A 47,605-nucleotide genomic window follows, 5' to 3' on the forward strand; every position below is an offset into this window, starting at 1 on the left:
CTCGGGATCCGGCTTGCCGGCGGCGAATGGCCCGTGTTCGTCCAGCTCACCCTGCTGTCGATCGCCATCGCGGCGCTTTCCTGGCATGTCCTCGAGAAGCCCGCGAACGGCCTGAAGCGACATTTCGTCGTGCGCGGACAGCCGGCGTCATAGGCCCGCGACGACCGGTCGCCGCCTCTGGCATCGTTGTTCGCAGCGCCCTCAATACTGGCGATCATTACTGGTCGCGGATCCTCGCCGGCGACCTCTAAGGGCCGCTCGCCGGCCGCTATTGTCTGGTGATGATCACCAACGGAGACATGCAAGCTCATCAAGATCGGCGCGAAGATCGTCCGCCATGGCCGTTATGTCACCTTCCAAATGTCCGCGATCGCCATCCCCCGTAACCTGTTCGCCGCCATCCTGCGCCGCATCGACCGGCTCCGACCGAAGCCAGCCCCGGCAAGACCGACGGCATTGCGTTCGTTTGCCCCGCCGCCGACAGGGTCGGTGCGCCTCGATCGGCGGCAAACGTGCCATTCCGCGCCACCAACCCTGCCAAATGGTGCTCAATTATCGGGATCGGCTCGAAGACGCCGTTTTTCGAAGCGGGATTGAACGTCGAGCGGTTTCCGGTCACTCTGAACCAGTTGGGAGGGTTCCACTAGGGGAATCCAGGATGACAACGGCCGAACCGACGAACCGGAGAGACAGGAGAAGAGGGGGGGGGGAGTTACCGATGCACAGGACTTTCATGGCGGCCTTGCTCGCCTCATCCGCGCTGGTGTTCGTGCCCACCGCGGGCGCGCTTGGCGATCCGGTCGGCCGGGTCACGATGGTCAATGTCTGGGCATACGGAACCCCGCCGAACCAGGCCACCCGGGATCTATTCGAGCCGGAGGTCGTCAATACCGACGAAGTCGTCAGGACCGTGACGCGCGGGGCCCTGCATCTGTCGTTCCTCGACAATTCGGTGTTGCGGCTGGGCAGCGCCAGTACGGTCACGCTGGATGAATTCGTCTACGACCCCTCGACCAGCGGCGGTGAAATGGCGATCAACCTGTCAAAAGGCGCATTCCGCTTCATCTCGGGCAACATGGCGAAGTCCGGGATTCTCTTCCGGACGCCGTCGGCGACGATCGGGGTCCGCGGCACCGATTTCGCGGCCCTGGTCGGTGAGGACGGCACGACCCGGATCACGGTCTATTCGGGCGAGGTCATCGTGACGCCTCTTGCCGGCGGGGCCCCGGTCTCGGTCGCGGCGGGACAGGACCTGACCGTCTCCCTGAATGGCGAAACCGGCGAACTCGGCAACGGCTTCCGCACGGTCGATCCCGGCCTCGATGAGGACGAGGGCTTCGACGGCTCCAGCGGCGGGCCGGGCGGCAGCGGGGGTGGCGGCGAGGGCGGCTGAACGGTCGCGAAGTCGAGCGTGACGCCGCGCTGATAGGCCCATAGATCGATGTCGCGCGAGATGAACTCCGAGCCCTGATCGATGCGGATCGTCTTCGGATAACCGAGCTGGCAACACGCGCACTCCAGTGTCCGCACGAAGTCCATCGCCCAGCCTTCGCGCCGCAGCAGCACGTGTACACGCTGGTAGCCGAAGCGCACGCGGGTCTGACAGATCTCCCTGATCCGATGACCCGACCCGAAACCTGAACGGCGACACCAGCCGACCCTAGCTCCCGCCGCCGTATTCCTCTTGGCTGTCTGGTGCCCGACAGGGGCGCTGGCCCCACCCTCGTGGGGAACATTCCGGGAACGTCTTTTGACTGTAGTTTGTCAAAACCGGGCTGAATTACCCCCAAATGAGCCGAATTGGCCTCTTAAGGGCGCTCGAAAATGGCTGAAAATCGGCGGTTTTCTGCACCTCGCGGAACTCGCGGCGCTGCTTTGGGAGCAGCAGGTCGCTGGTTCGAATCCAGTCGCCCCGACCACTTATCCTCTTGATTTCAAACGTGTTTTTTGGGCGCTTCCGGCGGCCTTCCGGCGCCGTCTGGCGGGCTTTTGACTGTCTTTTGTCAATTGCCCGAGTCGCGCCGCCGCCTCGACCGCGTCGGCGACGTTGTCGGCGTCGACGTTGAGGTAGTGCATCGTCGTCGTGATCTCGCTGTGGCCGAGCGCCTTCTGCGCGGCCCGGAGATTGCCGGATCCGAACAGCACCCGGGTGCCGAAGGTCTTCCGCAGGTCGCGCGGCGTCACCTCCTCGATCCCGGCGGCCTCGCAGGCGGTGCGGAAGCTCCGCCGGATCGAGCGGATCGGCTTCCGCTTCTTCGAGTAGGTGAAGACCGGGCCGCTGCCGGCCGGGCCGAGGTTGGCGAGCAGGGCCAGCATCTCGCCGGCGATCGGCAGCCGGAGGACGCGGCCGCCCGGCTGCTTCGATTTCACCCGCACGGTGATCACCCGCGACCGCAGGTCGACGTCGCGCCAGTCGAGCGCGAGCAGGTTGCCGGTCCGGAGCCCGGTCAGGACGCCGGCCCGGATGATCGGCTCGAGGTGCCTGGCGCGCGCCGTGATCGCGGCGAGCAGGCGCTGCTGCTCGTCGGCGGTGAGCGTCCGGGTTCGCGGATCCGGCTCGCGCAGGCGGTGCCGGTTGAAATTCACCGGCGGCTCGGCATCGGCCTTCACCCGCCAGACGTCGCGCGCCATGTGATGGACGGCGCGGAGATGGACGATCTCGGCATTGATCGAGCGCGGCGAGAGCACGCCGCCCCGGGGCGTCGGCTGGCCGCGCCGGCGCGCCCGCCAGTCGGCGAGCACCGCGTCGGAGATCTCGTGCAGGTGGATGCCGGCCGGCATGATCTCGAGGAACTTCCCGCACATCCGCCAGATGTCCCGGGCCGAGGCGAGCTGCGGCTCGCCGGTCGAGAGGCAGACATGGTCGAGCCAGTAGCGGCCGAAGGCGGCCTCCAGCGTCATCGGCTGCGGCCCGGCATCGCGGCGCAGCCCGAGCGCGATGTCGCGGACCGCGACGCTCAGGATCGCGCGGGCGAGCGACCTGTCCGTTGTGCCCAGGCAATGCCGAAGTCGATGACTTCGCCCGTCCGGGTCGCGCACCGTGACGTTCGCGTAGTAGCGGTCCGAGCCGGGGATCTTGACGACGATATCGCGCTGTGTTCGGGGCATTTCTCTCGCCCGGCGGCGACGAAGGCGCGCAGGTCCTCGACCAGGTAGGTGCGCCTCGGCCGCTTCCGGCCCTTTCCTCTGACGATGCAGGCCAGATCACCACGATCGACCGCCGCCTTCAAGTCGCGCGGCTGCATCCCGCACATGCGGGCGGCCGTCTGGTGGTCGACGACCAGCGGTTCCGGCAGGCGAATCCTCGATCCTGCCATGGCGGCCGCCCTCAGACCCGCATCGGCATGACGACGCCGATCATCTCGCCGTCGACATGCAGGCGGACCGGCGAGCCCGGGTTGATGACCTGCAGGCCGACCTCGCCGTCGCCGACCCGCGCGAGGAAGCTCTCGAGGTAGCGGACGTTGACGCCGAACTCGACCGGCTCGCCGCCCGCCCAGTCGATCGCCAGTTCGTCGCTTGCCTCGCCGCCCGCGCCCCTGGCCGAGATCCGGGCGACCGGCCGGTCGTCGCCGCCCTCGGCCGGGCTCGCGCCGATCTCGATCTTCACCGGGCTGCCCGTCTTCGACGCCTCGGCGAGCGGCCGCACCCGGCCGAGCGCGGCGCGGAGCGCCGGCGCGTCGAGGCGGGCGATCGGCTCGTCGCCGCTCGGCACGACGCGCTGGTAATCGGGGAAGGCGCCGTCGATCAGCTTCGACACGAGCCGCCAGTCGCCCTGTTCGACGGCGATCGCGGCGGCGCTCACGCGGATCTCGAGGGCGTTGCCGGTGGCGTCGATCAGGCCCTGCAGCGCCGCCATCGTCTGCCGCGCGACGATCACGCCCGGCATCTCGCCGGCGCCGTCCGGCAGGTCGGTCCGGGCGATCGCGAGCCGGTGCCCGTCGGTCGCGACGGCGAGCAGCCGGCGCTCGCCGTCCGTCTCGCCCACGTGCAGGTAGCTGCCGTTCAGGTAATAGCGGGTCTCCTCGGTCGAGACGGCGAAGGCGCTGTGGTTGATCAGCTGGAGGAAACGCGGCGCCTCGATCCGGAAGCTCGCCGCCTTCGCCTCGTCCTCCCGGCCCCAGGCCGGGAAATCCTCGCCCGGCAAGGTCGCCATCGCCCATTTCGCCCGGCCCGCGCCGAGCCGCGCCCGGCCGTCGTCGGCGCCCGCCTCGATGCGGATCTGGCTGCCGGCGGCGGCGGCGGCGGCGATCGCGGCCAGCTGGCCGGCCGGGAGGGCGCGCTGGCCGTTGACGGCGGTCTCCGCCTCGATCGTCACGGTCAGGCGGGCATCGAGGTCGGTGGCGGTGATCTCAAGCGCGCCGGTCGTGGCGGTGACCAGGACGTGGCTCAGGATCGGGATCGTCGAATGGCGCTGGACGATCCGCACGGCCTGGCGCATGGCGCTGCTGAGCGCCGCCTGCTCGACGGTGACGATCATGGATAGGTCTCCTCGAAAAGCACGGAAAGGATGTGATTGACGGCGCTCCAGCCGGGATCGCGGGTCGCGAGTTCATCGGCCAGTTGGTCGAGGCCGCCGGCAAGCGCAGTCCTGTCCGCGGCAAATTCGATGCCGCGGCATTTGAGCAGCCATCCGCGGAGGTGGTCGCGGTGCACGCCGATCTGATCGTCGCCGCGGCTGGGCTCCTCGTATGACAATCGCTTCTCGATCGCCGTCTCGATCGTCGTGACGACGGTGCGCCAGTCTTCGGGCCCGAGCCCGTAGAACGGCTCGCCGTTCTGGCGCATGGTCGTGGCGAAGATGCCCGCCGGCGCATGGTCGACGATGAGCCGCAGCAATGCGCCGGGCGGACCATGGTCGGTGACGACCTGAAAGATGGCGTCCTGCGCGGGCCGGTTCATGCGGCGCTCCCGCGGCCGCGGCCGAGATCCTGCAGCACGCGGGCGGCGCGGGCGGCGAGGCGCCGGGACGGCGCCGCGTCGCGCAGCTCGCGGAGCCGGGCGAGCGCCTGGCAATAGCGCGCCGGCTGGTTGGCGGCGCGGGCCTGCCGGGCGACGTGCGACCAGCGCCAGAGCCCGACCGTGGCGATCTCGAGCGCCGAGGCCGTGCGGACCAGGGTGATAGCGGGGGCCGGCCGTTTGCCCGCGTCACCGTCCTGTCGTTCGTCCCTCATGCCGCCCGCGCCATCTTCCTGTCGGGCGTCCATCAGGCCGCCCTCCGGCCATCGTCGCGGCACATGGTCTTCGCCGCTTCTTCCCGGGCCAGTTCGCCCAGGGCCTCGATCTCGGCCCGTGTGAAGCCGCGGCTGAGCAGGTGGCCGGTCTCGACCGTGCCGCCGTTGGCGGCGGCGATCTCGACGATGGCGCGCGCGAGCTCGCGGACGCGGTGGCGGTCGATGCGGGAATGCGGTTTCATGGCGATCTCCTGTTGATGACAGGGATCGAAAATGAACAAAATGTTTATGATCGTCAACAACAAATAGTTCGATCACTTGGAGACGCCATGTTCATCGTGAGTGCGATTTTTCCGTCATCTCGTGCCAGAGTGCTGGTTTGCAGGCGCTTAGATACAATCATAGCGAGGGCAATACAGGCGTTGCCCGCCCGGTTCGCGCGAATCGCCCTGCTTGCCGGTGCGGTCGCCGTGGCCGGTCCGGCGCTGGCACAGCCGGCGCCGGCGGAGCCGCCCCTCTCGGCCTGGGCCCAGGTCACGCGGGTGATCGACGGCGACACCTTCCGGGCGGACGTGCGGATCTGGATCGACCTGACGCTTTCGACCGCGGTACGGGTTCGGGGCGTCGATACGCCCGAGATCCACGGCCGCTGCCCGGCCGAGAAGCAGGGCGCGGCGCGAGCTCGGGACTTCGCCGCCGCATTCCTGGCCGCCGGGCCGGCGCTGTTGTCAGACGTCGAGAACGGGAAATATGCCGGCCGGGTCGTCGCCACGGTCAGTGTCGGTGGCCGCGATCTCGCGGAGGCGCTGATCGCCGCCAGGCTCGGCCGGCGCTATGACGGGCACGGCCGCCGGCTGGGCTGGTGCGAATGAGCAGGATCGCACTCTAGGAACTAATGGCGCTCCTCCGGCGTTTTCATTGTTCGTGCCATGCTGAACGCCGAATTTCGATAGGGACCAGGCGAGCCGCGATACCATCCCAAGGTTGCGAGCGGGACAGCTCCGATAGCCGAGCATATTCCTATGTATCTCGCCCGTATTGCCGCCCTCGTGCCGGAGCTAGTCCGCTCCGCGCGCAGATGCTAGATTTTCTTCAATCCGCCTCTGGAGGTGTGCCATGGATCTGAAGTCGCTGTTTGCCGGGCTGCTCAGCCGGGTCCAGAGAATGCCGCCGCCGCCGCCGCCGCCGGGCTTCTATCTCACCGGCCCGGCGGTGGATCCGCCGGAGCCGATTGTTGACATCCCGGACGACGCGCCGCGCGCCGTGGTTGGCGGGGTCTATGCCATCACCTATCGCGATTCGTCAGGCAGGTTGTCGAAACGGACGATCACCGTGCATGAGTTCATCGGCCTGGGCGACGACGTGCTGATTGCCGCCTATTGCCAACTTCGCGCCGCGAAGCGACAATTCTACGCCTCGCGGATTCTCGAGTTCACCGACCTCCAGACCGGCGAGGTGATCGATGAGCCGGAGGACATCCTCTGGCTGTTCCGCCCTGACGATACCTCGGTCGCACTCCGCAATCACGGCGGGTCACTGGCCCTGCTGGTGGCGATCGGGCGCGTCGACGGCCGGCTGGCGGCGAAGGAGCGGGCGGTCGTCGCCGAGTGGCTGGTTTCCCGCGCCGGTCCCGGCGTGCTCGACCTGGGGCGGATCGATCGCCACATCGCCCGGCTGCGCCCTGATGTCGAAACGCTCGACCTGGCAATCGAATCCCTGGCGGCCGCGCCGCGCGAAGAGATCGCCGAAATCCTGAAGGCGGCGGAGCGGGTCGCCCGGGCCGATGGCAAGGTGGTGGCGGAAGAAGTCGCGTTCATCCGCGACATGAACCGCCAGCTCGGCCTGGCCGGTTAGGATCGGCGCTCATAGTCGGCGCGCCATCCAGGCAAGGCGGCCGATCACATTGACCTCGTCGGCAGTCCGCTCGTAAGCCGGGTGGTGACTATTGTCGGAGATGATCCGGATTGTTGCGGGGTCGGAGTGCGGAACGAACTCGATCCGCTTGACGACCACGCCGAAGCCGTCCCATAGCGCGAAGACGCCGGGCGGCGAGGGCGTGCGGTCGGCCAAGTTGATTAGCACGCGATCGCCGGAGCGGAGCGTCGGCTCCATGGAATCGCCCACGACCTCGATGATCCGCGCAGCCGCCGGATCGACGCGCAGCTCACTTCGCAGATAGCCGTCGGGGATTTCCCAGCCGGCACGAACTGCGTCCTGCTCGATTTGATTGCCATTGCCATCCGGCTGATAGGTGATCATGGCTTCGCCGCCGCCGCCTGCGCCGGCACGGACATCAATCTCGGCCAACCAGGCGCCCGGCGCATTGCCCGGCCTCCCGGGCGCGGTCGGCGCTTCTGAAAAGCCGAGCAGGTAATCCGGCGTCACGTTAAGCACCCGGCATATCTCTCGCAGCGTAGTGTAGTCCGGCTCACGCTGCGAGCGGACATAGTTACCGTAGCGTTCGGGCGAAATGCCTACGCGCCGAGCGACTTCTGCTGCAGATAATCCTTGGGCCTCGGCCGCCCGCCTCAGCTTCTTGCCTATTGCGATCATGCGAACAAAACGTTCAGCATCGCATGCCAATGCAATGCAAGTTTTGCTGTTGACGACAATGAACAAAATGTGCATGTGTCGGTGACATGAGCGCATTCCCGATCATACGCAATCTCGGCGGCCGCGACGCGGTCCTGGAGAAGCTCCGCGCCTGCGATACCGCCGCCAGCGCCGTTCGCACAATCGACGCGATGCGGATGTGGGAGGCACCCGGCCGCCGCGGCATTCCCGGCTGGGCGATCCTCGCCCTGATGCGTATCGCCGAGACAGAGGGCATCGCCTACCGGGCCGCCGACTTCGATTTTGATCCGCCCGCCGTACGCGAGGAGGCGGCATGACGGCCGCCCAGCGCCAGCGCCCGGCGGATCCCGGCCGCGATCAGGCGGGCCCCGGCGTCGTCCAGCCGGTCGAGCCGTCGGGCGAGGGCGTGCGCCTCCCGGTCCCGTCGCGCGCTGCGATCCTGTTCCATCGTGCGAGCATGCCGCGCGGCATCGCGCCGGTCATCGGGAAGGACGGGGGTCATTTCCCGCACCCGGGCCCGGCGGCGGTCCGGCCATGAGCGCCGCGCTCGGCCGGCCCCTCTCGCGGCCCGACTATCTCCGGCTCAAGGCCGCCTTCCGCCGCCTGGTCCGGGCCGCCGGCGGGCTGGAATCGGCGGCCATGGTGACCCGGGTCGGCAAGACCGAGCTCGGCCGCTACCAGCATGTGAACGAGCCGCTGTTCGCCCCGGTCGATGTCGTCGCCGATCTCGAGGCCGACACCGGCGAGGCCCCGGTGACCCGCGAGATGGCCCGGATGGCCGGGCTCGCCGTCTTCCCGCTACCCCGCCCGGAGCACGACGACCCGGCCTGGGTCGGCCATATCGCGAAGACGGCGAAGGAATGCGGCGAGGCGGTCGCGCGCACCGCCGAAGCCCTGAGCGTCGGCGGCACGATCACGGCAGACGAGATCCGCGAGATGGGGCTTCGGCAGGAGATCGCCGAGGCGGTCGAGGCGCTGGCCGCGCTCGACGCCGCGCTCCGCGCCGTCGAGGCGGTCGGTGCGGCGGCGCCGGCCGGGGAGGGCTGACAGTGAGCCGATCAGTCCTCACTGCCGGGGAAGCTTCTCGCCGACCCGAAGTGCCGGACCCGGGCGCAGAAATCCGCTGCCTGGTCGTGGCGCGCCGGATCAGCGCACCAGGCGCTCGCCATGCTGAGGTCGTCCGGGCCCCGCAGATAGGGGGTGCTCAGTCCGACGACCCGGCCGACCGCGATGTCGGTGAAATCGACCTCGGCCGCGACGACGAGCGGCAGGATCAGCCCGAGCATCCTGCGCTCGGTCGGTTTGCCGTTCCTGTCGGTGCCGTCGATCACAGCGCGCGCGGCAAGCACGCCGTCCGCGCCGCCGGCCTCGAGGGCGGCCGGGATCGCCGCCCGCATCGCCTTGCCGAGCCGATCGATCACCTGCCAGTGGTTCGCCTGCGGCGCCATGTCGACGGCCAGCACCACGTCCGGACCGATGATCGTGACCCGGCGGATGCGCTCGTCGGCCGCGGCAATCCGCTCCTCGACCGTGCGCGGCGCAGCCGTGGCGTTCTCGTCGGCCGAAGCCGGGCCGGGGGCAGGCACCTCAGTATCTGTTGTCGGGGTCGGCGGCTCGATCGGAGTCACGGTCGCGGCCATGCCAAGCACGGCGGCGAGTGCAGCCCCTGTCCAGCCGAAAGCGACCGGAGCGCGCCTCGGCGCCTTAGCGAATGGCCAGGCCCAGCGCGGCCTGATCGCCGCGACGACGACCATAACCAGCGCGGCGAGGCTCAGCAGGGCGAGCAGGGCGGACAGCATCGGAGCGTTCCCTCAGCGGTCACAGCAACCGCGAGCATCGCCCGCGAGTCTTCATCGCGTCAAGAAGGGGATTGTCATGCCTGAGCCTCTGATCGTCCTGCCGCCGCTCGGCCGGGTGCCGGCCGGCATTCACGGGACCGGCCGCAAGGTAGCCCGGATCGCGCTCGTTACCCTGCTGATCTGGGTCGGCCTAGTCGGCCTCGCCTGGTACGTGCTTGACCGAATTGCGGCCGCGCCACCGCCCGGAGTTACATACGACGAGCCTCCCGCCGCCCGCCAACCCGGGAACGACCTATGATCCTGACCAACGAAGACCTCGCCGCGCTCTCGGCGCTCTGGCGGATCCACGGTGGCGAATGCGCCTACCGAGACGATGACCCGGACGGGCGGATCCTCGCCCGGCTGGCCGGCCTCGGCTTCGTCACCGTGACCGACCGGGTCCTCGAGCCCGGCCCGGTCACGGTCCATTGCCTCACCGAGGCCGGCCGCTGGGCGGTCAAGCACTGGCGGACGATGCCGGCGCACGGCCTGCCGCACCGCACGCTCGCCGAGGTCGATCGCCCGGCGCCGCCAGATGCGCCGGCCTGCGACCATGTCGCGGGCTATTGCATGACCTCGGCCGGCTGTGCGGTGGCAATCCGCTGTGCCCGGCCGGCGGAGGCCGGCTCGGGCCGCTACAACGCGCACCGGCCCGGGGCGCTCTCGTGAGCCCGCGGCACGGCCCGGGCGCGGCCGGCGCGATCATGCTGCCGACCGGCCACCTGGTCGACCCATTCGCCCTCGGCCCAGGCGACATCGCCCGCCTGCCGCTCGCCCAGATCCTGCCGGAGACGCTGGCGACCCTGCCGCGTTTCGGCGGCTGTCCGCCCGGCCCGGCCTACTCGGTCGCGCAGCATTGTTGCGAGCTCGCGCTTGCCTTCGCCAACCCGGCGCTCGGCCTGGCCGGGCCGGCCGACGAATGGCCGCGCGCCGGATACCGCGACGACTGCATGGCCTGGGCGCTGCTGCACGAGGTCTTCGAGGCGCTGACCGGGCTCGACGTGCCGTCGCCGATCAAGCGCCGCTGGCCGCTCTACCGGGACACCGAGGCTTACGTCCTGCAGCATGTCTGCGGGCTCTACGGCATCGACCCGGCCGAGCCCGCCTGCCTCGAGGCCGATGCCCGGATCGTTCTTGATGAGGCCGCCTGGCTGTTCGGCCGCGACAGCGCGCCGCTGTTCGCCGCGCCGGGCACCCGGCCGCTCGGGATCCGCCCGGACCGGCGCTGGGATTTCGAGGAGGCGTCGCGGCGCTTCCGCGACCTCTGGCTCAGCCATGTCGCGCCGCGCCGGCGCGACGGGGCAGACCCGCGGGTCTCGGCCCTCGCCATGCGGCGGGCGGTCGGGACGGTGCCGGCATGACGGTCGACCCGGAACGCCTTGCCGACTGGCTGCATCGCCTGGTCCCAGCCGACGATCTCGGCCTCACCGGCGCCCGCTTCGACTGGCTCGGCCGGGCGCTCGACCTCGACCGGGCGGCCGCCGCCGCCGCCTGGTTCCGCCTCGGCCTCGGCGCCGCGCGGATCGAGGCGGGCGAGGCCGGCGCGCCCGGCTGGTCGATCCATCCCGAGGCCGATCGGCGGGAGGGCCGGCTGGTCATCACCCTGCCGCTCGCGATCGAGGGCCGGGTGCTCGACCTGGTCGCGCTGGACCCGGCCGACGGGGTGCTCTGGTGGCCGCTGCTCGGCGGCCATGCGCTCGGCGACCCGGCGCTGGCGCTCGCCCGCCAGCGCGGCGCGCCGCTCCGGGTCTTCTCGGGCCCGCTGGCCTGGCTCCGCGCGGCGGCCGAGCCGCTGCCGCCCGGGCATGCCCCGGTGCCGGGCGGCAGCGGCTATTGCCCGCTCGGGCTCGACGACGCGGCGCTGGAGGCGGCGCTTGCCGGCCTGCCGGCGCTCCATTGCGACGACGCCGCCTTCGGGCAGTCGCTCGCCGACCGGATGAAGAATGCCCGCCGGGCGCGCCGCGCGGCCGAGCCGCGCCTGCCGGAGGTCCGGGTGCGGGCGCGTCGCTCGCCCGCCATCGTGGCGAGCGCGCCAGAAAACGCGCCCGTGAACGGGGCGAGCGCGGCAAAAAGCTCGCCCGTGAACGGGGCGAGCGCGACGGACGTTGAGGCGGGGAGGGTGGCCGCGTGAGCTTGGTCTATGACGTCAGTCTGTTCGATAGCCTGTTCCAGGAGATTTATCCGTGATCGTGACCGTGGAACGTTCGACCCTTGCCGCGGCGGCGAAGGCCGCGCGAAACCATGCCGCAACGGGCAAGGATGCCGGCGTGCTCGGCATGGTGCTGATCAGCGCCGAGCCCGACGGCGCCATGTCACTGGCCGCGACCGACATGACGCGCCGCTTCGAGGTCCGGTTCGAGGCGGAGGTGACGCGCGCCGGATCGGCCCTGTTGCCGGCCGTCGAGCTCGCGGCGCTCGCCGATCGCGCGACCGAGGGCAGCCAGGTGCGGATAGAGATCGACTATCCGTCGCCGGCGACGGCGCGGGCCGGCCGGAGCCGATGGCGCATGCCGGTCGACCAGGCCGAGAATTTTCCCGCCTGGTCCGGCGCCTTGACTCCGCCGTTCGAGATGCCCGCCGGTGCGCTCCGCCGATTGTTCTCCCGAACGCTGTTCGCGGCGGAGCGCACCGGCGGCTCGAGCTACTTCCTGATGGGCGTCCATCTGAGGCTCACCGGCCCCGCGGATGCGTTGCGGCTGGTCGCCGTCGCGACCAACGGCCACCAGCTCGCCATAGCCGATTGCCTGGCGCCGGCCGGCAGCGGCGGGCTGCCCGACGGCGGCGTGACCGTGCCCGACGACGCCGTCAAGGACCTGTTGGGCATGCTGCCGAAGGAGAGCTCTGATCCGGCGGCGGTGGCGATCGGTGAGCACGATCTGACGGTTCGCTTCGGCGACTGGACGTACTACACGCGGCTGATTGACGGCAGTTTCCCCGACTACGAGCGGGTTATCCCGCCGGAGACGGGACCGCTCTGCACCATGCCGGCGCCGGCCCTCCGCGCCGCGCTCGGGCGGATCGAGCCAATGGCCGACATGCATAGCGAGAAGGGCCCGTCGACAACCTACCGGGTCAGGAGAGTGGAGATAGACGTCGGCCCCTCGGACGAGGCGGCAGACGACGGTCGCCCGGCAATGCGGCTGACCGCAGCCGGGCCCGACGGACGGCAAGCCGAGGACGAGATCGCCGTCGAATGGAGCGGCGTAGATGCCTGGAGAACCGCCTTCAACATCCCCTACCTGGTCGACTTCGCCGCGCAGGCCGAGCCTGGCGCGATCGCCTTCCGGGTGCACGGCCTGGGCGCCGGCAACGGCCCTGTCCTGGTTTACGCGGACGGCGACCTGCTCGGCGTGATCATGCCGCTACGGCGATGAGCCTGCGCGCGATCTCCTACGTCTTCGACCACTCGCTGGCCGAGGGAAAAGCGCGCCTGGTTCTTCCGGCGCCGCTCGCCTGTCAATGGATGGACGGCCATCCCGGCGAGGGCGGCCGCTTCTGCGGCGCGCCGGTCGTCCCGGGATCGTCCTGGTGCCCGGCGCACCGGGCGCGGGTCTTCCTGCCGGCCGACCAGCAGCCGGCCCCGCTCCGGTGGCTGCCGTCATGACGGGCCTCGTCATCGACAATTTCGCCGGCGGCGGCGGCGCCTCGACCGGCCTCGAGCAGGCGCTCGGCCGGGTCGACGTGGCGATCAACCACGACCCGCGCGCGGTCGCCATGCACGAGGCGAACCATCCCGAGACGCGGCACCATTGCCAGTCGGTCTGGCGCGCCGACCCGCTCGACGTGACGGGCGGCCGTCCGGTGCGCTGCGCCTGGTTCTCGCCGGACTGCACCTATTTCTCGAAGGCGAAGGGCGCGGCGCCGATCCGCGACGGCCAGCGGCACCGTCGCGACCTCGCCTGGGTCGTCGTGCTCTGGGCCGAGCGGGTTCGCCCGGCGGTGATCCTGCTCGAGAATGTCGAGGAGTTCCGGGACTGGGGGCCGCTGCTGGAAAACGGCCGGCCCTGCCCGGTCTCGAAGGGCATGACCTTCCGGCGCTGGAAGCGCCAGCTGCAGCGCCTCGGCTACCGGGTCGAGCATCGCGAGCTCCGCGCCTGCGATTACGGCGTGCCGACCAGCCGGAAGCGCCTGTTCGTCGTTGCCCGGTGCGACGGCCTGCCGATCGTCTGGCCCGAGCCGACCCATGGCGACCCGGCCAGCGCGGCGGTCGCCGCCGGCGCGCTCAGGCCCTGGGCGACGGCGGCCAGCGTGCTCGACTGGTCTCAGCCGATCTACTCGATCTTCCTGACGCGGGAAGAGGTCAAGGCCCGCCGCCTGCCCTGCCGCCGGCCGCTCGCCGACAACACGATGGCGCGGATCGCCCGCGGCGTGCAGCGCTATGTCCTCGACGCGGCGGAGCCCTTCATCGTGCCGATCACCCATTCCCGCAACAAGGCCGTTCACGGCCTGCGCGAGCCGCTCCGCACGATCACGACGGCGCATGGCGGCGAGTTCTCGCTGGTCTCGCCCTTCTTCGTGCCGCGCTACGGCGAAAGGGCCGGGCAGGCGCCGCGATCGAGCGGCCCGGTCGAGCCGCTGCCGACAATCGTGCCGACCGCCAACGGCGCCTCGCTCGTCGCCGCCTTCATGGCGCAGCACAACCTCGGCATGGTCGGCCATCCGCTGACCGACCCGCTCTCGACGATCACGACGCGCGGGACCCAGCAGCAGCTCGTCGCCTCGCACCTGATGAAGTTCCGCGGAACCTGCCGGGACGGCCAGCCGCTCGCCCGGCCGGTGCCGACGGTCACCTCGGGCGGCGAGCATCTGGCCGAGGTCCGGGCCTTCCTGATCAAGTATTACGGCGCCGGAATCGGCCAGGCAGCCGGCGATCCGCTGCACACGATCACGACACAGGACCGCTTCGGCCTCGTGACCGTCGCCGGCGAGGACTACGCGATCGCCGACATCGGCATGCGGATGCTGACGCCGCGCGAGCTCTTCTCAGCCCAGGGCTTCCCGTCCGACTACCGGATCGACTTTGAATACCGGGGCAAGCCGCTCTCCAAGGTCGCCCAGATCGAGCTTTGCGGCAATTCGGTCCCGCCGGGCCTCGCCCGCGCGCTCGCCGCCGCGAACGTGCCCGGCGCGCTCTCGATCGAGGCCGCGGCATGAGCGCCCCGCTCGATCCGCCGCTGCCGGAGGGGCAATACCGGGTGATCCTGGCCGATCCGCCGTGGCAGTTCCGGAGCTGGTCGGCGAAGGGCGAGGGGCGCTCGGCGCAGGCCCATTACGACACCATGCCGACGGCCGAGATCGCGGCCCTCCCGGTCGGCGACTTGGCGGCGGCCGATTGCGCGCTGTTCCTCTGGGCGACCTGGCCGATGCTGCCGGACGCGCTCGCCGTGATCGCCGCCTGGCGCTTCACCTACAAGACGCTCGCCTTCGACTGGGTGAAGACGCTCGCCCGCCATGACGGCGCCGCGCCGCTGTTCCTGACCGAGCGCGACTTCCACATGGGCGGCGGGCTGACCGCGACCAGGTCGAACACCGAGCCCTGCCTGCTCGCGACCCGCGGCGCGCCGAAGCGCCTCGACGGCGGCGTCCGCCAGCTGATCATCGCGCCCCGGCGCGAGCACAGCCGCAAGCCCGACGAGACCCGGCCGCTGATCGAGCGGCTCTATGCCGGGCCCTGGCTCGACCTCTTCTCCCGCACCGACCGCCCCGGCTGGACCTGCTGGGGCCGCGAGGCGGGCAAGTTCAACGCCGAAACGGAGGATGCCGCGTGAGATACACCCACATGGACCATGCCGGATGGGTTCGCGACGACTTGCATATCGAGCCGAGCCCGCTCGGCTGCCGCGTTGCCTACATGCTCGGCGTCGCCTTCGGGGGCGTCTACAATGCCCCGATCAACCCGCGCAAGGTCGACTGGTCCGCCCCGTCGCGGATCTCGATCACGGTGCGTGATTCCAATCTCGCGACCTACGACGGCGCCGGCCTGACGCTTCTGGTCATGCTCGCGCACGCGCTCTCGGTCCGCCTGGAGATTTGCGCCGCCGCGCCGCGCTACTTCCATTTTCACTTCACCGCCCGCCAGCCGGAGGGGCGACTGTATCAGCGCCATCCGGACGTCGAGCAAATGGTCGCGGGCTTCCGCCGATGGTTCGATGATCGCGCCCAGGCTCTCGCCCGCGGCGAGCCGCTGCCGCCGTTGACGGAGGACGCGGCATGATCTCGCCCTATCAGGACCGGGTCGGCCGCTGGGTCGATGCCTGTTTCGGCCGTGCGGTCGCCGCCGATCGCGGCGAACGCAATCACCGCTTTCTCGAGGAGGCGCTGGAGCTGGTGCAGTCGCTCGGCTGCACCGCCGAGGAGGCGCACCAGCTGGTCGACTACGTCTTCGGCCGCCCGCCCGGCGATCCGTGGCAGGAGGCGGGCGGGGTCATGGTGACGCTGGCCGCGCTCGGCAATGCCGCCGGTCTCGCCGTGTACCCGGCCGGCGAGGCCGAGCTGGCGCGCTGCTGGGACAAGCTCGAGGCGATCCGTGCCAAACGGGCCTCGAAGCCGGCGGGGCCGTTGCCGCAATGAGCGACCTTTTCAAGCGGCGCGGCGCCGGACGAGAGAGGCCGGCAAGTTTGGTTCAGGGGAGGGAAACAGGGCGTGACCGGCGATAGTGATGATTTCGTACCACTCGACGAGGCGAAGCGGCAGGGCGACGACGGCGGCGCGGCCGGCCGGAGCGGCTTTCGCGGCCCGGTCGAATGGGCCGAGGCGCCGGTGACGCCGCTCGGCCACTGGGCCGGGACCTATTACTTCCTCTCGCGCGCGGCGGAGATCCGCACGCTGCATTTCAAGGATCTGCGGGCGTCCGGGATCCTGTCGCTGTTCGGCGGCCGGGTCGACTGGCTGTCGGAGGTCTGGCCGATGTTCGACCAGCGCGGCCGGCCGATACCCGGCGCCTTCTCGGCGAACGACGCGGCGGCCGGGCTGATCCGCGCCTGCGAGGACGAGGGCTTCTTCGACCCGGCGGCAGACCTGCGCGGCCCGGGCATCTGGCGGGCCGATGACCTGGAGGGCTACGAGGGCGGCCTGATCCTCCATTGCGGCGACCGCATCGGCCTGGTCACGGCCGAGGGCCGGGTGATCTGGGGCAAGGCCGGGCGGCGCCTCGGCGCCCATGTCTACCCGAAGCGCCGCCGCCAGCCGCGCCCGGCGGATGTCCCGGCGAGCGCCCGCGACGTCGCCGAGCTCGAGGGCTTCCTCGGCTCCTGGAACTGGGGCCGGCCGTCCGACCCGAAGGTGATCCTGGGTTATCTGGCCTGCGCGATGATGGTCGGCGCGACCCGCTGGCGGCCGCATGTCTGGGTCACCGGCGACGCCGGCACCGGCAAGTCGGAGCTCGAGAAGTTCGTCTGGGACTTGCTCGGCGACGCGGTCTGGCGGGCCTCCTGGCCGACCGCCGCGGCGATCTTCCAGGGCCTCGACAACGCGGCCCGGCCGGTCGCCCTCGACGAGATCGAATCCGAGCCGGGCTCGCGCCGGGTGCAGGAGCTGGTCAAAACGGCGCGCCTCGCCTCGACCGACGAGCAGTCGGGCATCGCCCGCGGCTCGATCGGCGGCACCGCCTCGATCTGGCGGATCCGCGCCTGCTTCTGGTTCTCCTCGATCATCCCGGCGCCGCTCTCGCCGCAGGACCGCTCGCGCATCGTCGTCCTCGACATGGGCCAGCTCGAGAACGCGGGCGAGGGCGCCGGCGCCTTCCTCGAGGCGCGCGCCTCGTTCGCCGGGCTCGGTCCGCGGCTCCGCGCCCGGCTGATCGCCGGCTGGGGCCGCTACGTGCAGAACGAGGCGGCGAACGGCCTGGTGCTCGCCGAGGACGGCCTCGCGGCCCGCGTGCAGGCGCAGATGGGGGCGATCCTCGCCGGCTACTGGACGCTCGCCCATGACCGGCCGATCACCTTCGAGGAGGCCCGCGCGCTCGCCGAGGCCCTCGAGCCCGAGCGCTTCTCGGTCGATGCCGAGGATTCGAACGCCGCGCTCTGCCTGCAGCGGCTGATGCAGTCGGAGGTCGACGCCCAGGGCGACAACGACGGGCTCTGGCGGGTCTCGATCGGCCACCTGCTGGCACGCAACGGCGGCAACCCGAAGGGCCGCCACAGCCGCGTGCTGCGCGCCCACGGCCTCGCCGTCGCCGAGCGGCCGGATCCGGCCGACCCGGCCGGCCCGGACCGGCGCTGGCTGCAGGTCAAGCTCTCGCACGACCTGCTCGACCGCCAGGTCTATCGCGAGACCGAGTGGGAGCGGGGCGGCTGGGCCGTCGCGCTCGCCCGCCTGCCCGGCGCGATCAAGCCCCGGGTCACGGTCAATTTCGGCGACTACGTGAGCGGCAAGGCGGTCTGGCTGCCCTGGGAGACGCTCGGCGAGCGCTTCGCCGACGGCGACCCGGGCGAGGTCACGGGCGGCGCGGACGGATTGCCGTAATGATTTCAACAAGGTGCCCACGGTCACCTGATGGTCACTATCAGGTCACCATCGCAAGCCCCTGATTTGACGGGGAAAGCGGGCGCATGGTGACCAGGTGACCAGCCAGGACAAGGGATCTCCACGCGCGCGCGCGCGATGCGGATCGGTGGTCACCTGGTCACCTTGGTCACCTTGAAGAAAGAGATAAAGGGATTCAGTCGGTTAGACGGTGACCGGGGCGGTGACCAGGGGGCATCGGCCCGGTCACCGGGGCAACAGCGGCAACGAGGCGGAGTGGCGCATGGTGAAGACGGCGGTGGATATCGAGGACCTGGTGATCTGGACCTATCAGGCCCAGCGGGCGGACGTGATCGAGGGCTGGAGCGACAGCCGGGAGGGGGACTGGCTCGCCGGCGGCAATCGAACGATCGAGGCGGTGCTGATCGAGCGCGGGGCGATCGGCTGCGAGATCGACACGAGCCCGGTGCCGGCTTCCTCGCGCCTGCATCCGGATGCCGAGGCGATCCACGAGGCGGTGACCGGGCTCGGCAGCCGGATCGAGATCGGCCTGCTGATCCAGCATGGCCGGGCGGGCACCCGGCCAGACTGGCTGCCCGCCGCGCGCACCCGGATCGTGCCGGCTGAGATGCGCTGGAGCCGTCGCCATCGGGAATACCGGCCGCGGATCGAGTACGACCGGAACCGGAACCCGGTCTGCTGCCCGGTGCGGATCGTCGACCATCCGCAGAAGATCGAGGCGGCCCGGACCGTCTACGCGATCTGGCGCGAGGCGCTGGCCGACCTGGCCGAGGTCTTCCGGCTGCACCCGGCCCGGCTTCGCGACCACGCGGTTGCCGGTCCGCGCGCCCCGGCCCGGCCATGGGAGGCGGCGAGCGCGCCGGCCGGTCGGGATGCCATGCCGCGTCGCGCATATGGTGGTTGACAAAACGAAGAACGCTTGACATTGTGTCCGAACGATTGAATTGCGCCCGGCGGGAACCCCTGCCGGGCGTTTTCGTTTGCGCGGAGGGCGGCATGGCGGTCGAGGTCAATATCGACACCGACCTGGCCGCCCTTCGCCGTTTCCTGGGCGATGTCGAGACCCGGCAGCTGCCCTTCGCCGCCGCCCTCGGGCTGACCGGGACGGCGAAGGCGATCAACGAGGACGCCCGCGGCAGCCTCGCCGACCGCTTCACGATCCGCTCGAGTTGGGTCGGCCGGGGCCTGCAGGTCAATCCGGCCTCCAAGCGCGACCCGCTGTCACGGATGCAGGCCGAGGCCGGCACCCGCGACGCCTTTATGGCGCGGCAGGAGCTCGGCGGCACCAAGGAGCCGAAGGGTGGGCGGTCGCGGGTGGCAATCCCGCTCGCCATTCGCAGGACGCCGGAGGAGAAGACGACCCGGGCCAAGTGGCCCGGCCGTCTGCTGGCGAAGAAGACGGGCAGGCGCAAGCCCTTCCTGACGACCGCCGTGCGCGGCCCGTCGAAGGGGCAGGGCATCATCGCCCGCCGGGTCGAGGGCGAGCGCTACCCGCTGCAGGTGCTCTACCGCTTCACGCCGAAGCTGCCGGTCGCGCCGCGCTGGGGTTTCGTCGATCGTGGCGCCCGCACTGCCGAGGCCGTCTACTTCGACAAGGTCAACGAGGCCCTCGACCGGGCCGTCGCGACCGCCATCGACCGCCACAAGCCGCGCCGCTGACCGCCGGCAGGCCCCGCCGCGCCCTCGACCGGGCCGTCGCGACCGCCATCGACCGCCACAAGCCGCGCCGCTGACCGCCGGCAGGCCCCGCCGCGCCCTCCCGGCGCCCGGCGGGTCCTTCCTGCCCTCGACCCGACTGCGGGTCCGCGGGGGCGCGGGTGATCGGACATTTTTGCAACATTCGGGCTTGCGATTGTTTTTCCTGTTGTTTTTCAACGGGTTAAGCGAACCCGAGCGCGAGGGACCATGACCACGACCTATCTCAACCGGGCGGAAGCCGCGAAGGCGCTGGAGATTTCCGAGCCGACGCTCGCCGACTGGATCGAGCAGGGCGCGCCGGTCGCCGGCCGCGGCGGCCGTGGCCGCGCCTACCGCCTCGACGTCGCGGCGATCCGCGCCTGGCGGGACGGCATCGTCCAGGCCGAGGAAGCCGAGCGCGCCGCCCGCGAGGCGGAGGTCGCGCGGCACCAGCAGCGCCTCGATCTCGGCGAGGCCGAGGCCGGCGGCGAGGCGATGTCGGCGAAGGCCCGGCGCGAGTTCTACGAGGCCGAGCTCAAGCGGATGCACGCCGCGCGGCAGCGCGAGGAGCTGGTCCCGGTCGACGAGGTCCGGGCCGAGATGACGCGGATCTATCGCGACCTCGCGACCCGGCTCCGCACGCTGCCCGACCTGCTGGTCGATCGAGGCGTGATCGCGCCGGCCGCCGCCGCCGTCGTCGCCGACCAGGTCTCGGCCTGGCAGGAGGACATGGCGCGCGCCCACATGCGTGCCGAGATCACCGCCGGCGAGGCCGGAGCGGCCGGCGGGTGAACGCCTTTACCGCCGCGGCGCCGTGGCCGATCGAGCCGCTGCCGCCGCACCGCAGCGCGCGCTCGATCCGGGCTGAGGCGGCCGAGGCGCTGCTGCCGCCGAAACGCTACACGGTCGCCGAGGCGGCCGAGCGCTACCGGCGGCTCAACAACGCGCCGACCTATGTCGGTCCCTGGCGCAACGAGAAGACGCCCTACATGGTCGGGCCGATGGAGGCGATCACCGCGCGCGACCGCGAGGCGGTGATCTTCGTCGGCCCGGCGCAGTCGGGCAAGACCGACGCGCTGATCGTCAACGCGATCGCCCACGCTGTGACCTGCGACCCGATGGACATGATGGTCGTGCAGACCAGCCAGGCCGAGGCGCGGGACTTCTCGCGGCGCCGGGTCGACCGGCTGAACCGGGATTCGGAGGCGGTCGGCAGCCGGTCGATCGCGCGCCGCGACAACGTGCATGACAAGGAATATGCCGGCGGCATGATCCTCTCGCTCGGCTGGCCGGCGATCTCGCAGCTCTCGGGCAAGCCGATCCCGCGCATGCTGCTGACCGACTACGACCGCATGCCGGCGGACGTCGACGGCGAAGGCGAGCCCTTCGACCTGGCGGCCAAGCGGACGACGACCTTCGGCTCGCTCGGGCTCACGCTCGCCGAGAGCTCGCCCGGCCGCCCGATCATCGAGCCGGGCTGGGAATGCCCGCCGGGCAGCCACCTGGCGCCGCCGGTCGCCGGCGGTATCCTGGCGCTCTACAACCGCGGCGACCGCCAGCGCTGGCACTGGCCGTGCCCGCATTGCGGCGAGACGTTCGAGGGCTCGTTCAAGCTGCTCGACTGGCCGAAGGGCGCGCCGCCCGAGATGGCCGCGGCGGCAACCCGGATGGTCTGCCCGCGCAACGGCTGCATCATCGAGCCGGGCGAACGCGACGGCATGAACGCCCGCGGCCGCTGGGTCGCGGAGGATCCCGGGGCGGCGAGCCGGGTAGCGTCCTACTGGCTCAAGGGCACCGCGGCGGCCTGGGTGACCTGGCCGCAGCTGGTCTACCGCTACGTCACGGCGCTCGAAGCCTTCGAGCGGAGCGGCGACGAGAACGCGCTCCGGACGACGATCAACGTCGACCAGGGCGAGCCCTACCTGCCGGCGGCGCTGGCCGCCGAGTCGGCGCTCGACCCGGCGGTGCTGGCGGCCCGGGCGGAGGATTTCCCGCTCGGCCGGGTGCCGGCCGGGGCGGGCTTCCTGACCGCGTCGATCGACGTCCAGGGCAACCGCTTCGAGGCCCAGGTGGTTGCCTGGGGCGCCGCGGGCGAGCGCTGGGTGATCGCCCACGAGGAGATCTTCGAGGCGCCCGGCGGCGGCCGCATGGTGCAGCCGGCCTCGTTCGACGAGGACTGGGACCTGCTGTTCGCCGCCGTGCTCGAGCGCGCCTGGCCGCTCGCCGACGATCCGGCGCGGGGCATGATGCCGCGCTTCACGGTCTGCGACATGCAGGGCGAGCCGGGCGTCACGACCCGGGCGCTCGACTTCGCCCGGCGGGTCAAGGCGCGCGGCCTCGGCCCGCGCTTCCGGCTGCTGCGCGGGGCGTCGAGCGCCAACGCGCCGCGCCTCGCCGAGACCTACCCGGACAGCCGGCGGAAGGACCGGCATGCCGGCGCCCGCGGCGAGATCCCGGTCCTGCAGCTGCACCCCTGGCTGCTCAAGGACGAGGTCTTCACGGCGCTCGGGCGGACGGTGCCGGGCACCGAGTTCGTGCATCTTCCGGCGGCGCTCCGCGATCCCGAGCCGCCGCATCACTGGTTCGACCAGCTCGCCGCCGAGGTCCGCAAGCCGGACGGCTGGCACCGCCGGCGGAACCGCAACGAGGCATGGGACCTGCTGGTCTACAACCGCGCCGCCTGGCTGTTCCTCAAGGCGGACAAGATGGACTGGGAGACCCGCCCGGCCTTCGCCCGCCGCGAGGCCGACAACCCGTTCCTCGTCGCCCTCGGCCCGAACGGCGAGCAGCCGGACCGGACCGCCTCGGCGGCTGAGAAGCAACCTTTCTTCATGCGCCTGGCGCACTGACGGAGACACCATGACCGACACGGCGACACTCGAGGCCCGCCTGGCAGAGGCGGAGGCGGCCCTGCACGCCCTGCTGACCGGCGAGCAGGTCGCCGCGACGACCGATGTCTCGGGCCGCCAGGTGACCTATGCCCGCGCCGATCTCGGCCAGCTGCGGGCCTACATCGCCGGCCTCAAGGCCGAGCTCGGCCTCTCGACCGGGCGCCGCGCCCTCGCGGTCCGCTTCGGATGATGCCGCAGCCCGCGTCGCCGCCGGCCCTGGTCGACCGGCACGGCGAGCCGCTCCGGCGCGCCCGCCCGCGCGCCTCGGCGCCCGACGGCTATCCCGGCGGCTCGTTCGACCGCCAGCTCGCCGGCTGGTCGCCCTGGCTCGGCTCGGCCGACCAGGACTGGCTGCCGGTCCGCGACCAGGCGGTCGCCCGGGTCCGCGACCTGGTGCGGACCGACGGCTGGGCCTCCGGCGCGGTGCGCCGCATGGTGGCGACGGCGATCGGGCCGAAGCTCCGCCTGCAGGTCCGTCCGGACTGGCGCGCGCTGGGGCTCGACATGGACTGGGCGCGCGAATGGGCGGCCGAGGTCGAGGCCCGCTTCCGGCTCTGGTCGGAGGATCCGGACCACGGCTGCGACGCCGCCCGCCAGACCGACCTCGCCGGCCTGCTGGCGCTCGCCTACTGGCACTGGATGGCCGACGGCGAGGCGCTGGTCCTGCCGCTGTTCGATGCCGCCGCCGGGCCGAACCGCTACGCGACCATGCTGCAGGTGATCGACCCGGACCGGCTGTCGAACCCGCACGAGATGATGGACAGCGACCGCCTGCGCGGCGGCGTCGAGATCGACGGCAACGGCGCGGCGGTCGCCTACCACTTCCGCAAGGGCCACCCGGGCGACTTCATGCTCGGCGCCGCCGCCGCCGACCGGCTGACCTGGGAGCGGGTGCCGGCCCGGACCTCCTGGGGCCGGCGCCGGGTGATCCACTATTTCGAGCGCACGCGGGCCGGCCAGACCCGGGGCGTCTCGCGCTTCGCGCCGATCGTCGAGCGGCTGAAGATGCTGACCGAGTACGACCGGATCGAGCTGCAGGCATCGGTCGTGAACGCCGTTTTCGCCGCCTTCATCGAGAGCCCGTTCGACCCGAACCTGATGGAGGCGGCGCTCGGCGGCGATCTCGGCCCCTACCAGACCGGCCGGGCCGGCTTCCACCAGGCCGCCGGCGGCCTCCGGCTGAACGGCGTGCGGATCCCGACCCTGTTCCCGGGCGAGAAGTTCAACTTCGCCGCGGCGAACCGCCCGGCCGGCAACTTCCCGGCCTTCGAGGCCCAGGTGCTGCGCAACATCGCCTCGGGCCTCGGGACCTCCTACGAGCAGCTCTCGCAGGACTGGTCGCGGACCAACTACTCGAGCGCGCGGGCGGCGCTGCTGGAAAGCTGGAAGGTGATGCTGCACGACCGCACCCGCTTCGCCGAGGGCGTCACCCGGCAGATCTTCGCGCTCTGGCTCGAGGAGGCGATCGAGCGCGGCGACGTCGAGCTGCCCGCCGGCGCGCCGGATTTCCGCACCGGCAAGGCGGCCTGGACCCGCGTCGTCGTGATCGGCCCGGGCCGCGGCTGGGTCGACCCGACCAAGGAGGCGCAGGGCTCGCTGATGAAGATGGACGCCGGCCTCTCGACGCTCGAGCACGAGGCGGCCGAGCTCACCGGCGCCGACTGGGAGGAGATCCTCGAGCAGCAGGCCCGCGAGCAGGCCCGCCGCCGCGAGCTCGGCCTGCTCGAGCCGACCTGGGCGGTGATCGCCGAGAAGCGGCCCGAAAGCGCCGACGAGCAGGAAGCCGAGGCGGAGGCCGACGCCCGCCCGGCCGCCGATGACGAGGAGGAGGCCCGCCCATGACGCCGGACGTCAACTACCCGAACCTGCTGGCCCGGCTCACCAACCGGCCGCTGCTGGTGACGCCGGCCAAGGCCCGCGTGATCCTGGGCGTGCTCGCCGCCCGCGCCGACCTGCGCGGCCAGCTGGTCGCCGCCGATGCCGAGGCCGTCGCCCTGGACGCGCTCCGCCCGGCGGCCGGCTCGCTCGACGATGCCCGCCGCCCGGAGGGCCGGCCGTTCGCCGTCACCGACGGGGTCGCGGTGATCCCGGTGCGCGGCACGCTGGTGCAGCGGAACGGCCTCGACCCGTTCTCCGGGATGACCGGCTACGACGGCCTGGCGGTCAAGTTCCGCGCCGCGCTGGCCGACCCGGCGGTGCGCGGCATCGCCTTCCGGATCGACAGCCCGGGCGGCGAGGTTGGCGGCTGTTTCGACCTGGCCGACGAGATCTTCGCCGCGCGCGGCGCGAAGCCGACCGTCGCTATCCTCGACGAGAACGCCTTCTCGGCGGCCTACGCGCTGGCCTCGGCCTGCGACCGGATCACCGTGCCGCGGACCGGCGGGGCCGGCTCGATCGGCGTCGTCACCATGCATGTCGACTATTCCCGGGCGCTCGACGCCGACGGGATCACGGTGACGCTGATCCATGCCGGCGCCCACAAGGTCGACGGCCATCCCTTCGCCGCGCTGCCCGACGAGGTCCGGGCCGATATCCAGGCCGAGATCGACCAGGTCTACGGCCTGTTCACGGCGACGGTCGCGCGCAACCGGGGCCTCGCCGAGAGCGCCGTGCGGGCGACCGAGGCGCGCTGCTTCCTCGGCCCGCAGGCGGTCGCCGGCGGCCTCGCCGACGCCGTCGCGAGCCCGGAACAGGCGTTTGCCGCCTTCCTCGCCGAGCTCGACGCGCCGGCGCAGATTTCACCCGCGGCGCCCGCCGCGAAACCCGCGAAACGGAGGACATCCATGACCACGCGGAAACAGGCGCGGCTGCGCGCCCAGGACCAGGCCGAGGCGGCCCGCGCCGCCGAGGAAGAGGAGGAGGCCCGCGCCGCCGAAGGCGACGACGAGGAGGATGCCGACGCCGAGGACGGCGACGAGCAGGAGCCCGAGGCCGAGGACGGCGACGACGACGAGGAGATGGAGGAGGGTGACGACAAGCCCGCCGCCCGCGCCGCCGCCGCCGAGCGGAAGCGGATCGCCGCCATCCTCGACGCGAAGGAGGCGAAGGGCCGCGACGGCCTCGCCCGCCATCTCGCCTTCGAGACCCGGACCTCGCCGAAGGCGGCCAGGGCCATGCTCGCGGCCGCGCCGAAGGCGGCCGCTTCCGGCTCGCTCGCAAGCGCCATGGCGAGCGAGGCGCCGAACCCGCAGATCGGTCTCGGCGGCGATTCCGCCGCGACCGAGGCCGATCGCCTTGCCAACTCCATCATCGCCGCCGGCCGCGCCGCCCGCGGCGCCAAGGGCTAGGAGGCCCCGACCATGACCGCACCGTCCCGAACCTCCGAGGCTTACACGCCGGATTCGCTGCATGGCGGCGACTTCCCGATCCGCACGCTCCCGGGCACGCTGATCACCGGCCAGAACCTGGCGCGCGGCGCGCTGCTCGGCAAGATCACGGTGGGTGGCAAGCTCACCCTGTCGCTCGCTGCCGCCGAAGACGGCTCCGAGGTGCCCTACGGCATCCTCGCCGAGGCCGTCGACGCGACCGCCGGGGACAAGCCGGCGATCGTCTATGTCGCCGGCGATTTCGTCGAGAACGAGATCACCTTCGGCGCCGGCCACACGGCCGCGACCGTCCGCGATGGCCTCCGCGCGCTGGGGCTGCATATCCGCAAGGCGATGGAGGTCTGAGCCATGGATATCTATTCGACCACGGTGCTGCGAAAGGTCGTCCGCGATCTCAAGCAGCCGCAGAGCTTCCTGCTCGACATGTTCTTTCCCGAGCTCGTCGAGAGCCCGACCGAGGACATCAAGTTCGATGTCGACGAGGGCAAGCGCCGGGTCGCGCCCTTCGTCTCGCCGCTCCGCGAGGGCCGGGTCGTCAAGTCGCGCGGCTTCCGCACCGACACCTTCCAGCCCGCCTACATCAAGGACAAGCGGGTCTTCGACCCGAACCGGGCGATCCGGCGCACCATCGGCGAGCGGATCGGCGGGGAGCTCACGCCGGCGCAGCGTGTCCAGGCCAATCTCAATTTCGAGATGCAGGACCAGCTCGGCATGCTGACCCGCCGCCTCGAGCTGATGGCCGGTGACGTCCTGCTCGACGGCAAGGCGGTGATCGAGGGCGAGGACTACCCGGCGGTCGAGGTCGACTTCGCCCGCGACAGCACGCTGACCGAGGCGCTCACGCTGGCGGCCCGCTGGGGCGAGGCCAATGTGTCGCCGTCAACCGACCTCGAGACCTGGTCGACCCGGATCCTCAAGAAGTCGGGCGCGGTGCCGACCGACGCCGTCTTCACGCCGGACGCCTGGGCGCTGTTCAAGAAGGACCCGGAAGTGAAGGAGGCGCTCGACCTCCGCCGCGGCGGCTCCTCCTCGTTCGAGATCGGCCTGCAGGTCGGCACCGGCGGGATCTACAAGGGCGACTTCGGCAACTTCCGGCTCTGGGTCTACAACGACTGGTACATCGACCCGCTCGACGACCAGGAGAAGCCGATCCTGCCGGCCTACTCGGTGATCCTCGGCAGCGCCCAGGTCGAGGGCGTGCGCTATTTCGGCGCCGTCCGCGACGAGGAGGCGAACTTCGAGGCGATGACCTTCTTCCCGAAGTCATGGGTCGAGAAGGATCCGGCGGTCCGGATCCTGATGATGCAGTCGGCGCCGCTGCTGGTCCCGAGCCGGCCGAACGCCAGCTTCGCCGCATCGGTGCGCTAGGTCATGGCGACGATGCACGTCTACGCCCGGGTCACCATCGTGACCCGGGAGAACGGCGAGCGGGTGGCGCATGCGCCCGGCGCCGAACTCGCGCTGCCGGTCGAGGAGGCGAACCGCCTGATCGGGCTTGGCTTCGCCGAGCCTCGGGACCTGGCCGCGCCTTCCCGCCCGGCGCCCGCCAAGCCCGAGGGCGAGGCGCTCTCGGCGGCGATCCGGGATGTCCTGGACGCCCTCGATCCGGTCGAGGATTTCGTCACCGGCGGCAAGCCCTCGACCCGCTCGCTCGCCGCGCACCTGGGCTACCCGGTATCGGCGGCCGAACGCGACGCCGCTCTCGAGGGCCTTGATACGTCCGGCGAGGGCGGAGACGCCGGCGAGGGCGAATCCGGCGAGTCCGGCGCGGACCTGCTCGGCTGATCATGGCCGCCGCCGATCTCGCGGCCCGGGCGCGCCGGGCGAACCGGCGCGCCTTCGGCCAGGTCGTCACCTACCGCCCGGTCGTCGGGCTCGCCTTCGAGCTCGAGGCGATCTACACCGGCGAGCATGCCCGCCGCGACCTCGCCGAGATGGGCCTTTCGACCGGGATGCCGGTGATCGACGTCGACCTCGACGATTTCGCGGTGCCGCCGGCACAGGGCGACACGGTCGAGGTCGGCGAGGTCACCTGGCGGGTCGCCGACATCCGCCCGGACGGCGACGGCGGCGCCCTGCTCGATCTCCGGCTGAGCCTCGAATGACCGGCCGCCAGGCGCTCCGCGAGCATGTCGCCGGCGCGCTGCTGCACCAGACCGCGGCCGAGGGCCGGGTCTACACCAACCGCTTCGACCCGCAGATCACCCGGGCGCTCGCCGCCGGCCCGGTGATCGGGATCTATGGCCTGGCCGGCCGGCGCACGCCGGACGATGCCGCCGGCACGGTCTGGCTCTGGCGCTCGACGCTCACGCTGGCGCTCGCCGTCGCCGAGCGCCGCGACCAGCCGGCGGAGGCCGCCGCCGAGGCGCTGCTCGGCCAGGTGCTCGCCCGCCTCGACCGGGATCCGGCGCTGCATGGCCTGACCGGCGACGCGGTCGCCCGGGCGCTCTCCGAGGTCTCGGTCGAGTTCGGCCCGATCGACGATGTCGATCTCGACGCGATCGGCGTCGAGGTCCGCCTCGTCTTCGAGCACCTGGAGGAGCTCGCCGCGCCCGAGGCCGACGCCTTCGAGCGCCTGCATGTCGACTACGACCTGGTCGAGCCCGACGACGCCGCCGGCGGGATCGGCCCGGCCGGCGAGGTCGAGGCCCAGGACACCATCACGCTCCCGCAAGACTGACCGAAAGGACCGCCCGAATGATCATCGTCAAACCCGCGCCGGGCCGCCTGGTTCGCCGCGCCCGACCGCCGCACCGGCCGATCGAGGCGGGCGACCGGGTCGACCGCGACAGCTATGTCGAGCGCCGCCTCGCCGCCGGCGACCTGATCGAGATGGCGCGCCCGCCGCGCCGCACCAGCACCAGCCAGGGGGACAAGTGATGGCGATTTCCTTCGATTCCATCCCGCTCAACGTCCGCGTGCCGGGCGCCTATGTCGAGTTCGACGCGAGCCGGGCGCAGCAGGGCCTGGCGCTCAAGCCCTACCGGGCGCTGATCCTCGGCCAGAAGCTCGCTGCCGGCACCCGGCCGGAGCTCGAGGCGGTCCGCATCACCCGGGCCGAGCAGGCCGCGGCGCAGTTCGGCGCCGGCTCCATGCTGGCCGGCATGGCGGCGGCCTGGTTCGCCAACAACCGCTTCACCGAGACCTGGGCGATGGCGATCGACGATCTCGACGCGGGCGTCGCCGCCTCCGGCACGGTCACCTTCGGCGGCGCGCCGACCGCCGCCGGCACACTCTCGCTCTATGTCGCCGGCCGCGCGGTCCGGGTCGGGGTCGCCGCCGCCGACAGCGCGGCCGATGTCGCCGCCGCGCTCGTCGCGGCGATCGCCGCCGACGGCTCGCTCCCGGTCACCGCCGCGGTCAACGGCGTGACGCCCGAGCAGGTCGACATCACCGCCCGCCACAAGGGCCTCGCCGGCAACGACCTCGACCTCCGGCTCAACTACCATGCCGACGCCGACGCGACGCCGGCCGGGCTCACCGTCGCGATCGTCGCGATGGCCGACGGCGCCGGCAATCCGGACGCGGCCGAGATCGTCGCCGCGCTCGGCGACGACTGGTTCGACGTGATCGTCTGGCCCTGGACCGACGCCGCCAATCTCACCGCGATCGAGACCGAGCTTGCCGACCGCTGGGCCGGGCTCCGCCAGATCGAGGGCGTCGCGATCGCCGCCGCCGCCGGCGGGCAGGGCGCGCTCGGCGCCCTCGGCGACAGCCGGAACTCGCCGCACCTGGTGATCCTGGGGGCCGGGCTCTCGCCGACGCCGCCGCCGGAATGGGCCGCCGCGGTCGCCGCCCAGGTGGCCTTCCACGGGGCGAACGACCCGGCCCGGCCGTTCCAGACCCTGGCCCTCGACGGCGTGCTGGCGCCGGCCGAGCGCGACCGCTTCACCTTCGCCGAGCGCAACCTGCTGCTCTACGACGGGATCGCGACCCATGACGTCGCCGCCGGCGGCATCGTCCGGATCGAGCGCCTGGTGACGACCTACCGGCTGTCGGCCGCCGGCGCGCCGGACATCGCCTATCTCGACCTGACGACGATGCTGACCCTCGGCTACCTGCGCTACACGCTGCGGGCCCGGATCCTCGGCAAGTGGCCGCGCCACAAGCTCGCCGCGGACGGCACCCGCTTCGGCGCCGGGCAGGCGATCGTGACGCCCCGCGTCGTCGCCGCCGAGATCGTCGCGCTGGCGCGCGCCTGGGAGGATCGCGGCCTGGTCGAGGGCATCGACGCCTTCAAGGAAAGCCTGATCGTCGAGCGCAACGCCGACGATCCGAACCGCCTCGACGTGCTGCTGCGGCCGGACCTGGTCAACCAGTTCCGCGTCGCCGCCGCCTCGATCCAGTTCCTGCTCTAGGAGGAGACCATGGCCAACCCGAACCGGCGCGCCGGCACCATCTACGTCCGGATCGACGGCGAGCTCGTCGATGCCAAGGGCGCGTTTACCTACAACCTCGGCGCGCCGAAGCGCGAGGCGATCGTCGGCGCCGACGCGATCCACGGCTACAAGGAAACGCCGCAGGTCGCCTCGATCGAGGGCGAGATCACCGACCGCGGCACCCTCGACCTGGCGAAGATGCTGCATCTCGACGGCGTCACCGTGACGATCGAGCTGGCGGCCGGCAAGACGGTCGTGCTGCGCGACGCCTGGTATGCCGGCGACGGCAACGTCTCGACCGAGGAGGCGAACATCCAGGTCCGCTTCGAGGGCCTCTCGGCGGAGGAGATCCGGTGAGCGCGGCCGAGGTCACGATCGCGCTCAGTCACCCGCTCGCCGCCGGGACCGAGACGATCACCGAGATCACGCTCCGCCGGCCGAAGTCGAAGGACCTGCGCGGCATGGTCTTCGGCGCCGGCGGCCTGGCCTGGAGCGACATGGAGCAGCTCGCGGCCCGGCTCGCCGGGCTCACGGTCGGCCAGATCGGCGACCTCGATATCGAGGACGCGCTCCGGGTGCAGGAGGCGGTCGGAAATTTTATGCCGAGTTTCCAGGGGACTTCCTCGCCGTGATCGAGCTGCTGGCCGGCTACCCGTTCCATATCGCGCCCGCCGAGCTGATGGAGTTCGACGCGGCCGAGCTGGCCTGGTGGCACGCCCGCGCGGCCGGGCGCCTCGAGGCGGAAGCGGAGGCGCACCGTGGCGCGTGAGTTCCCGCTTTCCATCGTCGTCAGGGCGATCGACCGGGCGACGGCGCCGATGCGGCGGATCAACGCCCGCATGCAGGCGCTGACCGAGGGGCCGCGCAGGATCAACAACCAGATCCGCCTGATGGCGCGCGAGGCCGGCCTGCCGCGGATCGCGAAGGCGGTCGACGGCATCGCCGGCGCTGCCGGCCGGACGGTCGATGCCGCCGGCGCCTCGCTTCGCCGTTTCCTCGGGATCGTCGCCCCGGCAACGGCCGGGATCGCGCTGCTTGCCAGCACGACCGCGGCCTATGGCGACGACGTCGCGAAGACCGCCTTCCGGCTCGGCCTCACGACCGACCAGCTGCAGGAATACCGTTTCGCCGCCGAGCGCTCCGGCATCGCGACCTCGACCTTTGACATGGCGATCCAGCAATTCGGCCGGCGCGCGGCGGATGCCCGCCGCGGCACCGGCGAGGCGGTCGAGGCATTCGAGGCCCTTCAGATCCAGATGCTGGATACGGCCGGAAATATCCGCCCGGTGAACGACCTGTTCCGCGATGTCGCCGACCGCATGGCCGCGATCGAGGATCCGACGACCCGCAACCTGGTGGCAACCAAGCTGTTCGGCGAGGAGGGCCTGAAGCTCGTGCAGATGCTGGGCGACGGCACGGCCGGGCTCGACCGCCTGGCCGCCGAAGCGCACAGACTCGGCTTGGTCATGCGGAAAGAGGCGACGACCGAGGCGGCTCACTTTACCGACCGCGTCACCAACCTGACGACCGTGCTGGGCGGCCTGCAACGGCGCATCGGCTCGGCCCTGCTGCCGGTGCTGGGCACGCTCGCCGAACGGCTCACGGCCGCGATCGGCGAGAACCCGGAGCGGATCGCCGCCATCGCCGACCGGATCGCCGCGTCGATCCCGACCTGGGACCAGTTCGTCGGCGCCTTCGAGCGGATTCGCGCTGTCTCGCTCGGTGCCTGGCAGACCCTGCAGCCGATCGTCGATCTGTTGGGCGGGCCGATGAATGCCGCCCTGATCGCCGTCGGAGCCTTCATCGCCGGCCCGCTGCTGGTCGCCCTCGGCGGCCTCGCCGCCGCCTTCGGCACCCTCGGCGCGGCCCTGCTGGCGACGCCCTTCGGCTGGCTGATCATCATGGTCGGCGCCATCGCGGCGCTCGCCCTTGTCGTCTGGCGGAACTGGGATGGAATTGCCGATTTCTTCGAGGGCGTATGGGACGGAATCGCCGGCGCCTTCAGGGACGGTGTCGACCGTGCCCGGACGGCACTGCAGCCGCTGTTCGCCGCGGCCGGCGATATCGCCGCCGCCGGCGCTGCCCTGTTCGACCGTTTCCACGCCGCCGCGGCTGGCGCCGCCGACCGCCTGATGGCCTTCCTCGGGATGCTCGCCGGCCGGATCCGCGCGGCCCTGGCGCCGGTCCTCGAGCCGATCCATGCCGGTCTCGACCTGGCCGGCCGCCTCGGCTCCCGCATCGCCGGCTTCTTCGGCCTCGGCCCGGCCGCCGAGGGCGACGACGAGGCCGCCGGCGCCGATGCCCGCGGCCCGGCCCGTGCCCGCCCGCTCGGCGCCCGCGCGGCGATCGCCCGGGCCGCCGAGCCGCGCGCCGGTCGCGGCGGCGACGGCGCCGACGGCGAGGTCACCGTGCGCTTCGAGAACCCGCCGCCCGGCCTCCGGCCCGAGGTCACCCGCGGCCGCGGCATCGCGATCGAGGCCGACCGCGGCCTCGCCTTCGGCGCGCCATGAGCTGGCGCGAGGAATATCGCCGGGCCTCGTTCCGCGGCGTTCCGTTCCTGCTCGCCGAGGCGGAGGGCGCCGGCGGCCGCAAGCTCGCCCGCCACGACTTCCCGCTGCGCGACGCCGTGCTGCACGAGGACCTCGGCCGCCGGCCCCGCGCGTTCACCCTGCAGGCGTATGTCCTGGGCGCCGATTACATGGCCGCCCGCGACCGCCTGCTCGAGGCTCTCGAGGAGCCCGGGCCGGGCCTGCTGGTGCATCCCTACATGGGCGAGATCACGGTCGTCGCGACCGGCCATCGCTGGCGGGAATCGAGCCGCGAGGGCGGCATCGCGCGGATCGAGATCGGCTTCGAGGCGGCCTCCGAGGCGCGCTTCCCGACGCTCCGGGTGGCGCCCGGACCGGCCGCCGACCTCGCCGTCGAGGGCGCCCGGGCGACGCTCGACGAGACCTTCGCCGAGACCTTCTCCGTCGCCGGCCTGCCGGGCTACGTGCGGACCGCCGCCGGCGACCTGGTGCGCCAGGCCGCCGCCGCCGCGACCGATGCGCTCGGCCGGGTCGCCGGCCTCGATCTCGCCGCCGTGGCGCGCGCCTCGCGCGTGCTGACCGGCACCCTCGACGGCCTGCTCGCCACGCCCGCGCGCCTCGCCGACCGGCTCGGCCAGGTGATCGACCTGGCCGCCGCCGCCGCCGGCCCGGCCCCGGCGCTCGCCGCCATGACCGGGCTTGCGCGGGACTTCGGGGCCGCCCTGCCGGCCGTGCCGGCGGTCACCGAGACCCGGCTGGTGCAGGCCCGCAACCAGGCGGCGCTGGTCGACCTGGTGCGCGGCCGGGCGACCGTCGCCGCGGTCGCCGCCGCCCTCGATGTCGCCTTCGTCTCGCAGCAGGCGGCCGCCGCGGCCCGCGATGATCTTGGCGAGCTGCTCGACGACCGCATGGCGGGCGCCGGCGACGGGAGCTTCGCCGCCCTCCGCCGGCTCCGCGCCGCCATGGTCGCCGATCTCTCGGCCCGCGCCGCCGGGCTCGCGCCGATCGTCGAGCGCGCCCCGGCCGCGACCGAGCCCTCGCTGGTCACCGCCTACCGGCTCTATGGCGACGCTGCCCGGGCCGACGAGATCGTGAGCCGCAACGGCCTCGCCGCGCCGGGTTTCGTCGCCGGCGGCCGCCCGCTCGAAGTGCTGGCCGAGGGCTGAGATGGCGACGACCGACGATGTCCGCCTCGAGATCGGCGCCCGGCAATGGACCGGCTGGACCTCTTTCTCGCTGGCGCACGACCTGACCCAGCTCGCCGCCGGCTTCTCGCTGGCGCTGACCGAGCGCGCGCCCGGCCTCGACCCGGGCGAGATCATCGTCCGCCCGGGCGACAGGATCACCCTCCGCCTCGGCGGCGACGCGGTGCTCGACGGCCATGTCGACAGCCTCTCGGCCGACCTCGACGACGCCCGCCACGACCTCGCCGTGCAGGGCCGTTGCCGGGCCGGCGACCTGGTCGACTGCTCGGCCGTCCACAAGCCCGATCTCTGGCGCGACATCTCGCTCGCCGATCTCGCCGGCCGGCTGGCCCGTCCCTTCGGCCTTGCCGTCCGCGACGAGGCCCGCCCGGCCGGCCGCTTCCCGGTCGTCAAGCTGGATCCCGGCGAGACCGCCTGGGCGGCGCTCGAGCGCCATTGCCGGCTCAAGGGCGTGCTCGCCACCTCCGACCGGACGGGCGGCCTGGTGCTGACCCGGGCCGGCGCCGCCGGCACGACCACGGCGCTGGTCGAGGGCGAGAATGTCACCGCCGTCTCGGCCGCCTTCTCGATGGCCGAACGCTACAGCGAGATCACCGTCAAGGGGCAGGGGCTGGGCGGCGACGAGGCGTTCGGCGACCTGGTCGCGGGCGTCCAGGCGCGCGCTCGGGACCGCTCGGTGCCGCGCTACCGGCCGCTGGTGCTGCTCGCCGAGGGCGCCTCCGACGGCGCGCGGGCGACCGCCCGGGCCGCCTTCGAGGTCACCCGCCGGGCCGCCGAGGCGCTGCAGGTCCGCGTCACCGTCGCCGGCTGGCGCCAGGGCGACGGCCGGCTCTGGCCGCTCAATGCCCGGGTGCCGTGCCGCCTGCCGCGGGCCGGCATCGCCGGCGAGATGCTGATCGCCGGGCTGACCTACAGGCTCTCCGAGGGCGGCGGCCGCGAGACCGAGCTCCGGCTCACCCGGCCCGACGCCTGGACGATCCTGCCCGACCTGCCGGCCGGCAACGGCCTCGCCGTGCTGCTCGAGCGCGAGCGCGCCGCCCGCGCCGGGGCGGCGCCGGAGATCGGCCGGTGAGGGCGGCGATCGCCGGGCTCCGGACCCGGATCTATTCGATGATCGCCCGCGCCACGGTCCGCGCCGTCTCGGCCGGGCTCAAGATGCAGGGCCTCGACGTGACGATCCTGCGCGACGAGACGATGACCGCGATCGAGCACTGGGAGGGCTACGGGCTCACCGCCCACCCGCAGCCCGGCGCCGAGGCGCTGCTGCTGTTCCCGGCCGGCAACCGAGAACACGCGATCGCCGTCGCCGTCGCCGACCGGCGCTATCGCCTGCAGGGCCTCGCCGCCGGCGAGGTCGCGCTCCATGACGACCAGGGCCAGAAGATCGTGCTCCGCCGCGACCGGATCGAGGTCACCGCGCCGAAGGTGGTGGTGATCTCCGACGACGTGCAGCTCGGCGCCGAGGGCGGCCCGCGGGTCGCCCGGGTCGGCGACATGGTCGAGATCCTGGCCGGCTCCTCGGCCGGGCTGAACGGGCGCATCGTCGAGGGCTCCGGCAAGGTGAGGGCGGCCTGATGGATCTCGAGCTGGTCTTCGACGGCGCCACGCTGCGCGGCGACCTGGCCCGCGAGGGCCGGGGCCTCCGCCTCGACGGCGGGCTGCGGACGGCGGTCGTGCTCTCGCTGTTCACCGACGCCCGCGCGCGCGCCGACGACACGCCGCCCGGCGGCCCGGCCGACCGGCGCGGCTGGTGGGGCGACCTGCTGCTCGGTCCGGGCGACCGCATCGGCTCCCGGCTCTGGCTGCTCGATCGCGAGAAGATCCTGCCGTCGACGCTCGCCCGTGCCCGCCGCTATGCCGAGGAGGCGCTGGCCTGGCTGGTCGAGGACGGCATCGCGCGCCGGGTCACGGTCGCTGCCGAGGTCGCCCGCGGCGACGCGCTGGCGCTCACCGTCCGGATCGAGCGGCCCGACGGCTCGACCCTGGATTACCGTTTCGATCGCCTCTGGCGGGAGGAGGAAGACCGTGCCCTTTGAGCGCCCGAGCCTCACCGGGATCCACGAGGCGATCGTCGCCGACATCGCCAGCCGGCTGCCCGGCGCCGACCCGCTGCCGCGGCGCTCGGAGCTCGGCGTGCTGGCGACCGCGCTCGCCGGCGCGACGCACGAGACCTACGGCTTCCTCGCCTTCCTCGCCCGGCAGATCACGCCCGACACCGCCGACGGCGACTATCTCGCGCGCTGGGCGGCGGTCTGGGGCATTGCCCGGGCGCCTGCCGCCTTCGCCGGCGGCGCCGCCGCCCTCGCCGGGATCCCGGGCACGGTGGTGCCGGAGGCGACCGAGTTCCAGTCGGCCGCCGGCCTGATCTATCGCACCGAGGCCGAGGTCATCCTCGACGCCGGCGGTATCGCCGCCGCCGCGATCGTCGCCGCCCTGGCCGGCCAGGCCGGCAACCTCGCCGCCGGCGCGGCGCTCGACCTGGTCTCGGGCGTCGACGGGCTCGCCTCCGAGGCGCTGGTCGCCGCCGGCGGGCTCACCGGCGGCGCCGATGCCGAGGCCGACGCGGTCCTGCTCGGCCGGGTGCTCGACCGGATCCAGGCGCCGCCGCATGGCGGGGCCGAGCACGATTACCGCGCCTGGGCGCTCGATGCCGGCGCCCACGGCGTCGCCGTCGATCGCGTCTTCGTCGCCGCCCGCGAGCAGGGCACCGGGACGGTCACGGTCCGCTTCACGGTCGCCGCCGAGGTCGGCGGGCCGATCCCGGACGCCGGCCAGGTCGCCGCCGTCGCCGCCCATATCGAGGCGTCCCGGCCGGTCGGCAACGAGGTCTTCACGCTGGCCCCGATCGCCCAGCCGCTCGACTTCCAGATCCGGATCACGCCGGACACCGCTGCCGTGCGCGCCGCCGTCACCGCCGAACTCGCCGACCTGATCGACCGGCTGGCGGCGCCCGGCGCGACGCTCCCGGTCTCGAAGATCCGCGAGGCGGTCTCGATCGCCGCCGGCGAGGATGACAACGAGGTCGTTGCACCCGCCGCCGACGTCGCGCACGGCCCGGGCGACCTGGCGGTGATGGGCGCGATCACGTGGATCGAGCCGTGACGGGGGTCGCGCCGTGACGGCGATCGTCCCGCGCCTCGAGGCGGACGCCTATGCCCGCATGCTGCGCCGGCTGCTGCCCGAGGGGCTGGCCTGGCCGGCGGCGCCGGACTCGGTGCTCGGCCAGCTGCTCGCCGGCCTCGCCGGCGGCCTCGCCCGCGTCCACAACCGCGGCGTCGACCTGGCCGAGGAGGCGCTGCCGACGGCGACGCGGGAACTGCTGCCCGACTGGGAGCGGGTCGCCGGCCTGCCGGATCCCTGCACGCCGGCCGGCTCCACGGCGGAGGAGCGCCGGCTCGCGCTGCTCGCCCGGCTGCGCGCCCGCGGCGGCCAGTCGGCGGCCTATTTCACCGGGCTGGCCGGCGATCTCGGCTACGCGATCGCGATCACGGAATATCGCCCGTTCGTTGCCGGTCTCGGCCGCGCCGGCGACCCGCTCTCGGGCGGCCACGCGGTCCGCCATGTCTGGTCGGTCACCGTTTCGGAGCCGCGCCTCTCGCGCTTCCGCTGCGGCCTCGGCCGGGCCGGCGAGCGGCTGCTCACGATCCGCCGGGCGGAGGACCTCGAATGCGTGCTCCGCCGGCTCGGCCCGGCGCACATGCTGCTGCTGTTCGATTACCGCGAGCCCGACACGACGCCGGACGGCGCGCTCATGACCGAGGGCGGCCTGCCGCTCGCGACCGAGGGCGGCGCCGTGCTGGTGCTCTCCGAACCCTGGCCGGACGGCGCGCTGCTCGCCGAGGCCGGGGTGCCGATCACGACCGAGGACGATGCGATCCTGACCATGGAGGTTGCCTGAGCGATGCCCGACCCGATTGCGATTTCAGAGCTGCCGGCCGAGGCGGCGCCCGGCACGGCGGCGATCCTGGTCGTCGTCCAGGGCGGCCAGACCAGCCGGATCACCGCCGCGCAGCTGCTCGACCTGGTCGCCGGCTCGACGGCGCTCGCCGCCGGCAAGGCGCTGATCGGCGACGGCGCCGGCAAGGCCCAGCCGGTGACGCTCACCTTCGAGCACCTGGACGGCGTCGCCGCGACCCGCAACCTGGCGCTCGGCTTCACCGCCGAGGCGGTCGATCACGGCAATTCCGGCGCCGCGCCGCTCGCCCTCGACCCGCTCGCCGGCGGCCTGCAGCAGGTCACCGCGACCGGCGACTTCACGATCAACGCGCCGGCGACGGCGAAGTCGGCGACCATGGCGCTCCGCATCGTCGACGACGGCAACCCGCGGACGATCACCTTCGCCGGCTTCACCGTCATGTCGGCGCACGAGGATCTCGCCGGCGCGGTGCTGACCACGACCTCGGCCAAGACCTACATCGCCTACGTGACCAAGATCGGCGCCTTCGTCGGCCTCGATCTCGCGCGCCAGCCGTAACAGGGAGAGAAGCATGGAATACCAGGCGCCGATCGGCGCGGCCGATCCGGACGACCCCTACGTGACCGGCAACCCGGCGACGGGCGTCGAGGGCTCGCCGGTCCCGGCCGAGGCGATAGAGCATCCGATGCGCGAGGTGGTGAACGCGATCGCCGCCGCCGGCCTCGCCCCGGCCGCGGCCGACCTGACCCAGCTCGCCCAGGCGATCGCGCTCGGCGGGCGGATCCGCCAGATCGTGACGGCGACCTCGGCGACCGAGACCTCGACGACCGCGACCGCCTTCTCGGCGGCCGGGCTCTCGCTCGCGATCACGCCGAAGTCGGCCGGCTCGACCATCCTGCTGGCCGTGTTCACCGCCGCCAAGGTCGAGAACCTGGTCGCCGCGACCTCGCCGGGCGGCTACTGGGCGCTGTTCGAGGGCACGGTCGCCGGCCCGAAGATCGCCGAGACCAGGCTCACCTATTTCGCCCAGACCGCCGCCGACGGGCTGTTCCTGCTCGCGCCGATCGCGTTTGGAGGCCTGCATGCGCCGGGCGACACGGCGCCGCACAGTTACCTGCTCGGCCATCGGGCCGACGACAATGCCGGCAACGAGCGCGTCGCCTCGCAGCTTGGCAACCGAACCGGCCTGATCATCGCGATGGAGCTCGCCTGATGAACATTCCCGATCTCGACGCCACGACCGCCGCCCGGGCGCTCGCCCGCCTCGTGCCCGGTGCCGCCTTCGGCCTCTCGCGTGCGCCCGGCGGGCCGCTGGTGCTCGACTGGCAGGGGCCGGGCGCCGCGCCGGCGCTGGCGGCGATCCAGGGCGCCGCGCTCGCCGAGCGCCGGGCCACGGCAGCGACCGCCGCCGGCGCCTTCGCCGCCGGGATCCGGGGCATCTGGGTGACCGACGGGAAGGAGCTGGTCTACGAGCAGAAGCGTCGCGAGGCGGAAGCCTGGCAGGCGGCGGTCGCCGCGGCCGTTGTTCCGGACCTCGCCGATCATCCCTTCATGGCCGGGCGCGCCGCCCGGCTTGGCCGGACCGGCGACGAGGTCGCCGCCGAATGGCTCGGCCGGACCGCCTTCCTCGCGGCCATCGGGCCGCTGATCGAGGGGCTCTACGAGGAGGCGGTCGACCGCATCGCCGCCGCCGCCGACATCCAGGCGGTCGAGGCGATCCTGGCCGCGCTGGCGGGCGTCGCCGCCCAGGCCCGGACGATCGACACCACGGCCGAGGCGGCCGCTCAGGTCGGCGCCTTCGCCGCGATCGCGGCCGCCGTCGTCTGGCCGTGACAGTGCATGATAGTCCTATTTGATCGTGCGCTAGATGTTGCTCGTTTCACTTCGCCTCAAGCGTTTCGAATTCTTGGCGCAGCTTAAGGTACTCGGACTTTATATCTGACGAAATGTTCTCACCATATGACCATGGTGATATAGAACCTTTTTCTATTATATTTTTCTCTAGAGTTTTTACTTTCTCGACCAAATTGAAGTATCGGCTTGGTTGTTGTGTGCCTAGTTCTAATCTTCCGCTTTGAGAATCAAACAATGCCCGTTGCGCTGCGAGATCGACATCGGCGCGGAGCGATTGAACACGTTGGACATCCGATACTTGTTCGATTCTTTGCTCGATGCGATCCAGTCTTAGACGAGCGCCATCGCGACCGAGCCCGAAATCGACATGCATCCACGGGCCGAATCCAAAGAGTGATGCGACGACAATCAATGCCCCGCAGATTACCTGGGACGCGGAGTGCTCGCGGTGGCGAAGCCAGACAACAGCTGCGGGCACAATCAAGACTCCGCCTAGGAAGAGGACCAGAAAATTAGCAATCATCTGGGGTAGATCCATCTCGATCGGTCCGATTAATTGTTTTTGTGTGAACTGTTCCCCAGAACAGTGTCACACCTACCGGTTGGGGTCCATCCTTCGCAAGAAGTACCTTGCCAAACTAGGGCTCTGCGTCGGGCGGGGCGAGTACCAGGGCGTTCTCGATCTCGGTCGGCCAACGGCCCGGGTCCCGCTCCATGGCGTCAACCATCGCGCTGGCCCACTCGGCGACCTCCGTTCCCGCCCGCTGGCCGTCGCGGAAGGCGCGCCACTCCTCGATGCCGGCCCACGGCGAGGGCGGGTCGAGGAAGCCGAAATACCGGTAGCGTTTCACCATGCGGTGCCTCCTGCCCGGCGGGCGGGGTGGATGAGTCCAGATGGGCGCGCCGCCGCCCGGAGTCAAAAACGAGGAGGAGGGGGCCGTGCGGGCACAGGACCAGATCGACACGCGGGCGATCGAGCTGGCGCAGCAGGCGCTGAGCCGGATCGACGGGCACGAGAAAATCTGCAGCCAGAACCAGGCGGCGCTGATCGCCCGCCTGGCCGAGATCAAGAGCTCGATCGCCGGGCTCTACAACCGCTTCTGGCTGGCGGCGGTCTCGCTGATCGGTCTGCTCGTCTGCGTGATCGGCTGGCTGCTGGCCGTCTATGTCCTGCCGGCCCGGGCCGAGGCGGCCCTGCCGCCGCCGTCGCCGCCGCCGCACGCGGAGCCCTGGTCGTGAACCGGGCGCTGGCCGCCCAGGTCGAGCGCCTGGTGATCGGCCCGGTGCTGGCCTCGCTGGGCGCCGTCGAGCCCCGGCTCGACAGTCTCGCCGCCCGCCGCCTGCTGCTCGGCACGCTCGCGGTCGAGACCGGCGGGGTCTGGATCCAGCAGAATCCCGGTCCGGCGCTCGGCTGGTTCCAGATGGAGCCGGCGACCCACGACCATCTGCTCGCCCGGATCTGGCGCGAGGAAGCCTTCGCCGGCTGGATGCACGGCAATTTCGGCCGGCCCTTCCTCGGCGGCGCCCGGGAGATGGCGGGCAATGCCTTCTACGCCGCCGCGCTGGCGCGCTTCTACTACTGGTTCGACCCGGCGCCGCTGCCGGACGCCGGCGACCTGGAGGGGCTCGCCGGCTACTGGAAGCGGCGCTGGAATACCCGCCTCGGCGCCGGGCGGGCTGACAAGTTCGTGCGCCTGCTCGGGCCGCTGATCGCCGCCTGAGATCCCGAACCCCACTGCTGAAAGGAGCGCCTCATGGAGGCCATGATCACCCATGTCCAGGCGGTCGTCGATGCCGCGCCGGCCTGGCTCGCCGCGATCACCGCGACCGTCACGGCGGCGACGGCGATCACCGCGCTGACGCCGTCCAAGAGCGACGACGCCCTGCTCAACATGCTGCTGCGGATCCTCAACCTGCTCGCCGGCAATGTCGGCCGGAACCGAAACGCGGACGATGACTAGGCTCGCGCTCGCGGGCCTGCTGCTGGCGCTCGGCGGCTGCGCCGGCGCCGGCGGCTATGTCGACGCCGCGGTCGGCCAAGTGCAGCAGGTCAACGACGCCCTGATCCCGCGCCAGATCGAGGCGCTCTGCCTTTACCCGCATTCGGCGCTGGTCCGCCACGGCGCCCGGAACCCGCTCGACGGCGCCTTCCTCGCCGCCCGTTGCGGGACGCTGAACGCCGCCGGCGCGGCGCTGCCGGCCGAGTAGGCGATGGCCGCCTGCTGGCTCGCCGCCGCCCGCGCGGCCGACATCGCCTATCTCGACGCGGTCAGGGGCGAGCGCGCCGCCCTCGACCTGCTCGGCTGCGACTACCGGCTCTATTCCGGGCCGCGCGGCGGCCAGGCATGGGCGGGCTTCGACGCGAGCGGGCTGCTCGTGATCGGCCCGCGCGGCACCGAGGCCGGCGGCGCCTCCTTCTCGGCCCGCGACCTGCTGGTCAACGGCCAGTCGGACCAGGTCGCCTATCCGCTGCTCGACGACCCGGCCCGTCCGGGCTTCGTGCATGAGGGATATTGGCGCCAGGCGCGCGAGCTGCTCGGGCCGCTGATCACGCTTGCCCGCGGCGCCCGCGCGGTGCTGGTCGGCGGCCATTCCATGGGCGGGATCGAGGGCCACCTGATCGGCCACGCCCTGGCGACCGCGCCGGGCGTCGGCCCGGTCCGGGTCGTCTCGCTCGGCGCCCCGCAGGGCCTCGATCCGGTCGCCGCGGCGGCGCTCGGCGCGGCCGTCCCGATCGACCGCCTGGTCCTGCCGCTCGACCCGGCCCCGTTCTGGCCGTTTGGCGGCCGGAACCGGGTGACGCTCCGGCCGGCCGGCTGGGCGCATCCGGCGCCGGCGATCCGCCTGCCCGCCGCCGGGCCGTTCTGGCGGCGCCATGCGCTCTCGTCCTACATCCGCGCGCTTTCGAAACTGGAGACCGCCCCGTGAGCTTCCCCTTCATGCCCGGTCGCCCGGGCTCGCTCGGCCTCGCCACCCTGCCGGACATCACGCCCGACCCGTTCGCCTTCGCCGCGATCGTCGACGCCGCCCGGAACGCGGTCGTCACCTCGGCCCCGGTCGAGGTCACCGGGACCGACGCCCCGGCGCCGGTGACCATCTCGGGCGAGCCGTCGGCCCGCTTCCGGATCAACGGCGGCGGCTGGGTGACCTCGGCCACGATGCCGGCCGGCGGCGCGACGCTCGAGCTGCAGATGACCGCCTCCGGCGACTGGTCGACCGAGTTCGCCTGCCTGCTCAATATCGCGGGCGTCACCGCCGGCTGGTTGGTGACCACGGCGGCCGAGCCGTTCTCGCTGATGGCCGCGCTCACCGCCGCGACCGCCGCCGATATCCAGGCCGGCGGCGAGACCCTGCTGGTCACCGTCGCGGCCGAGACCTGGGCGGCGACGCTCGGCGAGGACAACGCGGTCACGACCGCCTGGCTCGATTCGTTCGCCGGCAACGGCGACTGGGCGACGATCCGCGCGTCGCTCGATTTCTCCCACGTCACCCGGCTCTCCGACAGCCAGGCCCGCATCGACCTGCCGCCGGTCCCGGCCTACGAGATCGCCGCGCCGGAGATCGTCACCGCCGACTTCCCGGCGACCGTCTTCGCCGGCGCGACCGACCCGGCGGTGATCACCGTTGGCACGATCTCCGCCGTCGCCGCGACGATCGCGACCGAGGCCCGCCACGTCTGGCGGCAGAACCTGGTCGGCGAGGTCACGACCGCCTATCTCTGGCACTCGGTCGCCTTCCCGAAGGGCGCGGTGCCGGCCGGCTACCGCCTGCAGGCGGCGGCCGACGCGACGCCCTTCGCCGCCTCCTTCCTCGCCCCGTCCACCTGGGACGACGGCTCGCTCCGCTTCGCCATGGCGGCCTACAAGCTGCCCTGGCCGCTCGCCTTCGGCGAGGTGCTCGACGTCACCTTCGCGGCGGTGCCGGGCGAGGAGCCGGTCTGGGCCGGCGACGACCCGGCGACGATCGCCGGCGCGCTGCCGAGCCTCGAGCTCACGTTCAGCGGCGGCGCCTCGGGTACCTCGAGCTTCGCCGGCGCGGTCGCCAACTGGTCGCGGATCTGGGGGCAGGGGTCGGAGGCGATCGCCATCCAGGCGCGGCAGCCGATCGCCGGCAGCAAGCTGCATTGCCTCTGGTGGCTGCTCTATTTCGCCGACGGCAAGGCGATCCCGGTCGTGCAGGTGCTGAACGGCACCGACGAGCAGGACCAGTCGGTCGTCCAGTTGACCGTCAACGCGACCTTCAAGGAGGACGGGGCAACCCAGGCGGGCTACAGCTACACCGGCCTCGAGCTTGCCCACCATGCCGGGCCGATCGTCAACCTGGCCGCCGATTCGACCTATTACCAGGTCGGCGGCGGCGGCGACCCGGTGAAGCTCACGCCCGAGCCGTCCCATCGCATGTGGGCGCTCGCCGGCCTCGCCGCGCCCTACGAGGTCGACCAGGCGACCTCGCCGAACATGGCGGCGATTCCGGCGCTGCCCGGCGACGTCTATGCCGGCGCGGACGCTGGCGTCTACCATCCGACCGACGTCTGGCATTGCGAGCAGGACGTCGGCCTCGGCGGCTACCGGCCCGACATCGGCATGCTGCCCGGCTGGTGCGTCTATCACCTGATGCGGCCGACCGCCGCCTGGTGGCAATATGTCCGCCGGCGCTCGCTCAACTGGCTGCACATGCCGCGCTACTACGTCTCGACGCGCGGCGGCGGCTCGAAGTTCGGCCTGATCAACACGACGCCCTGGGCCGGGCTTCATGCCGACATGCCGGACCGCTACCCCGACTGGGATCGCCTGGACTGCATCACCGGGGTGAGCGACAACGGCACCGGCCAGCATGGCTGGTCGATGTATGGGGCCTATGGCAAGGCCCATCTCGACTACACCCACGACGCCGCGGCGATCGAATACCTGGCGATGGTCGAGGCGTCGCCCTGGTTCGTCTACGCGGTCGAGATGGTGGTCGGCCGCCAGCAATGCGACGGCGGCATCGAGGGCGACGGCGCCGACCAGTATTTCGGCGAGATCTACCGGAGCTTCACGACCGGCCCGGCCTCCGCCCCGGTCACCTATCACGGCAAGCCGAAGTTCCGCGAGGTCCGGCAATGGGCCTGGATGACGCGTTCGGCCGGCTATGCCCGCTTCATGACGCCCGACGACGAGATCAACGCGGCTTACGTCGCCCGCCATCACGCCGAGATCTGGGAGGTGACCAACAGCGTCATCACGATCGACGCCGAGGACGCCTACGAGGGCCGCTCGATCCCGGCCGCCGCCAAGACCCGGCAATGGCTGTTCTGGCCGAACAACCCGCATTCGATCATGCCGCTCTGGCAGGTCGCTCATTTCGCCAAGGTGACCGCCCTCGACCATCGCCGGGGCTGGGCCGAGACCACGGCGACCTTCGACTATGTCTGCCGCGGCTTCATCGCCGCGCTGATGGGCAATCACCAGTATGCGGCGATCGGCTACCGCACCCGGCCGACGCCGTCCGGGGCGAAGAATACCGGCTGGCCCGCGACCGGCTATTTCACGAGTTTCTCCGACGCCGGCTGCGTCCACTGGAACGCCGACGACTGGAACGCCGCGGTCGCCTGGCCGGTCGATCACCCGGACGCCGGCGCCGGCGGCTACCAGCCCTCGACCCATACCGGTGGCGAGAGCTTCGTGCAGCCCTACTTCAACCCGGAGCGGGACTTCTCCTACTTCTACATGCTGATGAGCGCGGTCTTCCTCACCATCTGGGCCGGCGGCGGCAATGCCGACACGGCCGCCGCGCTGGCCTACTGGCTCGCCAACGACCCGCAGACCCGGCTCGGCTCGGGCGGCGACACCAAGACCTTCGAGAACTCGGCGACCTCGGGGCTCACCTTCCGGCACGGCTGGCTGACGCCGGGCGGCGAGACCCTCGCGACGCTCTCCGGCACGCTCGCCGCCGGGGCCGGCGAGGGCGACATCCGGGCCGGCGGCCGGGCGCTGCAGGTCGACCTGGCGAACGGCACCTGGCACGCCGACATCGCGGCCAACGTGCCGGAAGCCTCGGCGCTGCTCGACGCGATCTCGGGCCCGGGCGACTGGTCGACGGTCCGCGCGGCGCTCGACTACACGGCGATCACCCGGGATTCCGACACCCGGATCACCCTCACGCTGCCGCCGGTCCCGGCCTACTCGATCGCGGCGGCGGATCCCTGGACGCTCGACATCCCGGTCGCCGCGCTGGCGACCTGGATGTCCGACCCGACGCCGGTCTCGATCGTCACCGTGGCGCCGCTCGCGACCTCCGCCACGGCCTCCGGCCCGGTCTGGGACGGGATCAGCCAGGCCGAGGCCCAGGCCGGTGGCCAGACGCTCACCGCCGATCTCGTCAACGCCACTTGGCATGCCGGCATCGGCGCGGTCTCGGTCGAGACGACGGCGCTGCTCGACGCGCTGACCGGCAACCGCGACTTCGCGACGATCCGCGGGCTGATGGACGCGAGCCACGTCGAGCGGGTCTCCGACACCCGGGTCACCATCACGCTCCCGCCGGCGCCCGCCTACGACCCGGGCGGCAGCGACGAGACGATCATGCTCGACCTCTCGCCGGCGATGTTCGCGACCTACGAGAGCGACCCGTCGCCGCTCGCCGTCGGCACCGTCATCGCCGCCGTCGATCCGGGGCTGAAGTTCCGCGACGAGTTCGACGGCCCGACCGGCGAGATCCTCGAGGCGGGCGGCCATCTGCCCGACGTCGGCACCGGCTGGATCGCCTGGAACCGGCACGCGGACGATGGGCGCAACATGCAGACCAACGGGGCCGGGCAGGCGAGCAAGAGCAACTCGGGCATCGTCACCGCCTATGCCATGGTGCCCGACACGCCGCTCGCCGCCGACCAGTATGTCGAGGGCGACAGCGGCGGCGCGACCGACGATCCGCAGACCGGCCTGATGCTCCGCGCCGTCGATCTCGACAACAAGTACCACCTGCACACGCGGGTGAACGGGATCCTGCGGATCTACCGGACGGTCGGCGGCGTGCAGCCGCCCGAGATCGCCGGCACCGGCTTCGACGCCTGGGCGCCGGGCGACACGCTCCGCTTCGAGGCCGAGACGATCGGAGCCGCGGTGCAGCTCCGGGTCTATGTCAACGGCGACCTCGTGCTCTCGCACGACGACACCGACGCCGACCGGATCACCGCCGCCGGCAGCGCCGGCATGGTTGCCCGCGGCGCCCTCAACACCGGCGACCATTACTGGTCGCGTGTCCTCGCCGGCGACCTGGCCTGATCCAGGCGCCGGTCTCGCCTTCTGCGCGGCGTCGGCCTCATGACGGGCGCTTCGATACGACGATTTATGACTCGATTTCTTAAGGAAAACTCTGGCAATAGATAGTTTCGGGCGGCGGAGTTTGCGCTCGTCGTCAGGGTCTGCCAGGGAGCAGCGTAGCGTGAGTCAGATTGAATCGGCAGCCGTCGCCGGGCATCGCGACGGAGCCGGCGCGATGCGTCCAGAAGTCGATTATAGGCCGCAGCTCGACAGCCTGAGGGCGCTCGCCGCGCTCGGCGTCTTCATGCAGCATTTCCTCGCCGAGGATAACCTTTTCCGCTCGACCCTGCCGATGGGCGATCTCGGGGTGCGGCTGTTCTTCGTGCTGTCGGGTTTCCTGATCACCGGCCTGCTGCTGCAGGGGCGCGACCAGATCGAGCGCGGCGTGGCAAGCGGCACCACGGTCGCGCGGAATTTCTTCGCCCGCCGGGCGCTCCGGCTGTTCCCGATCTATTTCC

At 72.0% G+C, this 47,605-nt stretch carries 60 protein-coding genes and 1 pseudogene; 51 read left to right on the plus strand and 10 right to left on the minus strand.

Annotated features, from left to right (window positions below):
* Positions 1 to 814 precede the first annotated feature (814 nt).
* On the plus strand, positions 815 to 1,393 hold the full coding sequence (locus OCH7691_RS23445) for a FecR family protein (protein ID WP_370853130.1): 579 nt from the start codon (positions 815 to 817) through the stop codon (positions 1,391 to 1,393).
* Here the strand turns inward: OCH7691_RS23445 and OCH7691_RS23090 are convergent.
* The 6 genes and pseudogenes from OCH7691_RS23090 to OCH7691_RS22015 all read right to left on the minus strand — a co-directional run.
* Positions 1,381 to 1,620 (minus strand): annotated as a pseudogene (locus OCH7691_RS23090) (DDE-type integrase/transposase/recombinase); the annotation flags it as partial. The gene OCH7691_RS23445 and the pseudogene OCH7691_RS23090 sit on opposite strands and share 13 nt — an antisense overlap.
* 300 nt (positions 1,621 to 1,920) lie before the next feature.
* On the minus strand, positions 1,921 to 3,108 hold the full coding sequence (locus tag OCH7691_RS21995; protein WP_085885775.1) for a tyrosine-type recombinase/integrase: 1,188 nt from the start codon (positions 3,106 to 3,108) through the stop codon (positions 1,921 to 1,923).
* 220 nt (positions 3,109 to 3,328) lie between these two features.
* Positions 3,329 to 4,480 (minus strand): DNA polymerase III subunit beta, encoded by a 1,152-nt coding sequence (dnaN, locus tag OCH7691_RS22000; RefSeq protein WP_085885776.1) that lies wholly within the window; start codon positions 4,478 to 4,480, stop codon positions 3,329 to 3,331.
* Positions 4,477 to 4,902, minus strand: a complete 426-nt coding sequence (locus tag OCH7691_RS22005; RefSeq protein ID WP_085885777.1) for a hypothetical protein — start codon at positions 4,900 to 4,902, stop codon at positions 4,477 to 4,479. Before OCH7691_RS22005 ends, dnaN begins: the two co-directional genes overlap by 4 nt.
* Positions 4,899 to 5,207: a hypothetical protein gene (locus OCH7691_RS22010; protein ID WP_085885778.1), complete on the minus strand. Its 309-nt coding sequence runs from the start codon at positions 5,205 to 5,207 to the stop codon at positions 4,899 to 4,901. The genes OCH7691_RS22005 and OCH7691_RS22010 overlap by 4 nt, the downstream gene beginning before the upstream one ends.
* Complete coding sequence (locus OCH7691_RS22015) at positions 5,207 to 5,416, minus strand: hypothetical protein (protein WP_139839859.1); 210 nt, start codon at positions 5,414 to 5,416, stop codon at positions 5,207 to 5,209. Before OCH7691_RS22015 ends, OCH7691_RS22010 begins: the two co-directional genes overlap by 1 nt.
* A gap of 180 nt (positions 5,417 to 5,596) precedes the next feature.
* On the opposite strand from OCH7691_RS22015, the gene OCH7691_RS22020 reads away from it, so the two are divergent.
* Together OCH7691_RS22020 and OCH7691_RS22025 are read left to right on the plus strand one after the other, a co-directional pair.
* Complete coding sequence (locus OCH7691_RS22020; protein ID WP_085885780.1) at positions 5,597 to 6,046, plus strand: thermonuclease family protein; 450 nt, start codon at positions 5,597 to 5,599, stop codon at positions 6,044 to 6,046.
* A gap of 244 nt (positions 6,047 to 6,290) precedes the next feature.
* On the plus strand, positions 6,291 to 7,028 hold the full coding sequence (locus OCH7691_RS22025) for a tellurite resistance TerB family protein (RefSeq protein WP_085885781.1): 738 nt from the start codon (positions 6,291 to 6,293) through the stop codon (positions 7,026 to 7,028).
* Positions 7,029 to 7,037: 9 nt separating this feature from the next.
* Here the strand turns inward: OCH7691_RS22025 and OCH7691_RS22030 are convergent, their stop codons facing one another.
* The gene (locus OCH7691_RS22030) at positions 7,038 to 7,802 is read right to left on the minus strand and encodes an XRE family transcriptional regulator (protein WP_176245208.1); all 765 of its coding nucleotides are present in this window, start codon (positions 7,800 to 7,802) and stop codon (positions 7,038 to 7,040) included.
* A gap of 11 nt (positions 7,803 to 7,813) precedes the next feature.
* Between OCH7691_RS22030 and OCH7691_RS22035 the strand changes: the two genes are divergently transcribed.
* From OCH7691_RS22035 to OCH7691_RS22045, 3 genes are read left to right on the plus strand one after another with little or no spacing between them, the layout of a single operon-like run.
* Positions 7,814 to 8,065 (plus strand): hypothetical protein, encoded by a 252-nt coding sequence (locus OCH7691_RS22035; protein WP_085885783.1) that lies wholly within the window; start codon positions 7,814 to 7,816, stop codon positions 8,063 to 8,065.
* Entirely contained in the window at positions 8,062 to 8,286 is a 225-nt protein-coding gene (locus tag OCH7691_RS22040; RefSeq protein WP_085885784.1) for a hypothetical protein, read from the plus strand. Before OCH7691_RS22035 ends, OCH7691_RS22040 begins: the two co-directional genes overlap by 4 nt.
* The gene (locus OCH7691_RS22045) at positions 8,283 to 8,795 is read left to right on the plus strand and encodes a phage regulatory CII family protein (RefSeq protein WP_085885785.1); all 513 of its coding nucleotides are present in this window, start codon (positions 8,283 to 8,285) and stop codon (positions 8,793 to 8,795) included. Before OCH7691_RS22040 ends, OCH7691_RS22045 begins: the two co-directional genes overlap by 4 nt.
* An 11-nt stretch (positions 8,796 to 8,806) precedes the next feature.
* Here the strand turns inward: OCH7691_RS22045 and OCH7691_RS22050 are convergent, their stop codons facing one another.
* Positions 8,807 to 9,547, minus strand: coding sequence for a hypothetical protein (locus OCH7691_RS22050; protein ID WP_085885786.1), 741 nt, complete (start codon positions 9,545 to 9,547; stop codon positions 8,807 to 8,809).
* 76 nt (positions 9,548 to 9,623) lie between these two features.
* On the opposite strand from OCH7691_RS22050, the gene OCH7691_RS22055 reads away from it, so the two are divergent.
* From OCH7691_RS22055 to OCH7691_RS22230, 38 genes are all read left to right on the plus strand, one after another.
* Positions 9,624 to 9,845, plus strand: a complete 222-nt coding sequence (locus OCH7691_RS22055) for a hypothetical protein (protein ID WP_085885787.1) — start codon at positions 9,624 to 9,626, stop codon at positions 9,843 to 9,845.
* Positions 9,842 to 10,255, plus strand: coding sequence for a hypothetical protein (locus OCH7691_RS23095; protein ID WP_139839860.1), 414 nt, complete (start codon positions 9,842 to 9,844; stop codon positions 10,253 to 10,255). Before OCH7691_RS22055 ends, OCH7691_RS23095 begins: the two co-directional genes overlap by 4 nt.
* Positions 10,252 to 10,947, plus strand: a complete 696-nt coding sequence (locus tag OCH7691_RS22060) for a hypothetical protein (protein WP_139839861.1) — start codon at positions 10,252 to 10,254, stop codon at positions 10,945 to 10,947. The genes OCH7691_RS23095 and OCH7691_RS22060 overlap by 4 nt, the downstream gene beginning before the upstream one ends.
* Entirely contained in the window at positions 10,944 to 11,717 is a 774-nt protein-coding gene (locus tag OCH7691_RS22065) for a hypothetical protein (RefSeq protein WP_085885789.1), read from the plus strand. The genes OCH7691_RS22060 and OCH7691_RS22065 overlap by 4 nt, the downstream gene beginning before the upstream one ends.
* A 52-nt stretch (positions 11,718 to 11,769) precedes the next feature.
* Positions 11,770 to 12,960: a DNA polymerase III subunit beta gene (locus tag OCH7691_RS22070; RefSeq protein WP_085885790.1), complete on the plus strand. Its 1,191-nt coding sequence runs from the start codon at positions 11,770 to 11,772 to the stop codon at positions 12,958 to 12,960.
* Positions 12,957 to 13,190, plus strand: coding sequence for a hypothetical protein (locus tag OCH7691_RS22075; RefSeq protein WP_085885791.1), 234 nt, complete (start codon positions 12,957 to 12,959; stop codon positions 13,188 to 13,190). The genes OCH7691_RS22070 and OCH7691_RS22075 overlap by 4 nt, the downstream gene beginning before the upstream one ends.
* Positions 13,187 to 14,740, plus strand: coding sequence for a DNA cytosine methyltransferase (locus OCH7691_RS22080; protein ID WP_085885826.1), 1,554 nt, complete (start codon positions 13,187 to 13,189; stop codon positions 14,738 to 14,740). The genes OCH7691_RS22075 and OCH7691_RS22080 overlap by 4 nt, the downstream gene beginning before the upstream one ends.
* The gene (locus tag OCH7691_RS22085; RefSeq protein WP_085885792.1) at positions 14,737 to 15,354 is read left to right on the plus strand and encodes an MT-A70 family methyltransferase; all 618 of its coding nucleotides are present in this window, start codon (positions 14,737 to 14,739) and stop codon (positions 15,352 to 15,354) included. Before OCH7691_RS22080 ends, OCH7691_RS22085 begins: the two co-directional genes overlap by 4 nt.
* Positions 15,351 to 15,800: a hypothetical protein gene (locus tag OCH7691_RS22090; RefSeq protein ID WP_139839862.1), complete on the plus strand. Its 450-nt coding sequence runs from the start codon at positions 15,351 to 15,353 to the stop codon at positions 15,798 to 15,800. Before OCH7691_RS22085 ends, OCH7691_RS22090 begins: the two co-directional genes overlap by 4 nt.
* Entirely contained in the window at positions 15,797 to 16,156 is a 360-nt protein-coding gene (locus tag OCH7691_RS22095; protein ID WP_085885794.1) for a hypothetical protein, read from the plus strand. Before OCH7691_RS22090 ends, OCH7691_RS22095 begins: the two co-directional genes overlap by 4 nt.
* Before the next feature lie 72 nt (positions 16,157 to 16,228).
* Positions 16,229 to 18,049: a hypothetical protein gene (locus tag OCH7691_RS22100; RefSeq protein ID WP_085885795.1), complete on the plus strand. Its 1,821-nt coding sequence runs from the start codon at positions 16,229 to 16,231 to the stop codon at positions 18,047 to 18,049.
* Between the two features lie 223 nt (positions 18,050 to 18,272).
* Complete coding sequence (locus OCH7691_RS22105; RefSeq protein WP_139839863.1) at positions 18,273 to 18,974, plus strand: hypothetical protein; 702 nt, start codon at positions 18,273 to 18,275, stop codon at positions 18,972 to 18,974.
* A gap of 92 nt (positions 18,975 to 19,066) precedes the next feature.
* Positions 19,067 to 19,729: a hypothetical protein gene (locus OCH7691_RS22110; RefSeq protein WP_139839864.1), complete on the plus strand. Its 663-nt coding sequence runs from the start codon at positions 19,067 to 19,069 to the stop codon at positions 19,727 to 19,729.
* A gap of 246 nt (positions 19,730 to 19,975) precedes the next feature.
* Positions 19,976 to 20,539, plus strand: a complete 564-nt coding sequence (locus tag OCH7691_RS22115; RefSeq protein ID WP_085885798.1) for a DUF1441 family protein — start codon at positions 19,976 to 19,978, stop codon at positions 20,537 to 20,539.
* Positions 20,536 to 22,596: a phage terminase large subunit family protein gene (locus tag OCH7691_RS22120; RefSeq protein ID WP_085885799.1), complete on the plus strand. Its 2,061-nt coding sequence runs from the start codon at positions 20,536 to 20,538 to the stop codon at positions 22,594 to 22,596. Before OCH7691_RS22115 ends, OCH7691_RS22120 begins: the two co-directional genes overlap by 4 nt.
* Before the next feature lie 10 nt (positions 22,597 to 22,606).
* The gene (gene gpW, locus OCH7691_RS22125) at positions 22,607 to 22,828 is read left to right on the plus strand and encodes a gpW family head-tail joining protein (RefSeq protein ID WP_085885800.1); all 222 of its coding nucleotides are present in this window, start codon (positions 22,607 to 22,609) and stop codon (positions 22,826 to 22,828) included.
* On the plus strand, positions 22,825 to 24,480 hold the full coding sequence (locus tag OCH7691_RS22130) for a phage portal protein (protein WP_139839865.1): 1,656 nt from the start codon (positions 22,825 to 22,827) through the stop codon (positions 24,478 to 24,480). The genes gpW and OCH7691_RS22130 overlap by 4 nt, the downstream gene beginning before the upstream one ends.
* Positions 24,477 to 25,925 carry a S49 family peptidase gene (locus OCH7691_RS22135; protein ID WP_085885802.1) on the plus strand — a complete coding sequence of 483 codons (1,449 nt, stop codon included), beginning with the start codon at positions 24,477 to 24,479 and terminating at the stop codon, positions 25,923 to 25,925. The genes OCH7691_RS22130 and OCH7691_RS22135 overlap by 4 nt, the downstream gene beginning before the upstream one ends.
* A gap of 12 nt (positions 25,926 to 25,937) precedes the next feature.
* Positions 25,938 to 26,309 (plus strand): head decoration protein, encoded by a 372-nt coding sequence (locus OCH7691_RS22140; protein WP_085885803.1) that lies wholly within the window; start codon positions 25,938 to 25,940, stop codon positions 26,307 to 26,309.
* 3 nt (positions 26,310 to 26,312) lie between these two features.
* Positions 26,313 to 27,332, plus strand: a complete 1,020-nt coding sequence (locus OCH7691_RS22145) for a major capsid protein (RefSeq protein ID WP_085885804.1) — start codon at positions 26,313 to 26,315, stop codon at positions 27,330 to 27,332.
* A 3-nt stretch (positions 27,333 to 27,335) separates the two neighbouring features.
* Complete coding sequence (locus tag OCH7691_RS22150; protein WP_085885805.1) at positions 27,336 to 27,749, plus strand: hypothetical protein; 414 nt, start codon at positions 27,336 to 27,338, stop codon at positions 27,747 to 27,749.
* 2 nt (positions 27,750 to 27,751) lie between these two features.
* Complete coding sequence (locus tag OCH7691_RS22155; protein ID WP_085885806.1) at positions 27,752 to 28,069, plus strand: head-tail joining protein; 318 nt, start codon at positions 27,752 to 27,754, stop codon at positions 28,067 to 28,069.
* Entirely contained in the window at positions 28,066 to 28,644 is a 579-nt protein-coding gene (locus OCH7691_RS22160) for a hypothetical protein (protein WP_085885807.1), read from the plus strand. The genes OCH7691_RS22155 and OCH7691_RS22160 overlap by 4 nt, the downstream gene beginning before the upstream one ends.
* A gap of 17 nt (positions 28,645 to 28,661) precedes the next feature.
* Entirely contained in the window at positions 28,662 to 28,844 is a 183-nt protein-coding gene (locus tag OCH7691_RS22165) for a DUF2635 domain-containing protein (RefSeq protein WP_085885808.1), read from the plus strand.
* Positions 28,844 to 30,322 (plus strand): phage tail sheath subtilisin-like domain-containing protein, encoded by a 1,479-nt coding sequence (locus OCH7691_RS22170; RefSeq protein ID WP_085885809.1) that lies wholly within the window; start codon positions 28,844 to 28,846, stop codon positions 30,320 to 30,322. Before OCH7691_RS22165 ends, OCH7691_RS22170 begins: the two co-directional genes overlap by 1 nt.
* 9 nt (positions 30,323 to 30,331) lie before the next feature.
* A complete protein-coding gene (locus OCH7691_RS22175) occupies positions 30,332 to 30,700 on the plus strand; it encodes a phage tail tube protein (protein ID WP_085885810.1) in 369 nt (122 codons plus the stop codon).
* Complete coding sequence (locus OCH7691_RS22180) at positions 30,697 to 30,975, plus strand: phage tail assembly protein (protein ID WP_176245209.1); 279 nt, start codon at positions 30,697 to 30,699, stop codon at positions 30,973 to 30,975. Before OCH7691_RS22175 ends, OCH7691_RS22180 begins: the two co-directional genes overlap by 4 nt.
* The gene (locus OCH7691_RS23100; RefSeq protein ID WP_139839866.1) at positions 30,972 to 31,112 is read left to right on the plus strand and encodes a GpE family phage tail protein; all 141 of its coding nucleotides are present in this window, start codon (positions 30,972 to 30,974) and stop codon (positions 31,110 to 31,112) included. Before OCH7691_RS22180 ends, OCH7691_RS23100 begins: the two co-directional genes overlap by 4 nt.
* Positions 31,102 to 32,853, plus strand: a complete 1,752-nt coding sequence (locus tag OCH7691_RS22185) for a phage tail tape measure protein (RefSeq protein WP_085885811.1) — start codon at positions 31,102 to 31,104, stop codon at positions 32,851 to 32,853. The genes OCH7691_RS23100 and OCH7691_RS22185 overlap by 11 nt, the downstream gene beginning before the upstream one ends.
* On the plus strand, positions 32,850 to 34,037 hold the full coding sequence (locus tag OCH7691_RS22190; RefSeq protein WP_085885812.1) for a DNA circularization protein: 1,188 nt from the start codon (positions 32,850 to 32,852) through the stop codon (positions 34,035 to 34,037). Before OCH7691_RS22185 ends, OCH7691_RS22190 begins: the two co-directional genes overlap by 4 nt.
* A 1-nt stretch (position 34,038) precedes the next feature.
* Positions 34,039 to 35,148: a phage baseplate assembly protein gene (locus OCH7691_RS22195; RefSeq protein WP_085885813.1), complete on the plus strand. Its 1,110-nt coding sequence runs from the start codon at positions 34,039 to 34,041 to the stop codon at positions 35,146 to 35,148.
* Entirely contained in the window at positions 35,145 to 35,651 is a 507-nt protein-coding gene (locus tag OCH7691_RS22200; RefSeq protein ID WP_139839868.1) for a phage baseplate assembly protein, read from the plus strand. Before OCH7691_RS22195 ends, OCH7691_RS22200 begins: the two co-directional genes overlap by 4 nt.
* A complete protein-coding gene (locus OCH7691_RS22205) occupies positions 35,651 to 36,112 on the plus strand; it encodes a phage GP46 family protein (RefSeq protein WP_085885814.1) in 462 nt (153 codons plus the stop codon). Before OCH7691_RS22200 ends, OCH7691_RS22205 begins: the two co-directional genes overlap by 1 nt.
* Positions 36,102 to 37,178, plus strand: coding sequence for a baseplate J/gp47 family protein (locus OCH7691_RS22210; protein WP_176245210.1), 1,077 nt, complete (start codon positions 36,102 to 36,104; stop codon positions 37,176 to 37,178). Before OCH7691_RS22205 ends, OCH7691_RS22210 begins: the two co-directional genes overlap by 11 nt.
* Before the next feature lie 13 nt (positions 37,179 to 37,191).
* Positions 37,192 to 37,974: a YmfQ family protein gene (locus OCH7691_RS22215; RefSeq protein ID WP_217808200.1), complete on the plus strand. Its 783-nt coding sequence runs from the start codon at positions 37,192 to 37,194 to the stop codon at positions 37,972 to 37,974.
* A 3-nt stretch (positions 37,975 to 37,977) separates the two neighbouring features.
* Positions 37,978 to 38,550, plus strand: a complete 573-nt coding sequence (locus OCH7691_RS22220; protein WP_085885816.1) for a hypothetical protein — start codon at positions 37,978 to 37,980, stop codon at positions 38,548 to 38,550.
* 13 nt (positions 38,551 to 38,563) lie between these two features.
* Positions 38,564 to 39,205 (plus strand): hypothetical protein, encoded by a 642-nt coding sequence (locus OCH7691_RS22225; protein ID WP_085885817.1) that lies wholly within the window; start codon positions 38,564 to 38,566, stop codon positions 39,203 to 39,205.
* On the plus strand, positions 39,205 to 39,825 hold the full coding sequence (locus OCH7691_RS22230) for a hypothetical protein (RefSeq protein ID WP_085885818.1): 621 nt from the start codon (positions 39,205 to 39,207) through the stop codon (positions 39,823 to 39,825). The genes OCH7691_RS22225 and OCH7691_RS22230 overlap by 1 nt, the downstream gene beginning before the upstream one ends.
* Before the next feature lie 46 nt (positions 39,826 to 39,871).
* On the opposite strand, the gene OCH7691_RS23105 is transcribed toward OCH7691_RS22230, so the two are convergent.
* Complete coding sequence (locus OCH7691_RS23105; protein ID WP_139839869.1) at positions 39,872 to 40,384, minus strand: hypothetical protein; 513 nt, start codon at positions 40,382 to 40,384, stop codon at positions 39,872 to 39,874.
* A 100-nt stretch (positions 40,385 to 40,484) separates the two neighbouring features.
* Positions 40,485 to 40,700, minus strand: coding sequence for a hypothetical protein (locus OCH7691_RS22235; protein ID WP_085885819.1), 216 nt, complete (start codon positions 40,698 to 40,700; stop codon positions 40,485 to 40,487).
* Between the two features lie 85 nt (positions 40,701 to 40,785).
* Between OCH7691_RS22235 and OCH7691_RS22240 the strand changes: the two genes are divergently transcribed.
* The 7 genes from OCH7691_RS22240 to OCH7691_RS22270 all read left to right on the plus strand — a co-directional run.
* Complete coding sequence (locus OCH7691_RS22240) at positions 40,786 to 41,085, plus strand: hypothetical protein (protein ID WP_139839870.1); 300 nt, start codon at positions 40,786 to 40,788, stop codon at positions 41,083 to 41,085.
* Positions 41,082 to 41,567 (plus strand): hypothetical protein, encoded by a 486-nt coding sequence (locus tag OCH7691_RS22245; protein WP_085885821.1) that lies wholly within the window; start codon positions 41,082 to 41,084, stop codon positions 41,565 to 41,567. Before OCH7691_RS22240 ends, OCH7691_RS22245 begins: the two co-directional genes overlap by 4 nt.
* 33 nt (positions 41,568 to 41,600) lie before the next feature.
* Complete coding sequence (locus OCH7691_RS22250; RefSeq protein WP_085885822.1) at positions 41,601 to 41,807, plus strand: hypothetical protein; 207 nt, start codon at positions 41,601 to 41,603, stop codon at positions 41,805 to 41,807.
* Positions 41,800 to 42,054 carry a hypothetical protein gene (locus tag OCH7691_RS22255; protein ID WP_085885823.1) on the plus strand — a complete coding sequence of 85 codons (255 nt, stop codon included), beginning with the start codon at positions 41,800 to 41,802 and terminating at the stop codon, positions 42,052 to 42,054. Before OCH7691_RS22250 ends, OCH7691_RS22255 begins: the two co-directional genes overlap by 8 nt.
* Positions 42,055 to 42,057: 3 nt before the next feature.
* A complete protein-coding gene (locus OCH7691_RS22260; protein WP_085885824.1) occupies positions 42,058 to 42,774 on the plus strand; it encodes an alpha/beta hydrolase family protein in 717 nt (238 codons plus the stop codon).
* Entirely contained in the window at positions 42,771 to 47,108 is a 4,338-nt protein-coding gene (locus OCH7691_RS22265) for a hypothetical protein (RefSeq protein WP_085885825.1), read from the plus strand. The genes OCH7691_RS22260 and OCH7691_RS22265 overlap by 4 nt, the downstream gene beginning before the upstream one ends.
* A 160-nt stretch (positions 47,109 to 47,268) precedes the next feature.
* The coding region (locus OCH7691_RS22270) for an acyltransferase family protein (RefSeq protein ID WP_217808201.1) at positions 47,269 to 47,605 on the plus strand (337 nt) is incomplete at its 3' end.

The sequence above is a fragment of the Oceanibacterium hippocampi genome (genome assembly GCF_900172325.1).
In the GTDB taxonomy this organism is placed as follows: Bacteria; Pseudomonadota; Alphaproteobacteria; order Sneathiellales; family Sneathiellaceae; genus Oceanibacterium; species Oceanibacterium hippocampi.

Coding starts and splice junctions, on each gene's coding strand:
- OCH7691_RS22040 (WP_085885784.1), top strand. CDS start 8,062: ATGACGGCCGCCCAGCGCCAGCGCCCGGCGGATCCCGGCCGCGATCAG.
- OCH7691_RS22035 (WP_085885783.1), top strand. CDS start 7,814: ATGAGCGCATTCCCGATCATACGCAATCTCGGCGGCCGCGACGCGGTC.
- OCH7691_RS22045 (WP_085885785.1), top strand. CDS start 8,283: ATGAGCGCCGCGCTCGGCCGGCCCCTCTCGCGGCCCGACTATCTCCGG.
- OCH7691_RS22025 (WP_085885781.1), top strand. CDS start 6,291: ATGGATCTGAAGTCGCTGTTTGCCGGGCTGCTCAGCCGGGTCCAGAGA.
- OCH7691_RS22075 (WP_085885791.1), top strand. CDS start 12,957: ATGAGCCTGCGCGCGATCTCCTACGTCTTCGACCACTCGCTGGCCGAG.
- OCH7691_RS22110 (WP_139839864.1), top strand. CDS start 19,067: ATGGCGGTCGAGGTCAATATCGACACCGACCTGGCCGCCCTTCGCCGT.
- OCH7691_RS22155 (WP_085885806.1), top strand. CDS start 27,752: ATGGCCGCCGCCGATCTCGCGGCCCGGGCGCGCCGGGCGAACCGGCGC.
- OCH7691_RS23105 (WP_139839869.1), bottom strand. CDS start 40,384: ATGGATCTACCCCAGATGATTGCTAATTTTCTGGTCCTCTTCCTAGGC.
- dnaN (WP_085885776.1), bottom strand. CDS start 4,480: ATGATCGTCACCGTCGAGCAGGCGGCGCTCAGCAGCGCCATGCGCCAG.
- OCH7691_RS22195 (WP_085885813.1), top strand. CDS start 34,039: ATGGCGACGACCGACGATGTCCGCCTCGAGATCGGCGCCCGGCAATGG.
- OCH7691_RS22160 (WP_085885807.1), top strand. CDS start 28,066: ATGACCGGCCGCCAGGCGCTCCGCGAGCATGTCGCCGGCGCGCTGCTG.
- OCH7691_RS21995 (WP_085885775.1), bottom strand. CDS start 3,108: ATGCCCCGAACACAGCGCGATATCGTCGTCAAGATCCCCGGCTCGGAC.
- OCH7691_RS22175 (WP_085885810.1), top strand. CDS start 30,332: ATGGCCAACCCGAACCGGCGCGCCGGCACCATCTACGTCCGGATCGAC.
- OCH7691_RS22190 (WP_085885812.1), top strand. CDS start 32,850: ATGAGCTGGCGCGAGGAATATCGCCGGGCCTCGTTCCGCGGCGTTCCG.
- OCH7691_RS23445 (WP_370853130.1), top strand. CDS start 815: ATGGTCAATGTCTGGGCATACGGAACCCCGCCGAACCAGGCCACCCGG.
- OCH7691_RS22080 (WP_085885826.1), top strand. CDS start 13,187: ATGACGGGCCTCGTCATCGACAATTTCGCCGGCGGCGGCGGCGCCTCG.
- OCH7691_RS22255 (WP_085885823.1), top strand. CDS start 41,800: ATGACTAGGCTCGCGCTCGCGGGCCTGCTGCTGGCGCTCGGCGGCTGC.
- OCH7691_RS22055 (WP_085885787.1), top strand. CDS start 9,624: ATGCCTGAGCCTCTGATCGTCCTGCCGCCGCTCGGCCGGGTGCCGGCC.
- OCH7691_RS22250 (WP_085885822.1), top strand. CDS start 41,601: ATGGAGGCCATGATCACCCATGTCCAGGCGGTCGTCGATGCCGCGCCG.
- OCH7691_RS22095 (WP_085885794.1), top strand. CDS start 15,797: ATGATCTCGCCCTATCAGGACCGGGTCGGCCGCTGGGTCGATGCCTGT.
- OCH7691_RS22230 (WP_085885818.1), top strand. CDS start 39,205: ATGAACATTCCCGATCTCGACGCCACGACCGCCGCCCGGGCGCTCGCC.
- OCH7691_RS22235 (WP_085885819.1), bottom strand. CDS start 40,700: ATGGTGAAACGCTACCGGTATTTCGGCTTCCTCGACCCGCCCTCGCCG.
- OCH7691_RS22225 (WP_085885817.1), top strand. CDS start 38,564: ATGGAATACCAGGCGCCGATCGGCGCGGCCGATCCGGACGACCCCTAC.
- OCH7691_RS22260 (WP_085885824.1), top strand. CDS start 42,058: ATGGCCGCCTGCTGGCTCGCCGCCGCCCGCGCGGCCGACATCGCCTAT.
- OCH7691_RS22170 (WP_085885809.1), top strand. CDS start 28,844: ATGGCGATTTCCTTCGATTCCATCCCGCTCAACGTCCGCGTGCCGGGC.
- gpW (WP_085885800.1), top strand. CDS start 22,607: ATGACCGACACGGCGACACTCGAGGCCCGCCTGGCAGAGGCGGAGGCG.
- OCH7691_RS22005 (WP_085885777.1), bottom strand. CDS start 4,902: ATGAACCGGCCCGCGCAGGACGCCATCTTTCAGGTCGTCACCGACCAT.
- OCH7691_RS22010 (WP_085885778.1), bottom strand. CDS start 5,207: ATGGACGCCCGACAGGAAGATGGCGCGGGCGGCATGAGGGACGAACGA.
- OCH7691_RS22135 (WP_085885802.1), top strand. CDS start 24,477: ATGACGCCGGACGTCAACTACCCGAACCTGCTGGCCCGGCTCACCAAC.
- OCH7691_RS22065 (WP_085885789.1), top strand. CDS start 10,944: ATGACGGTCGACCCGGAACGCCTTGCCGACTGGCTGCATCGCCTGGTC.
- OCH7691_RS22085 (WP_085885792.1), top strand. CDS start 14,737: ATGAGCGCCCCGCTCGATCCGCCGCTGCCGGAGGGGCAATACCGGGTG.
- OCH7691_RS22150 (WP_085885805.1), top strand. CDS start 27,336: ATGGCGACGATGCACGTCTACGCCCGGGTCACCATCGTGACCCGGGAG.
- OCH7691_RS22165 (WP_085885808.1), top strand. CDS start 28,662: ATGATCATCGTCAAACCCGCGCCGGGCCGCCTGGTTCGCCGCGCCCGA.
- OCH7691_RS22130 (WP_139839865.1), top strand. CDS start 22,825: ATGATGCCGCAGCCCGCGTCGCCGCCGGCCCTGGTCGACCGGCACGGC.
- OCH7691_RS22015 (WP_139839859.1), bottom strand. CDS start 5,416: ATGAAACCGCATTCCCGCATCGACCGCCACCGCGTCCGCGAGCTCGCG.
- OCH7691_RS23095 (WP_139839860.1), top strand. CDS start 9,842: ATGATCCTGACCAACGAAGACCTCGCCGCGCTCTCGGCGCTCTGGCGG.
- OCH7691_RS22220 (WP_085885816.1), top strand. CDS start 37,978: ATGCCCGACCCGATTGCGATTTCAGAGCTGCCGGCCGAGGCGGCGCCC.
- OCH7691_RS22115 (WP_085885798.1), top strand. CDS start 19,976: ATGACCACGACCTATCTCAACCGGGCGGAAGCCGCGAAGGCGCTGGAG.
- OCH7691_RS22145 (WP_085885804.1), top strand. CDS start 26,313: ATGGATATCTATTCGACCACGGTGCTGCGAAAGGTCGTCCGCGATCTC.
- OCH7691_RS22205 (WP_085885814.1), top strand. CDS start 35,651: ATGGATCTCGAGCTGGTCTTCGACGGCGCCACGCTGCGCGGCGACCTG.
- OCH7691_RS22140 (WP_085885803.1), top strand. CDS start 25,938: ATGACCGCACCGTCCCGAACCTCCGAGGCTTACACGCCGGATTCGCTG.
- OCH7691_RS22030 (WP_176245208.1), bottom strand. CDS start 7,802: ATGCACATTTTGTTCATTGTCGTCAACAGCAAAACTTGCATTGCATTG.
- OCH7691_RS22050 (WP_085885786.1), bottom strand. CDS start 9,547: ATGCTGTCCGCCCTGCTCGCCCTGCTGAGCCTCGCCGCGCTGGTTATG.